Here is a 57,671-nt window from a genome sequence, read left to right as displayed (position 1 = left end):
TCAGTGCGAAGTCAATGAAGGGCAGTTACGAGGAGAATTCAGCAATCTGGAGAAAATTCTGGCAACGAATTTAGAAACTAATCGCGGTTTAGCCGAGATTAAAGACGCGATTCAGCTTTACATCAGTAATCTTGACCACGTTGGTACACCTCTACCAAAACTCTGGGTAAGAGTCAGAGCCGTCCTAGAAAACAATTCCCGAAATTACATCAGCGTTGAAGAATACTTTAACCTTTGTCGAGTCAATAATTTAACTGACCGTAAAGACATGCTGCGCTTGAGTAGCTATCTCCACGACCTCGGCGTTTGCCTCCATTTTCAAGACGATTCTACACTCAAACACTACGTCATCCTCAAACCTGAATGGGCGACAACTGCCGTTTACAAAGTTTTGGATAATCAAACTGTCAAGGAAAATCTTGGTTGTTTTACCAAAGACGACCTGAAAAATATTTGGCAAGACGGCGAATATGCAGATATGCGAGATGAACTCCTGCAATTAATGATGCAGTTCAAGCTTTGCTACGAAATCCGCGATCGTCCAGGCACTTATATTGCCCCGCAATTGCTTTCCATTGAAAAAGCTGATTATACCTGGGAAGATCCCCACAACCTGATCCTGCGCTACACCTATACATTCATGCCCAAAGGCATCCTCACCCGCTTTATTGTCGAGACACACCCTTGGATTGAACAGCAAAAACTCGTTTGGAAAAGCGGTGTTGTTCTCAACAAAGACCAAACTCGTGCTGAAATCATTGAAAACTACAATCAACGAGAAATTAAAATCTGTGTAGCCGGAAACCGTACAAAAGAATTGATGGCAGTCATCACCCATGAACTCGAAAAAATCCACAACTCTTACGAACGTTTGCAATATCAAACTTTAGTTCCTTGTAATTGCGAAAAATGTGAAGGAAGCCAGACTTCTTATAGTTATCCTCTAAACGAGCTGCGTGAGTTTCTAAATAATAGTGCTTACCAGATTCAATGTAGGAAAAGCTATAAAATGGTAGATGTCCGCAAGTTAATCGATGATGTTATGTTACAACCCGATAGAGCAGATGGGGAAATCAACCCCAAAGTTACACCGTTGCAAAGCGAACTGGAGCAAGAGAAAAATGAATTGTTGACGCATCGGTTAGCAGATAGCAAAGAAATCTTCATTTCCTATGCTTGGGGTGGAGAAAGTGAGCAATTTGTCAATAAACTGGATGAGACTTTCCAGGCTAAAGGAATCAAAATCATCCGTGATAAACGCGATTTGGGCTACAAAGGACAAATTAAAGCCTTTATGGAACGGATTGGACGCGGTAAATGTGCGATCGCAGTTATTAGTGACAAGTATTTAAAGTCTCCCAATTGCATGTTTGAGCTAGTGCAAATTGCTAAAAATGGTGAATTTTATGATCGAATTTTCCCTATTGTGTTATCAGATGCAAATATATATGAACCTATTGAACGCGCTGACTACATAATCCATTGGGAAGGAGAAATTCAAAAACTAGAAGCAAAAATCAAACTATTGTCTTCTTCTGCAAACGTGCCAAGCCTAACAAGGTCAATCGACGAATATACAGAAATTAGAGCCACTATTGATAGACTGGTAGATATCCTTCAAGATATGAACACGCTCACCCCTGATATTCACAGCGAATCAGGATTTGAGTCATTGCTGAATGCGATCGCAGTCCGTTTAGATGAGTAAAACTAGGCTATGGATGAATGTCAAAAATAATTTCAGTTTTTTGGCAATCACCTTTAAGCACGTTAAACTACTAATACCGTTTCTTTGTGAAGCTGCATATATTTACCCCCCGGCTATGCCGTCCCCCCTTATCAAGGGGGGACTACAGGGGGGTCTTATTATGTGCATCTTCATGCAGAATTGGTATAAGCAATTAGAGTTAAAGATGGATTTATATGCGTTTACCAATTGCAATTAGTGCCATTTTAGTGGCATCTTTGGGTTTGAGTACACCTGTAATATCTCAACCTCCTATACAGGTAGCCCAAAAACCAGCGTCTAATAATTTTGCCTTAGAACAATTTAAGATTAATCACCGATTATGGAGACAGAAAAAAATCTCTAACTATCGCTATGAATTTACTAGAAGTTGCTTTTGTTTCCCCAAATCCACAGAACCAGTGATTATTGAAGTACGTAATGGAGTCACAACTTCCATTACTTATAAATATGGTAAAAACCCAGTAGATACAGCTTTATTTGAAAAATATAATACAATCCCTAAACTATTTAATATCATTAGAAATGCGTTCATTAAAAAAGCAGACAACTTGACTGTACAATATAACCCGACACTTGGCTATCCTACTCAAATTAACATTGATTATGATAAGCAAAGAACTGATGATACAATATTCTTTACAATTAGTAATCTGCAACAGATCGAGTAAATATAGCTAACGAGAGCTTTGTTATCTCGGAACTTCATGCTCAGAACTTGGAAAGTATAGGGCGTGTTTTCAAACTACTCGTTTTGCGCCATAACTTTTTAGATCCCCCTAAATCCCCCTTAAAAAGGGGGACTTTAAGAGACTCTTTGCCCCCCTTTTTAAGGGGGGGTTGGGGGGATCTAAGACTTTGAAAACACGCCCTAGCTTTTTTCTGAATACGTCGAGTTAGGAGGCTGGGAAATCTAAACTTTGCTGAAAAGAGATTAGTATTTCATTCAATGCATCCATGTCAATTAAAAATGCATCATGTCCGTGGGTTGATTTCAGCCAAGCCAGTTGAGCATTAGGGATTAAATTTGCCAATTCTTGTTGTTCTACTGGAGGATAGAGGATGTCAGAATCAATTGCAACAACTAAAGTCGGTTGCTGGATGCTTCGCAGAACAGATTCATAATCTGATAAATTAGGAACTGTGCGATCGCGTGCAACATCATGGCGATCCATTACATGGGTGAGGGTAATGTAAGTGTTGGCATCAAATCGTTCTGTCAGCTTTTGACCTTGATGCTGTAAGTAACTGGCTATAGCAAACTGCTCAGATGCATCATACTGCCGCCCAAAGCGAATTGTAAAACTATCCCAAGAACGGTAAGTAGACATCGCCATCATCCGTGCAACTGCGAGTCCTTGGTTTGGGGGCGCATCCTGGGTGTAGTTCCCTCCTTGCCAGTTTGGATCGGCGTAAATTGCCTGTCTTTGGGTTTCACTTAATCCAATACACCAAGCTGAATGTCTTCCAGAAACAGCAATGGGTGCAATCGCTTTCACCTTTTCTGGATATAATAACGCCCACTCTAGTGCTTGCATTCCACCGAGTGATCCGCCAATTACTAACCGCAGAGATTGAACACCCAGGTATTCTAGTAGTACAGCTTGCAGGTGAACCATATCTCGGATTGTAATCTCAGGGAAGGTTACGCCATAAGGGTTTCCCGTTATGGGATTGATACTAGTTGGCCCGGTTGTGCCGTAACAACTTCCCAAGATGTTGCTGCACACAATAAAATCGTGTTCTGGATTGAAAGCTTTCCCTGAACCAAACAAAGGTTCCCACCAATCATCTGCATCAGCCGAACCAGTTAACGCATGACAAATCAGTACCCCATTATCGCCTTGGGCATTTAACTGTCCCCAGGTGCGATAAGCAACCTGAACCCCAGTTAATGTTTCGCCCCCTTCCAGTTGAAATGGCACTGTCAGCTGGTAAAACTGGGTTTGCGGTGAAATGAAGTCTGAGTAGATCATAGGGAGTGGGGAGTGGGGAGTGGGGAGTTAGGAGTTAAGAGTTAGGAGTTAGGAGTTAGGAGTGGAGGAGAAGAATTAATAACCAATGCCCCATGCTCCATTCCCCATTCCCCATTCCCCATTCCCCATTTATTAACTCCTAACTTGCCGGAATGCCTGCTGGAAATCCTCTTTGATATCGTCGATATGTTCAATTCCCACTGATACCCGCACTAAATCAGGTGTCACACCTGCTGAAAGCTGTTCGTCATCACTTAGCTGTTGATGGGTTGTGGAAGCGGGATGAATAACGAGGGTTTTAGCATCACCAACATTTGCTAAATGACTCGCCAATTTTACATGATTAATAAAAGCTTTACCTGCCTCCAATCCACCTTTGATGCCAAAGTTTAAAACTCCCCCAAAGCCATGCCGGAGATATTTCTTCGCTCGTTCATGATAAGGGTGATTAGGAAGTCCCGGATAATTAACCCATAATACTTGCTCTTGTTGCTCTAACCACCGAGCTAATTCTAGGGCATTGCTCACATGCCGATCTACACGTAAGGAAAGAGTCTCTAATCCTTGCAGCAAAAGAAAGGCGTTAAATGGACTCAAGGACGGGCCAAAATCCCGCAAACCCTCGACTCTGGCGCGGATAATAAAGGCAATGTTACCAAAGGAACCACTAGGGCCAAACACTTCTTGAAAATTCAGCCCATGATAACCGGGTGCTGGCTCAGTAAACAGGGGAAATTTACCGTTACCCCAGTCAAATTTACCAGAATCGACAATTACGCCACCAATGGAAGTACCATGCCCACCAATCCATTTAGTTGCAGATTCTACTACAACATCTGCACCATGTTCAATGGGTCGAGCTAAATACCCACCAGCACCGAAGGTATTATCCACAATTAAAGGTATGCCGTTTTCGTGGGCAATGTGAGCTAATGCGGCAAAGTCGGGAATGTTGAATTGAGGATTGCCAATAGTTTCAACGTATAACGCTTTGGTGCGATCGTCGATCGCCTGACGGAAACTTTCTGGATCATCTCCCAGGGCAAACTTGACGTTAATACCTAAACGTGGTAGGGATACTTTAAACTGGTTATATGTTCCCCCATACAAAAAACTAGTGGAAACAATATTATCCCCAGCCTGAGCAATGGTACTGATTGCCAAGAATTGCGCCGCTTGACCACTAGCTGTTGCTAATGCTGCTACACCCCCTTCTAAAGCAGCAATTCGCTTTTCAAATACATCCGTCGTCGGGTTCATGATCCGGGTATAAATGTTACCAAATTCCTGGAGAGCAAATAACCGCGCTCCGTGATCGGCGTCGTCAAAAACGTAGGAAGTCGTTTGGTAAATTGGTACAGCACGAGCATTAGTTCCGGGAGCCGGTTCTTGTCCAGCATGAACTTGCAAGGTTTCAAAACGATATTGTTCAGACATAAGCAGTTATTAAGAGAAGGCAGGAGGCAGGGGGCAGGAGGCAGAAGGAAAGAATTATATAAGAAAGTAATATACTATTTGAGCGTTGTGTTAGAGAAATCTACGGTAATTCTTAAAGCTTACCGTATTTTATAGTTATTTTTAGTTCGACCATACTGTAGGCAATACGGTTCAGTTAAGGCTAAAACTCTTTATCAAAGTCAATTTTTTTAACGAACCGCAGAGGCACAGAGGGAACAGAGAGAAGAAAAAAAATGCTTAACTGAACCTTATTGATACTGTAGGGGCGCACAGCTAGCTATGCGCCCCTACAAAGTATCGTTGTTCAAATAGATGAAAAACGCTGTAATCTAAAGATTTTTGACAGAAATAATTTTATCCCTGCAAAAACTGATCAACTCAGTTAGGGAACCAACATTGAACGAGGATTAATCATCCCTGCCTCTTGAATGGTTGAGAAAGCAGTTTCGCCGATGATGCGATGAGCCGCAGCCGTCGGATGAATGCCATCCCAGAACAAAAACTGGTCTGGTTTACCGCAGGTGCGATCGCCAGATAAACATGGACCGCTCACATTGGTAAAGTTAAAGGCTGCCGGATTTGCAATCGCATCTCGATACAGCGCGTTAGCATCTAATTGCACAATCTCCAGATCAGAATGCTGTTGACTTAGTACCTTGAGCGATCGCCTCAAGCCTTGATTATGTGATTGTGTTAATGCACTGAGGTTCGCGGAATTCGTACTGTTTCTAGTGGCAGGTAACTGTCCTAAATCTGGTAAATTTGCAACCAGAATCTTTTTAGCACCCACATCAGTTAGAGAGTTGATTGCCGTCGTCACATTTTTAACAGGAATAGTTGCACTGCTTACCCCTTGCAAATAATCATTTGCGCCTGCCCATAGCACATACAAAGCATCTGGATTCGTATGTTGATGTGTCTGCGTAAACGTCTGCACTTGATTTAGCAAGCTAGGTACATAGCTGTTGCCAACACTGCCAGTAGTTGCTCCTCCGTAAGCAAAATTGTGAGTTTGCTTAGAGGAGAGATGGAGGCTTTCGCCAAGATACTCAATCCAAACCCGACCATTCGAGTAACGCCCCTGAAAGTAAGTTGGATTAGGTGGGTACATTCCTCCTGTCGCCCGAAATACCATCCCTGTATCCGAAAGACTATCCCCAAATACATAAAGTTCTGAGATGGGATGAGTTTTATCCATAAATTTTGCCGCTACAACCATGATAAAAATTAGGAGCGCAAGCCCCGTTCTTAAAAGCCACTTTTTTCTTTGCATTAAACTTTTCTGCAAACCCTAAAGACAATAGTTTTTACAACTGTTGATGATTATTGTTGTGAGTAAAGATTGAGCTTGCAATTGAGCACTTCTCTAACTTAACAAGCTAGCTTCAGAGCTAGTGAGCAAAACCGGATACTTTCAGGTGTGGATTTTGCCTATTGTCTTAATGCAACCCTGTTGTGTTTTGTAACATCTGACCAATAAACGTTATCGCCGAGAGTACGGCACCAAAACCTTTATGTGGTGATGTACTCTCGGCTAACGCACCCTACTAGCGTGGCACAGGTAAATTAGTGCAATAAATTATGAGACCGGCGTTTCAGCTTTGATGATGATTTGGGATAGCGATCGCAATCCATTGGTAAAAAGTTCCGAATTCAATTAGAATCGGAACTAAAGAGCGAAAATTGTTCTACATCTTAATAGCTAAAAAACTAGGCAATCAGACTGAAATTGCTACTACTCAAAGTAATATCAGGATTTCCTAAACGAGCAAATTCAAACACTGTTCCTGTACCCAGAACATTGCTATCCTGATTATAGAATAAGCTGCCACTACTTTGACTATAGACAATATGTGCATTCTTAGCGTTCACGAGTTGATCGTTAGCGACAACTCCAAAGTCAGTTAAAGCTTGTCTTGCAGTATTAGTAACAGCGTTGAAGGTGGTTTTACTCAGCACAATCTGGTCTTGTCCCCCTTCAAAGTCGGTGATGTAATCAACACCTAAGCTTGTCCTAAAAACCCCACTACTTTGGAACAGATATTTATCCTTCCCGGCTCCACCAGTGAGAATATCGTCACCATTACCTCCCCAAAGTAAATCATCACCAGTTCCACCAGTGAGAATATCATTACCATTGCCTCCCTGGAGGGTGTCATTTCCTGCTAACCCTTGCAGTTGGTCATTTCCATCACCGCCAATCAGAATGTTATTCAGTGCATTACCAGTGAGACGATCATTGCCTGCGCCACCCGTTGCATTTATCGTCTGGCTATTACTAAGGTTGATGTTGATAGAAGCAGAATCGTCATTAGTAATAGTTCCAGTTACGGCTGTTGTAGTGCCGATGGTGTAACGAGTGCTTGCTGCTAGAGTAATAGCAACGGTTTCATTACTTTCAACAGTGGTGTCTGCTGTCGGGTCAATCGTTAAGGTTTTTGTACTACTTCCGGCTGCAAAGGTAATTGTTCCGGTGGTAGCTGTAAAGCTGGCTGCACCTGTTTGGGTGTAGTCGGTGTTTAAGGTAGCTGTGCCAACAACGCCATAGTTCACGGTTAAGGCATTGGTGGTGCTGCCGGTGCGGGTGAAGGTGTAAATTAGGTTGGTGGTGCCGTCTTCAGCGACACTAGGGGGACTTCCTACGGCGAGAGTGATGTTTGGGTTAGGATTCGTAATGTTGACTAACTGTAGAGAATAGTTGGAGTTGACGTTGGTGTTTGCGGAAATTCCAACATAATAATTCCCGGCTCCTAATGTTGTACTAATTTGAGCGTTTCGACCGTCTCTAGCATAATCAGAATAAAGTTCTTCTCCACTCTGAATCAATCCATCATTGTTGCTATCGTAATAGATGGCTGCATTCACATAATATTGAGTTACTCCACTCAAAAGCAAACTAATATTATTTGTGCCTGTCAGGGAGAATTTGTAGTAATCAACTGTGTCTACATTCCCGACAAATTCTTTGAAAATTTGACTACCAGTCAGAGTGCCAATATTATAAGCAGTGCTGAGTGTGTTCCCCGGATTGGAAGCAATGGAAGCAGGTGTAGATGTGGCTGCTAACTGTAGGGAATAGTTGGAGTTGACGTTGGTGTTTGCGGAAATTCCAACATAGTAATTCCCGGCTCCTAATGTTGTACTAATTTGAGCGTTTCGACCGTCTCTAGCATAATCAGAATAAAGTTCTTCTCCACTCTGAATCAATCCATCATTGTTGCTATCGTAATAGATGGCTGCATTCACATAATATTGAGTCACTCCACTCAAAAGCAAACTAATATTATTTGTGCCGTTCAGGGAGAATTTGTAGTAATCAACTGTGTCTACATTCCCGACAAATTCTTTGAAAATTTGACTACCAGTCAGAGTGCCAATATTATAAGCAGTGTTGAGTGTGTTCCCCGGATTGGAAGCAATGGAAGCAGGTGTAGATGTGGCTGCTAACTGTAGGGAATAGTTGGAGTTGACGTTGGTGTTTGCGGAAATTCCAACATAGTAATTCCCGGCTCCTAATGTTGTACTAACTTGAGCGTTTCGACCGTCTCTAGCATAATCAGAATAAAGTTCTTCTCCACTCTGAATCAATCCATCATTGTTGCTATCGTAATAAATGGCTGCATTCACATAATATTGAGTTACTCCACTCAAAAGCAAACTAATATTATTTGTGCCGTTCAGGGAGAATTTGTAGTAATCAACTGTGTCTACATTCCCAACAAATTCTTTGAAAATTTGACTACCAGTCAGAGTGCCAATATTATAAGCAGTGCTGAGTGTGTTCCCCGGATTGGAAGCAATGGAAGCAGGTGTAGATGTGGCTGCTAACTGTAGGGAATAGTTGGAGTTGACGTTGGTGTTTGCGGAAATTCCAACATAGTAATTCCCGGCTCCTAATGTTGTACTAATTTGAGCGTTTCGACCGTCTCTAGCATAATCAGAATAAAGTTCTTCTCCACTCTGAATCAATCCATCATTGTTGCTATCGTAATAGATGGCTGCATTCACATAATATTGAGTTACTCCACTCAAAAGCAAACTAATATTATTTGTGCCGTTCAGGGAGAATTTATAGTAATCAAGTGGATTTGCATTGGTTACAGCATCATTGTATTTAAAAGATTTGAGAACACCAATGTTTTGAGCAGTCGCTAATGTACTTCCTGGCATATTGTTCCTTTTGTGAAATTTAGACAAGCATTCTTATAGATTGAATATCGGAATCCGGTTTAATTTTTGAAAAAGACTACGACAAAATATCGGGTTCAACTTTACTCGTTGAACCCATCAAAAGTAGAAAGCGATCAGATGTTACTACACTGATGCTGTTACTACATTGATAGTATAGAATTCCTACTTATTAACAAGATTAAGTATACAAAGAATCGAGCTACCAAAGTTAATTGGAGTAACAGTAAACTAAAAAGTTTTTCCCAAAGAGCGATCGCATATTTTCTATTTTTTCCTGAATTCACCTGTTGTCTAATTTGTCAATGCGTAAGTCCTGGTATATTTAAAAAACAAAACATAAGTTTTATATAGACAAATACATCTGTATTACTAAATTTGCAGATGTTCAGGCATTCTTGCCCATTAGGGGAACTCAAGAAGCGAATAAAAAATTGCATAAATGTTCAACTCGCCTCAGTTAAGTAATTGGAAATTTCAACCAATCTGTTGTGTGTCTAGACTTTGTGTTTCTCGATTAAGTAGGTGGGCATAAATAAACCTAACTATGTAACGAAATATAAAATGCTCGAAACCTTTGCGATTGCAACTCTTAGAGACGCTCCGCGAATGTTTCACTCGCAATGACGTAGTTATGAATTCTCCCGCCTACCTACTTAGCTCACCCTTTTGAGTGAGTCATATATCAACCGATCAGGTGACCTGACTGAAGGAAGCTGAGATTAATAATAAAGAAGAATCTATTACTAAAGAACACCGATCGCATTTTCCTAAGATAAACCGTATGAAACTTGTTACTTTAATAAATTCTGGACTGCTTTTTGCTTTTATTACTCTTGTACCTGGAATCGCTGGCGCTCAAACAGCGAGTAATAATAGTAGCGAGATAGCTATTAACTCTAACAATTTATCCATCAATTCTACTTCTGTTAGTTACCTCCAGCCTTTTAATCTAGTTACTTTTGCTTATCAGGGAGGTTTGAAGCAGCATGGGATTCCTAGTGGAGAAACGCTAATATTTAAAACTCAAAACAGAAAGATTATTGCAAAAGATTTGGTGAAGGCTGCTGTTAATGCAGATAAATTACCATCACAACTTTTAAACGACCAAAATTATCTAAGTGCTGTTAATTTACAACTCAACGCATTGCCTGATTATGCTGCTGCTGATTGATTTGGTTTTTCTTATATCTTTTGAAAAAGCGAAATTTTTATTATAGTATATTCATGCGCTTGTTACCAATATAAATAAAAGCCTTTCCTACGCAGAAATTCCTGTGTATAAAAGAAAGTTTGATGTTGAAAAACAATTTCTAAATTTTGAGAGAAGTTGTGCCTATAAGTTGCTCTTATAGTGTGCGAAAGCCACAGAAAATTGTATAATCGACAGCTTATCGATCACAAATTTCCTTTTCTATAGATAATGACAGAAGTAATTAAATCCGGGAGCCTAAATAACATCGAGTCCATTGAGTTTGAAAAGCGGTGCTTGCACAAAGCCAGAGAAACAGGCGATCGCAATAGGGAAGTCGTTTGTCTAGGAAGTTTGGGCAATGCTTACCACTCACTAGGCGAGTATCACCTGGCAATTGAGTTTTATCAGCAGTGGTTGGATATAGCGAAAGAAATAGGCGATCGCTTAGGAGAAGCTAAATCTTTATCTGGGTTGGGCAACGCTTATCAATCACTGGGAAAATACCAGCGAGCAATTGAATTTTATCACCAGTGGTTGAGCATCACCAGAAAAATAGGCGCTGCCTACGGCAGGCATTGCCAACGCACTGGGGAAGGCATTTGCTTGGGAAGTTTGGGCAATACTTATGAATGCCTGGGCAAGTACGAGCAAGCGATTGAGTATTATCAGCAGTGGTTGAGTATTACCAGGAAAATAGGCGATTGGACTGAGGAATGCATTTGCTTGGGAAGTTTGGGCAATACTTATGAATCGTTGGGACAGTACCAACTGGCAATTGAGTTTTACCAGCAATGGTTAAAACTGGCAAGATTCATCTGCAATGCCTACGGCGGGCAAAGCCAACGCAATGGTGAAGCCATGGCCTTAAGTGCGTTGGGCAATGCTTATAATGCTCTGGGAAAGTACCAAAAGGCGGTTGAGTTTCATCAATATTCATTAGAGATCAGAAGGAATCTTGATGACCAAAATGCAGAAGCAAACGCCTGGTTTAGTTTGGGTTTGGTGTTAGAAAAAATCAATCGAGAATCAGAAGCGATGGATGCTTTTTGCCATGCCCGCGAAATATATCACACAATGGGACTCGATGCAAGTCTGCAAGATTGTAATCATGCCATTGAGCTTCTTTCTCAAAATGTTGCAAGTGCAGCATCTCCCTTCTGGTTAGGGAGATGGTTCAGTCATTTGTCGCAGTTGATCAAAGCTGATTCTAACAAGTAACATCTCTTACTACTGATTCAGGTAATGTGAGGATGTTTTAAAAGGCGTTAGCGATTATAAATCGCCAAAATACATGAAAATCCGCTTTTAAAACATCCTTTGAATAGGGAGCATCCCAATGCAAGCAAATTTACCAAGATGAGAGATTGTCATTGCGAATGAAGCAAAGCGGAATGTTCGCCTTTGGCGTTCCCGTAGGGTAGCAATCACAAAGTCTAGATGTTGCGATTGCAACTCTAAGAGACGCTTCGCAAACGCTTCATTTCATTACGTACCCTGCGGGAACGCCAAGGGCGAACGCAATGACAAAATATGTTTTTACACATTTGGGATGCTCCCTTTGAATACAGCCAGATTACATCAAGAGGATGGATATTTATTGAATACCGCAACTGAGTCCTTGTGATTAAAAGAAAGCACAGAAAACGGGTCTTTTCGATCCCCCATCTCCATCCCAGGAGTGCCTACGGGCATTTGAGGAACAGATAAACCAGCAACATTTGGCTTTTCTTGAAGCAAACGTTTGATGTCGTCTGCTGGAACGTGTCCTTCGATGACATATCCATTAACAATTGCTGTGTGGCAAGATGACAAGTTATCTGGCACATTGTACTTTTGTTTGACTGTTTCGATGTCAGGCGTGGAAAAGTCTGTGATTTGAAAACCTTGTGTCTTTAAATGGTCAATCCACCCACCACAACAATTACAATCAGGACTGTGATATACAGTGGCATTTAACGCTGTTGATTTTAATGGTGTCTGTTTATCTTGAATACCCTTAGTGTTACTTACCAGTTGAGCATTACTCATCGGAGCAGTGCTTCCCAAGATGCCCAATACCCCTACTGTTAGACAAATTATTACCACTGCACGTACAGCAACACGTACCAAGATAGGAGGTAACCATTTTTGCCAGCAATAAATAAATTGTTTGTACGACATCTGAGACTTCCTAAGTACAACATTGCATAAGTTTGTTGTAACAAATTCTGTTCAAAAAAACTCTGCGTTCCTACCCTGCGGGAAGGCGAAGCGCCTATGCGCTTACTTTGCGCCCCTCTGCGTTTAAAAACACTACGACCCTTACGCGGTAGAAGTCATTGCAACAGTGCTAGTATGTCAAATATTGGCATTTTGTAGCTTCTAAGTTGTTGTTCAAGAAGACAACAACTCTACTACATCAGCCCTCTGTTTTCTATATTCTTGTTTTGGCGAAGGCACTGAATTATTAACCCATTTGCACCACTTGTAGGACAACAGCAAGCCGTAGAATTACTCACTCAGGCTGTCAGACAAAATCGGGTTGCCCCAGCCTATCTATTTGTGGGGCCAGATGGTGTAGGAAGAAGTTTAGCAGCCAGGTGTTTTGTGGAATTGCTATTTTCTAGCGAGATGGGAGTCACTGCGGCTTTACAAAACCGTTTGCGTCAGGGAAACCACCCAGCTTTGTTGTGGGTGCAACCGACGTACCAATACCAGGGACAACGATTAACAGCAGCAGAAGCGGCTGAGAAAGGACTTAAGCGTAAAGCACCACCTGTAATTCGGCTAGAGCAAATTCGGGAAATTACCGAGTTTCTCAGTCGTCCACCCTTGGAAGCACCAAGGAATGTGGTGGTGCTGGAAGAAGCCCAAACAATGGCAGAAGCAGCAGCGAATGCTTTACTTAAAACTTTAGAAGAACCGGGACAGGCGACATTAATTTTAATTGCACCTACCTTAGAGTCTGTTTTGCCAACTTTGGTGTCACGCTGTCAACGCATTCCTTTTTATCGCTTAGATGCACAGTCTTTGGCTGTTGTACTCACACAAACTGGTCATCAAGAAATTTTGCCAAATCAGGCAGTATTGAGCATAGCAGCTGGCAGTGCCGGAAGTGCGATCGCATCTTACGAGCAATTACAAGCTATTCCCTCTGAGTTACTCGAAGACTTAAAAAAAGCCCCTGCTTCCTACCGCAAAGCCTTGGAGTTAGCCAAGAAAATTGATAAGGATTTAGATACAGAAGCCCAACTGTGGTTAGTTGATTATCTTCAGCAATTCTACTGGCAGCAGTGGCATCAACCCAGCATCATGAAGCAGCTAGAACAATCTCGTAAACACTTACTTTCTTACGCTCAACCACGGCTAGTTTGGGAATGTCTGCTTTTATCTTTATGTCAAAAATAAAATTACATTTACTAACTCTGGCACAAAAACCTCAACCCTTTTTGTATTATTAAATAATATTACTTAAGTGTCCGCAACTAATTAGTACTTGTGTATTATTGATAGTAAGCTACGCAAAGCGTCTTGTAAAGAATGCCGCGAGTCATAAAGACATTGCCCCAAAACACTGGAATTTGCTCAATTTTCAAAGCTTCATAGCAAACAAAAGTCTTGCGGGGGATGACTAATAAAGGCTGTCCGATTATTGTTTTTGAAGATTGTACCCCTGACTCATGATGAACTTACCGCAGACAATTCCAGTTCTTTTTTTAGGGGCTATCTTGGCTGTGCTTTCACCTCAAGTTTGTCCTGCTTTCACTGTTCAAGAGGTAGCTAGCCTTGCCCAAGCATCAAGCGATTTACCAGTAGTCAAATCAGCAGGACTGTCCCCCGATATGAATGTGCCTTGGTCGAAAGCCGTGAGAATCGTTGACCCTTTTGAAGGGGAGTTTCTTGGGGTTTTTGACCGCAACTCCTTGGGTGGCTATTTGTACCGTGAGGGTTCAAAGCAAGTTATTAGTTTGTGGACTCCTTCGAGCATTCGAGTTCTCGTAACTGTAAATTCGGGTGAAGCAAGGTCTCCTTTCTACACCGCAGGTCATGTGTATCCCAGACCTGACTTTCTTAGGTTTGCCACTACCAGGAAAGTCGATAAACTTTTACTTAAAGTCAGGGAAAAAGTTTTTCAATTAGACGGTTCAATCGGCACTTTTTCTGTCAGTCAAGAATTAGCCACTGCTTTGAAAAATGCTCCAGATGAGAACTTAGACATCAGACTAGTCTTGGAAGGAGGTCAAACTGTTGATAGCGAAATTGGCAAAGGGACGGTGAAAGCTTGGCAAAACATTTATTAAAGCAAAGGCTCTTATCTAGGGCGTGGTTCTCCTCAAAGCGATGACTAAATAATTACTAATTCGTAATATTTATAAAAAGTGTAAAGGGCGCAAAGGACACAAAGAAAGAAAGTTTGGCGCAGCCTCACAAAGAAATGGTATGAGAACCGACTTGTTTGATGTAGTCGTGTTCATAACTTATCTGCACCGCAATTTCCGCATAGGTGCGTCCCAGCCAACTTTCCAGCAAAACTACAGATTGAACGTCATTGAGTCTTTGCCCAAAGGTAGAGCATAAAAGAGTATCAATTAAATTCAGCGCCTCTTGTGCCGTCATGGGTCAGCCTGCTTTATTTATAGGTTGAACTTATGAAATTTCTGTTTTTAATGGGATTCTTACGTTAAATGTTACATTTGTTTACAGGAACAACTCACTTTTCCTCACTGACAGAGCGAGCGCATTTAGGTTAATAATTAATACAGTATAGTGAGTTAAACCGTACTTCTTAAGTCATAAAAAGGACATCAACTCTATGAAATTTGGTATTGATATGGGACACAATTGCCCTCCTCACGATACAGGGGCAACAGGCATAAAACAAGAAGATATTTTAACTAAAGCAGTTGGTACACAATTGATACAAAAACTTAAAGCAGCAGGTCATACTGCTATCGATTGCACTGCCACAAGCGCTAGCAGTGTAAACGATTCTCTTAGACAACGAGTGAATAAAGCGAATGCCAATAACGTTAACGTCTTTGTCTCAATTCACTTTAATAAATTTAACACTATAGCCAATGGCACAGAAGTTTTTGCTATTAGCAATGCATCAAAAGGTATAGCTAAATCAGTTATCAAAGAAATCCTTAAACTAGGATTCAAAGATAGAGGAGTTAAAAATACAGGTTTTTTTGTTCTGAAGAATACACAAATGCCAGCTATTTTAATTGAGTGCTGCTTTTGTGATGCCAAAGTAGATATGGATCGTTTTAATGCTGAAAAAATGGCTGAAGCGATTAAAGATGGATTAATTGGTGAGTCAAATGATGATGAAGCTAAACCTGATAAAAATTACATTTTGGAAATTACAAAAACAACTGTTTTAAAGCCTTCTACAGAACAGGCATCAGAGTTACCAAAAGAATCTTTAATCGATATTCAGCCAGGGAGTTACCCCGTTTTAGATGTGCGTTTTGAAGAAAACCATTATTGGGTTAAGTGGCCTGATAAAAGCAAAGGAAACCGAAACGAGCATTTTGTTTTTGCTGGATATGCCAAAGTTATAGAAAAAGATTAACTAATTATATCTAAATTCATTCGTTAACACCTATATTCCCAACTTATCTAAGAGGATGTTTGAAAAGTCCTCTTGTTGGTATCAAAAGTTTTAGATCCTCCTAAATCCACGCCAGTTGCTCATGGGGGAAACCCCAAAGACCGCACTGGCTCCCCTTAAAAAGGGGGACTTTGACTCCGGTTCCCCCCTTTTTAAGGGGGGTTAGGGAGGATCTAAAAGTACCTAAAGTCACAGTGAAACACTTTTCAAACAACCTCTAAGAAGTTGGGGATGTAAAAAAGCTTTATAATAGGGTAAATCTATGTCACTACTAGATGATTTAGTCAATAATTATTTTAATAAAGATTTAGCAACAATATTTATACAAGTTGGTCTTCAAGGTGGAAAAATTACCGATATTAATCGGCAAATTTTAAAAGAAGTTACCCTCGCACAATGGTTATTAGAGTCTGCTAGAGGGAAAAGTGATCTTGCTGTCAATGCTAACAATTTTGCCGGATTAAAATGGCGAGTTCCTGAGATGAAAGGGTTTGCCGAACCGTTGAAAATAAAAGTTCCTTCTGAGCCAGAAGAAATTGAGTTCTGTAAATTTACAAATATAGATGCTTTTATTATTGGTTATTGGAAGTTTTTAACTCGCACTCCCTATAAAGGTTTAGAAGATTATACCAATACGCCAGAAAATTTCCTTGGCTTTCTCAAGGCTAAAGGCTATTCGTCTGATCCTAAATATGTAAGTAAAGTTGTGGACTTACTTCCAGAGGCGCAAAAGTTACTGGCTAATGCAGGGGGAGTTACCATTCCCGCTTCAGTGGAACAATTACAGCTAATTCGTGCGCCTCAAGAAGTGGAAGTAGGGCAAAGTTTCAGGGTTGAAGGTATAGCTCGTTTAGCTGACAGGGGAAAAGTTTTGTCGATTATCAGCGACGATCAATTTCCATCTGCAAGTGTAGCAATCAGTCAGGACGGCAAATGGCAATTTGATTTCGTCTTTAAACAAGAAGGCGATCGCCGTATGATAATTGCTGTTGACGATCAAACTCTAGAGATCCGCATTAAAGTTGTTGTTCCTTTCGATAACAAGGATGATGAGAACACTCAACAACCTACAGCATCCAGTTTACCAGGAGCGAAGGTAATTAAACTCGGTGGTAGTGTGGGAATTGGCGGAGTCAATAAAGCTGATGATGTTAAGGCTATTAAGGCGCGATTGCATCAGCTAGGCTACAGATGGGTAGGTGATCCTAACAGTGCAGACAGAGACAGAGGACTATTTGACGCAATCAAACTATTTCAGTCAATTATTGCTGGTCGGAGTACTGTTAATGGTGATGGTCGAGTTGATGTTGGTGGAATTACTCATCGATGGTTGCAAGCAGCTAATGCACCACGATGGGAGTTGATGCCAAAAAGCGATCGTAATAATGGTTTCGTTAACGGTGAACTGGAAGACACCAAAGATAACCACGATTTTGGAACACACTGGTTAGCTGATGTGATTAAAAAAATTGCCCACGATTATCAAGACAGTTATCGTAACACTCGGCCCACAGCTGCTCCATTCGCAATCAACGATGTTAGTCTTCCTTATGGAGGCGATACTCCCGACCATCATGGACATGAAACTGGCATGATGTGCGATGTTTACTTACCCAAAAAAAATGGAAATTTCGGTGGCATCCTTTGGTCGAGTTCTGAATACGATCAAGATGCTGCACGAGCTATTCTTAAGTCTATTCGTAAGCAAAAGCTGGTGCGGGCAGTGTTTTTTAACGATCAACAGCTAATTAAAGAAAGACTTTGTGTTTCTCTGAGTGGTCACGATAATCATATTCATTTTGAAATTAACCCACCAGTGAGGAGCTAATTCTTGGTGAGTTGATGCATTAAATTTCGCCACTCTGCAAACCTCTGCTCAACTAGTACTGTGTCAACCTAACAATGGTTGGATTAAATGAACCGCTCCAGGCACAGAGAACACAGAGAGAAATATTCTATAACTTGGTTTACTTAAGCATTGTTGAGTTGACAGACTACTAGGGAGAGGTTTAAATAGCTTATAATTTCTGCCCTGCATAAATTGATCGCACTTCGCCGTTACGGCGGATAACAGCTTCACCATTACTTACATCTACTAATGTCCAACCGCTTGAGCCAATGCTTTCACCCATATTGATGCGACGAGTTACGCCATCAATTTTAAACAAAGCGGCAGATTTGTTGCCTAACTCTAGTAATCCTTCTAAGGTATTACTCGGAGCATCTGCGATCGCAACTGCCGGATATACTTGTTCTTGGGTAATAGTTGGTTCTGACTCTGGGGCTAGTGCTGCACGTAATGGAACTACTGGTAATGCAGGCAGAGGGCTGGGTGTTTGCCGGACGATAATCGGTGCAGTTTTCGCAGCTACAGGTTTAAGTTCGGCTCTTACAGCCGCAGCTAACATGTTGACAGTTACAGGCTTGGCAGCTTGTCGCACCGTATTCAGGGCATTTTTCACAACATTCGGTTGAGATCCCTGTAACGCACTCGCAACTTGTGGTAAAAGTGTGGGAGTCCCAGGAATGGCTGGGAGGGCGTAGCGCATGGGCGACGGCGCTTGATAAACGGGAACGTAGATGCGCTCAACAACGCTTCCAGAACGGTTGGGGACTGGTGGTGTATTGTTAGCTAGAAGTGGAAGTGATGGTAGATTACCAGTTGTTTGCCCACGAGCAAGGGCTACTTGCTTAGTATTTGCCTGACTGGAAAATCCTGGGCTGGCAGATTTTTGATTGCTTTTTACTTCTTGCTTATCTATAACTGCCAGCGATTGAAGCATGTAGTCAACTAAATCTGCCTCAATTTCTACTTTTGTTGGCAACTGTGACTGCGGTTGCGGCACTAGAACAGCTGGCTGGGTCAAGTTGGTATTTAAAAGATATACGACTCCAGACTGTACTAGGTAGATAATACCAGCGATCGCCACGCCTAAAGTTGTTCCCACCATCAGCAGTTTGCCCAAAGTATGACTACTTTTCTGACGCTTTCTACTAACTCTTTTTACGGTGGCGGTGTCAAATACAACGGTACTCAAGTGTTTGTGGTTATCTTGAGCAACTGAGTGTACTGGTTGGTTCACTGTGTTCGGTAAGATAATCTGCGGTATCGCCACTGTTTGCACAGGCACGTATTCTGGAGGCGACTGGCGTTGAGATTGGGGAGAAACCCCAGCAACAGACTGGTTCGATTTGTTCTGCCTACTGTGCCGAACGGTTTGAGAAAGCAGATTACCACTAACATCCAGAATGGAGTCGATATCGGCAAAGAGTTCATCCATTAGACCATCAGCATAGTTTTCTATCGACCAAGGCTCGTTGGCGATTAAGTCTTCTGATGGTTCCGGTACTATGAGACGGGTGCTGGCTTCTTGTAACATAGACTTTCTATCTTTGTTGCTAGGACGAGGAAACGCCGCGCCTACTGCCTGGGAATTAGGATTACAGATAAAATATCCAATCCGCCGTCTGATTGAGACGAGTTGGTTGAGCGTTGGTATTAAAGTCAACTTTAATCTGGGGATTGTTGATGATGCCACTACTAATATTTATGTCATCTATCATACCAATCTCCCTCCCTACTACTATACTCAGTCTTTATCAAGCTTGTGTTAAGCTAACGCTGGAAATTCTGACTGGCTCTTGGTTCTACGCAATTCTAAATATAATAATAAAGCGTTAACATCTGCTGGGTTTACACCACCAATACGTGCAGCTTGACCAAGAGTGAGTGGTTTTACATGAGTTAGCTTTTCCCGTGCCTCTTTGGAAAGGGTATCAATTGTTGTGTAATCCAAATCCGCAGGTAACTGGCGGTGCGCTTGGCGGGCAATTTGGTCAATCTGATTTTGTTGCCTAGCGAGATAGCCAGAATACTTGATGTCAATTTCTGCGCCTTCTTTCTCAGCACGGTTAAGGTTGGCGTTTCCTAGTCCGAACCTGTCGAGGTCAACGTAATGGAATCCTGGACGCCGTAGCAAGTCATTGAGGGTAATTGAACCTTTAATCAATTGCTGGGTATTAGATGCGATCGCTATTCCTATTTCATCATGTTCTTTGACTCGTGTGGCTTGCAATCTTTGTTTTTCTGTGGTAATATTGGCTTGCTTTTGGGTAAATAGATCCCAGCGGCGATCGTCAATTAAACCAATTTCCCGTCCCAAGGGTGTCAGGCGTTGGTCGGCATTGTCAGAACGCAATATCAATCGGTACTCAGACCTACTGGTAAGCATCCGGTAAGGTTCGCGCAGGTCTTTTGTACACAAGTCATCAACTAGCGTTCCGATATAACTTTGCTCGCGGGCAAAGACAATCATTTCTTGAGAGCGAACAAATCGAGCTGCGTTAATTCCTGCCACCAGCCCTTGAGCTGCGGCTTCTTCATAACCTGTGGTGCCGTTAATCTGCCCAGCACAAAACAATCCCGCAATCTTCTTAGTCATCAGTGTGGGGTAACACTGAGTTGCAGGTAAATAGTCATATTCCACAGCATACGCCGGACGCAGCATCACACATTTTTCTAAACCAGGAAGAGTCCGTAACATTTGCAATTGCAAATTTTCTGGTAATCCTGTGGAAAACCCTTGGATATAAAGTTCGGGTATATCCCTTCCTTCTGGTTCAATAAAAATTTGGTGGCTTTCCTTATCGGCAAAACGGACAATTTTATCTTCAATACTGGGACAATAACGCGGCCCTTTCGCTTCCACCCAACCGCCATAAACTGGCGACAGGTGCAAATTATCCTGAATTAGGCGATGGGTTTCGGCAGTTGTGCGGGTGATGTAGCAAGGCATTTGTTGCCGTTCTACCCACGCCTCTGGGTCAAAGCTAAACCAGCGTATATCTTCATCCCCTGGCTGGATGAGCATTTTACTATAATCTACTGATCGCTTGTCTACCCGGGCTGGAGTTCCAGTTTTGAGTCTTCCGGTTTCAAATCCCAAGCGATTCAGGGTTTGTGTCAATCCCTCAGCCGCAAATTCCCCAGCGCGTCCGGCTGGCATTGATTTGTTACCAACCCAAATTTTGCCTCCCAGGAAGGTGCCAGTCGTCAAGATTACTGCTTTACATTGGAACCCGACACCAAAATAAGTTTCAACGCCGATAACTTCACCGTTAGCACCCAGTACCAAATCTGTTGTCATACTTTCGCGGATTGTCAAGTTTTCTTGGTTCTCGACAATATTCTTCATCACTGCTGCATATTCGCGCTTGTCCGTCTGGGCGCGTAATGCCCAAACAGCAGGCCCCCGTGAAGAGTTGAGGATACGCTTTTGTAGGTAGGTGCGGTCTGCTACTTTACCAATTTCCCCGCCGAGTGCATCTACCTCATAAGTCAACTGAGATTTGGCCGGGCCACCCACTGCTGGGTTACAAGGTTGCCAAGCGATTTTATCCAAGTTGAGCGTCAATAGCAGGGTACGACAACCGAGGCGTGCAGAGGCAAGAGCTGCTTCGCAACCGGAGTGACCTGCACCGACGACTATGACATCAAAAGCGTCTTGGAATTCAACGGAATTGTGCATGGTCATACTTACAGGATCAGCAAGCTTAGAGTTCTTTTCAATTTTAACTGTTCCAGTGGTTTCATGGATGTATCTTTCTAATAAAAAAGTTATCAAATTTACTAGTAGTGAATTAAAGACAAGTTTCCATTTTTAAACTTGAGTATTAAGTAAAAAATATAATCTTTTTTAAAAATTGTGACAAGTTTCCGGGTTGTTTCTCACAACTATTGTTCACAGGTTTAGCTATTAGCACCAATTTAATTTATTACTGATATATATTAAATGCTGTCTATAACTTGCATAAAAATATAGTTTTAAACCGATAAACAATTTGTGTTTTTAAGTCATTAATAATAAATATTTACCAGAAACTGATTAACTTTATTCTTGAATCAACTAAGCAATTATTTACAAATGAAACTTACCCTTAAAAAGCAAAGAAATATTACCAAAATTATCAGAAAGGCAACTTTCATCAGTATAGTTATTTTGATGATTTTTGTATTAGTAGCTAGTAACGAGATTAACCACCACAAAGTTGCTATAACCGCCCAACCATTAAACGGATGCTTGAGTACTGATTCGTTACCTTGTACAGATATCTCTAAAGAGACAACATCAAAACCATTTATTCCCAATCCAGAATTAAATAAGCAACAGCGTTTTTTATCTGCGATCGCTAGGAAGTTATCAACAGTTCCCCAGCCTGGTACTTATGAATATATTTTGCTAAGGGCATACGGCGCAGTCTTTGTAAATCAAAATGACGGAATTAAACTGCCGCAAAAAGATATCTTTGCTAATGAACAAGAAACCCAAGAGTTTCAAGCTACTTTAACAATGGGTCATGTTGATGGCACTAATGATTGTTATTTACAAAAATCGGCGGCTGATGCTTTAAATAGAGCGCGAATACAACAACGGATACCGCTAAAATCTGGTTATGGTTATGGCGATTGTACTCGCACTTTTAGTACGAATTTAAGATTTTGGCACAAATATGCTAACAATCAAATTTTAGCAAAAGTTCAACAGGGCAAAGAAACAAAAATTCTCGGTGTGGTTGCACCTCCTGGAACTTCACAACATCTCTGGGGATTAGCAATTGATTTACGCGTAGGTAGTAAAGAACAAAGAAAAGCTCTTAATCAAAATGGTTGGTTTCAAACTGTACAAAATGATGTTCCACATTGGAGTTATGTGGGTTTAACTGAAGAGAATTTACCTCTGTTTGGTTTTAATAAGCAAGTTGTCCAAGGCATTACTTATTGGATTACACCACTATAATTATTAATATTATTTAACACACAATTAGACACGCTTACCTTGAGTATAAAACTCATATTTATTTTAGATAGGACTTACGCAAAAGTACACGCGCTCAGGGGCAATTCATGAATTGCCCCTACGTGAAATAAGGGTTTCGGCTATTGTTTGCGTAAGTCCTGTTAGAAATATACGTAGTAGGGTGTCAAGCCTAAAATGATGCATTAAACGTAGGTTGGGTTGAGCAACGCGAAACCCAACCTACATTTAATAATGCACTATTTTAGCCTTGACAAGCCAGTAGGGTGTGTTATGCCGTAGGCTAACGCACCAAAACCGTAATTGAATAGATTAAATAAATTTAAAAATAAAAATCCAGTTAGTCTCTACAAAAAGTACAGGTAGTTTGGCAAATAAAACTTTTTTCTCTTTAGTTCCGTTCTTCAACTCTTGTAAAACTACTTTTACAAGAGTTGAACAAAGAGTATCCTAACGACTGTTATTCATTAACAATCGTAAAGCCTTCATAATCGATGGCTCCAGTCGAAGCACTTGGTAAATTGACTGTACCAAGTAAGGTGGCGGTTGCAAAGCCAGCACCATTAGAACCGGTAGCACTACCTAAACCTAGACCTGATGCAGCAAGTTCATCTTGGTAGCCTGTGATCTCATACACAGCACCATTTTCCAGCAAAGCCAACAATCTTTGAGATCCGCTGTTAGTAAATGCCAGCCCAGAATCTAAGTCAACATTCAGAGGTTGCCCTGAAGGAGTTCTCAAAGTAATCGGTGCAGATAGCTCACCAGTGAGCAAATCTACTTTGTAAAGCTGGTTTCCATCTCCATCACCAGTGCTAAAATCGCTAGCAAGAGCGCGAGTTCTACCAGGATTGAGATTGTCGATAGCTAATCCATCGGCAAGTTTTCCAGGGTTGGTAGGTTGAGTTCCTTGTCTTTGTGCAGCAGTAGTAGGTGCGCCAAAGCCGTCTACAAGGCTAATAGTTCCAGGGTTAGCTGTAGTAATTTTATAAAGAGAGCTTCCTACTGGCGTCTCACCATCGGCTGAAATGTTGTATAGAACAATTGGTTGACCAGCTACTGAATAGTCACGTCCAAAGTCAGCACCTAAGTCAAACCCAAAACGACGTAGGTCAGATGGTGTAGGTGTTGGTGACGCACTAGCTGGAGCAAAAGGCTGATCTACATTATTTACCCGAATAACAGGACCAGGTGTTAAACTATCGCCACGCGCTTCGTTAACCGCACTTGCCCTTCCGGTAGCGGGGTTAGTTCCCAAACCTTCTAGTTCTGCGTTATTAATATTCGCAGCAGTGATTTCGCCTACTTTTTGGGGAGTAGTAGCAAGGGGGCTTATGGGGAAGCGGTAAACTGCGAATTGTTCTCCAGCTTGGCTAGGATTGATATCCGCATCTCCAATGGTATAGCCGTAAAGAACCATGAGAATTTTCTCCTTATTGAAACCTGTTAAACTTTTGGGAACATTCCAAATATGCAGCATTCCAAATGTGCAAATTGCTATCTAACTATGTTGGGGGTACAAATCTCAAAACTACATCTAGTTACATTTAAAGACATTTTTTAGAAACTCATTATTTCCAAGTCGGATTAAATGAACAGAGAATTAAGCGTCTTTGATTTGCCCATTAAAAGTCAGATTTTAAGGTTAATAACTGTATTTGGAGTTATCTTAATAAAAAGATATTTTACTAATATTAAGAAATCTTTTTCTAATGGTTAAGCTTTAATAATTTTAGGTTAAGGTTTAGTATTTACTGAGTTTTTTCACTCACTGATATGCCTCTTATATCGTTTCAATAAAGAAAGCATAACTCGACTGTTTTAATAACTATTAAACGATTTAATTTTTGCAGGCGATCGCCATTAGTCTGTTTACTTCAAAGTACCTTTACGAGGACGTTTGAAAAATCCTCTTGTCAGTAGCAAAATGTTATAGATCCCCCTAAATCCCTCTTTTTAAGGGGGATTTAGGGGGATCTATAAGTGCCTAAAATAACAAGCAACTACTTTTTGAACAACCTCTTAACAAAAATAATTAAAAAAGGGTTAGAGGATAGAATAAATTTCAAAAAAAATCCAGTTAGTCTCTACAAAAAGTACAGGTAGTTTGGCAATTAAAACTTTTTTGGCTCTTCAGTACCTGTTATGCCAAATTATTAGTGAAACATTAAAATTTGACTTTAAAATAAAGCAAATAAATGCCTAAATCGCTAGAAAAGCCGAAAATCTTGCAGGATAACGCCTGTTTTTGTTGTACAGCAATGTTTTCAGGTTGTTAGCGGATTGATTTAGCATACCAAGTACTGAAGAATCACTTTTTTTATCTTTAGCTCCGTTCTTCAACTCTTGTAAAAGTAGTTTTACAAGAGTTGAAGAAAGAGTATCCTAACGACTGTTATTCATTAACAATCGTAAAGCCTTCATATTGACCACCAGCAGTTGGTAAATTAACGTTACCAAGTAAGGTGGCGGTTGCAAAGCCAGCACCATTAGTACCACCAGCACTACCTAAACCTAGACCTGATGCAGCAAGTTCATCTTGGTAGCCTGTGATCTCATAGACAGCGCCAGTTTCCAGCAAAGCCAACAATCTTTGAGATCCGCTGTTAGTAAATGCCAATCCAGAATCTGCGTTCAAAGCTTGCCCTGAAGGAGTTCTCAAAGCAATCGGTGCAGATAGCTCACCAGTGAGCAAATCGACTTTGTAAAGCTGGTTCCCATCTCCATCAAGAGTGCTGAAATCGCTAGCAAAAGCACGAGTAGAACCAGGATTGAGATTGTCGATAGCTAATCCATCGGCAAATTGAGAGTTGGTAGGTTGAGTTCCTTGTCTTTGTGCAGCAGTAGTAGCTGGGCCAAAGGCGTCTACAAGGCTAATAGTTCCAGGGTTAGCTGTAGTAATTCTATAAAGAGAGCTTCCTACTGTCCCATTACGGGTATCATCATTCCCTGAAATGTTGTATAAAGCACTACTATTAAAGTCAGCACCTGAGTCAACCCCAAAACGACGTAGGTCAGATGGTGTACGTGTTGGTGACGCTGTGGCCGGAGCAAAAGGCTGATCTACATTATCGACGCGAATAACAGTTGGATCAATTGCTGTAGTACCACTGCCACGTGCTTCGTTAACCGCACTTGCCCTTTGGGTAGTGGGGTTAGTTCCCAAACCTTCTAGGTCTGCGTTCAGAATACTCCCAGCATTGATTTCGCCTACTCTTTGGGGAGTAGTAGCAAGGGGGCTTATAGGGAAGCGGTAAACTGTGACTTGTTCTCCACCTTGGCTAGGATTGATATCCTCATCTCCAATGGTATAGCCGTAAAGAACCATGAGAATTTTCTCCTTAATTCAAACTGTTAAACTTTTGGGAAGATTCCAAATATGCAGCATTCCAAATGTGCAAATTGCTATCTGGCTAGAAGTCTTTAACGACACAAACAAGAGCTAACGTTCGCAGGCTAAAAGTTAAAACTAGCTTGCATTATCTTAACTTTGCTTATATAGCCTATAAGCTTGCAAAACTGAAACACTACTAAACCTTTGACTGTAAACAGGCTAAGACAACTTAACCCAATACTGTTGTAGTTACTATTTGTTCATTGAACAAATAGAAAAGGGTCTTTGATTTGCCGATTCAAAGTCAAATTTTAAGGTTAAAAACTGTATTTGGAATCATCTTGTTAACACTATATTTGAGTAATGTTAAGATTTCATAATATCTCGGTTAAAGTTTAGTATTTACTGATTATTTTTCCTCACTGATACAAGCATAACTCGACTGTTTTAATAGCTATTAAACGATTTAATCTTCGCAGGCGATCGCTATTAGCATTAGGACTTATGCATTAAAAGTAAATACCAAATGTAGATGTTTTAAAAACACATCTGTCTTAGGGCTAATTTATTAATTACCCCTACAGTGTGGGTGTATTTCCAATCAAAAAATGACCAATAAAAGCTTGAAAAAACCTATTTTGGTAGATGCATACCATGACTAATTTGTACAGTGCATAAGCCTTAGTCCTATTGACTTGAAAGTACCTTTAACAAAAAGAATAAAACAGGACTTACGCAAACAATAGCCGAAACCCTTATTTCACGTAGGGGCAATTCATGAATTGCCCCTGAGCGCGTGTATTTTTGCGTAAGTCCTATAAAAAAAGGTTAAAGGACAAAGGTAAAAAGAAAATCTCATTTCTTTTCCTTTGCCCTTTAACCTGATTCTGCAAGAACTTTATTTAACCAAATTCCGCGCTTTTTTGTCCCCGACAACTAACAAGCCGCAAGTTTTGTGGTGGGGTCTAAATCCCCATTACAAAACTGTACTTCCAACTTCCAACTTCTTTAATGCCTTTTGTGGAGGACTAAATCAGACTTTTGCTAGGGCGTAGACGCACAGCGCAAAGCCAAGAGGTTTCCGTTGCTTTGGGCTTGTTGTCAGACATCGCAACCTAAATGCAATCAAATTGTTCCTCTGGTTTTATTACCAATTCTTTGTGAGGCTGCATATATTTACCTCCCGGCTACACCTTCCCCCCAAGGCATTAGCGCAACTACAGGGGTATCTTGTTATGTGCATCTATATACATATTGGTTTTAGCAAATTTCTAACTGCACAGTTATTTTTGCCGTGCTGCATTAGTATGTCAAAATAAAAATACCCGATACATCAAGGTGAGCGATCGCTCCAAAAGCTAGATTAAAGGATTGACCTGAGCAATGGCAGACCCAACCAATCACAATCAAGCGGGAGAAGTAGCTCCCAGCACTGTTGACAAGCAAGCTCCCAGTGTGGCTGAAGAACACGCTCCTAGTACAGACTCACCCGAAGCCACAGACCTTCCTACTGCTAACACGCCAGATCCTAAAGCTGCAAACCCCGAAGATAACCCCAATGCAGCTAAACCAGCTGCTGCATCACCCAAGCGAGAAAAACCCGCAGCCGCCGCAGCAACAGGAGAAAAACCCGCAGCCGCAGCTAAAGCCACCAAAAAGGAAAAAGCCCCAGCTGTTGAAGATAAGCCATTTGTAGAGTTTATCGAGCAAGACTACTTGCCAGCTTTACAAAAAGCGATCGCTCAACAAGGTGTGCAAGATTTACAGGTGTCTTTTGCGAAGCAGAAAGTGCCAATCACTGGCTTTGAATCTGCTGAAGAATGCTGGCAAATTATCGGCAGTTGGAAAGAAACAGGTCTGCGTCAATTTAACCTGTATTTTCCCGAAGAAGATATTCAAGGGAAAAAGGGATTTTCCTGTAATGAAGGCAAAAAACCTAGCACTCTTGAGTCATTCTTAATCGATGAGCGCAAAATTACCCTCGATTTGTTGGTATTTGGCTTAGTTCAGCGCTTGGACGGTCAAAAGTGGTTAGGTATAAATTAGTCATTAGTCATTAGTCATTAGTCATTAGTTTTTTTAACAAAAGACAAAGGACAAAGGACAAATGACAAACGACTATTTAAAGTTCATGGAAATGGTAGATAACGGCTCCAGTATTGGGGTCGTTATCTATTTTCACGTAACCTGATTTGTACATCTCATTGAGGGTAGCTTCCACTTCAGCAAAGCTAGCTCCCGTGAACTTTACGCCTTGAGTGACAGTTAAAATACCACCTTTGCTTTCTGCCGCTTCGATCAGTTTAATCATGAGTTGGTTGCCTGTTGGGCGGTGGACTTGAGAGGCAACTACTGCTTGATTTAACGGCACACCGAAGGGAGATACACCTGCTTTTAGTCTCAGCTTGTGTTCGTAGTTGTCAACCATATTGGGGATGAAGAACAAATCCACGATCTGCCCTATACCAAACACACCACCAGTCAACAGCCACAACAAACCAGTCCCGATCTTGCCATTGTAGAAACGGTGCAATCCTCCCACCCCGACAAATCCGACTGCACACAAGATGTAAGAGACAAGAAGTCGGTCTTTATGCTGATTGTTTTCAAGATTCATCTTGTTTTCAACCCTTTGGATTTGCTCTTGTTGTTTGAGATGGGTTTTCATTGATTGTAGTAATAACTACGTAAAATTATTGAGATAATAGTGCTTTAACTTACAATAAATACGTGCTACTCCACTTCATCGAAACAGTGCTAATCACTGAACTACGTTTGTTTGACTACTAATCCGCGATTCTTGGTTCCGCAAGCATTGAATGATTGTTGCAACTCTTAATCTTTTGCTTACAAATTTCTAACCCGCACCTTGGTAGACTGAACTTTATACAATTGGATTATTGTAGGCTGTTACGCCTTAACAGAGCATTACCCTTGGCTTTGTGGTGAGGCAGTCCGGTCTTCGGGGTTTCCTACATGAGGAACTGCCGTTAGCGTAGCGGTAGCGACATAAGAGCGTCACCCGAAGGGTCTACTTAAGATAATAAAGACGAAAGAGCAATCAAGACATGGTAGATTCCCTCAAAAAACCAGGCTTTGAAGAAATCCGGCCAGGGATTAAAGTCCCGGCAAAAGAAACCCTGTTAACACCTCGGTTTTATACTACCGATTTTGATGAAATGGCGCGGATGGATATCTCCGTCAATGAAGACGAGTTACAAGCCATTCTCGAAGAGTTCCGCACTGACTACAACCGCCATCACTTTGTTCGGGATGCCGAGTTTGAACAATCCTGGGATCATATTGACGGGGAAACTCGCCGATTGTTCGTTGAGTTTCTAGAACGCTCGTGTACGGCAGAGTTTTCCGGCTTTTTGCTGTATAAAGAACTTGGCCGTCGCTTGAAAGGCAAAAGCCCCGTCTTGGCAGAGTGTTTTAACCTGATGTCACGGGATGAAGCACGTCACGCTGGCTTTTTGAACAAAGCTTTGTCGGACTTTAATCTGTCCCTAGATTTAGGGTTTTTGACTAAGAGTCGCAATTATACCTTCTTTAAACCGAAATTTATCTTTTACGCTACTTATCTTTCTGAGAAGATCGGTTATTGGCGCTATATCACCATTTATCGCCATTTAGAAGCACATCCCGAAGACCGGGTTTATCCAATCTTCCGGTTCTTTGAAAACTGGTGTCAAGATGAAAACCGTCACGGCGATTTCTTTGATGCAATCATGAAATCCCAGCCGCAAATATTGAATGATTGGAAAGCACGGCTGTGGAGTCGGTTCTTCCTGTTGTCTGTGTTTGCGACAATGTATCTCAATGACATCCAACGCAAGGACTTTTATGCCACCCTTGGATTGGATGCGCGAGAATACGACATCCATGTAATTAAGAAGACTAACGAAAACGCAGGTAGGGTATTCCCTCTGATGCTGGATGTAGAGAATCCAGAGTTTTATCAACGGTTGGATACTTGTATAAGCAATAATGAGAAGTTGGGTGCGATCGCTAACTCCAGCACTCCCAAATTCCTGCAATTCTTCCAAAAACTGCCGCTTTACATCTCCAATGGCTGGCAGTTATTGCGGCTGTACCTGATGAAACCGATTGATACTGTTTCTGCACAAGGGGCAGTTCGTTAAGTTATAACTGGTTTGCGAAAGCTTTAGTGGTTCTGCTGATTGCAGAGCCACTTTTTTTGTCCTAAATATTACAGGTCATTAGTACTGCGATCGCTAATTTGCTGGCAGGCAAAAATCGGATCTGATCAATAAACTTGTTTAATAACTTTGTCTTTTGACTATGCTGTTATTCCCAACCTGCCTTTGTCTACGAATATTCAACACTCAGAATGGGAGACAGCAAAAAGATAGTTGGGTAGGTGTAGTTTTGTATTAGATACCCTGAGTTAAGCTGATTTTTCCATTCTGATTACATCTGGGGTAAATACTTGATGCTTGGCTGCTTGGGTCTGGTAACATCTGAGAATCAGCGATGTCAGCTTATCGAAATCACTGACAGAGTTTTCAATTTATAGAAAATACTAAAGAATTTCCCTCTGATCCAGGTGCACATAGAGTATATGGAAGGCAGGTAAAGAAATTTCGGCAGCGTCCAACTGCTGAGGTGAAGTTTACCCACGCTCAGTTACTTATTCCTGGTCAGGTAAAGCCCGTCAATCTGGTAGGACTTAACGGACGGCTCAAAAACCAATACGCTTGGGTTGAGACCTAAAACGAATCGCACGGGGATTCATGGCAAAGAATTCAAAAAGGTAAAATTATAAAGAACCGTCAGAATGTAATCATGTCAGCTATCCAAACAACTGTGGTTCTTGCGATGACGGCCGATGGAAAAATTAGCGCCGTAGATCCTAAAGCGCCTCGTGATTCCGATCCAGTTGATCAAGCACACCTAGAGTATCAAGCCTCCCTTGCCGATTTAGTCCTGGTAGGAGCAGGGACGATTCGGGCTGAGGGGGAAACCTATACAATTCACAATCCCGAACTATTGGCAGCACGCGAAGTTCGAGGTCAGTCTCCCCAGCCCATTACCTGCGTTGTCTCAGGTTCCCTTGACCTATCGCTGGACTTGCCTTTTTTAAGCCAGGACATTGAGCGATGGATATTTACAACACGGACTGGTTTGAAGCGTAATTCTGATGCAACAAGCTTGCAAAAGCTGGCTGAATTAATCGATTTGGGAGAGACAAACCTAGACTGGGATCGGGCCTACAGCTTGATGGCAGAGCGGGGTATTCACAAAGTCATTGTTTTGGGAGGCGGTTCTTTAACAGCGGCTCTAGTAAAGGCAAGGCGAATTGACGATTGGTGGTTGACAATTTGGCCCGTCATTTATGGAGGAAAGCACGCCCCTAGCCCAGTGGAGGGAGAGGGTTTTCTTCCCAAAGCTGCTCCTCATCTCCAACTCGTCGAAACTCGTCAGGTTGGAAGTCAGTTGTTTTTACACTACCGCACACTCAATTGAAAATGCGCTACCAGAATTAAACGCTGTTATAATTGACACTTATAAATTACGCAAAAAGTGCTAAAAAGCCTAATTTATCGAACCGCCATCTCTACGAGAGGCTTACGCCAACGCGTAGCGTCTCGCAGAGAAGACGCCTTCTCTGCGAGAGGCTTTCGCCAACGCGAAGCGTCTCAAAGAGAAGAACACCTTCGCGTAAGTAGTCGGACAAAAATATTTACAGTCATTGCGAGCGGAGCAAAGCAATCCCAGCCGCAAGCGAATTGCTTCACTCCGCTTCACTCCATTCGCAATCAATACGCTTGGGTTAAGGCTAAAAAATAAAACTGGTGTAGGTTGGGTTGAGGAACGAAACCCAACATTATCAAGGCTTTGTTTGGGTAACACTAAAGTTCAACCCAACCTACGATTCTTCTTAACCCAAGCGTATTGCATTCGCAATGACATTTTGTAATTAATTCTGTCTGACTACTTAGCGTCTCGTAGAGAAGAATCGTAGAGTTTGCGTAAGTCTTAACACTAAAAAGCGCTCTCCCAGATTGGGAGGGCGCTTTTTGCGAATAGCTAAACTTCAGAATTAACCGTTGATAGCAGGAGCGCTCATTGCCACAGTCCGCACATCACCAGCAGCCAAATCTAAGGGGAAGTTGTGAGCATTACGCTCGTGCATTACTTCCATACCCAGGTTAGCCCGGTTGATTACATCAGCCCAAGTGCTGATAACGCGACCGCTTGAATCAATGATTGATTGGTTGAAGTTGAAACCGTTCAAGTTGAACGCCATTGTGCTTACACCCAAGGAGGTGAACCAGATTCCGATTACAGGCCATGCTGCTAAGAAGAAGTGCAGTGAACGGCTGTTGTTGAAAGAAGCGTATTGGAAGATTAGACGACCGAAGTAGCCGTGGGCTGCAACGATGTTGTAGGTTTCTTCTTCTTGACCGAATTTGTAACCGTAGTTAAGCGATTCGGTTTCGGTGGTTTCACGAACTAGTGAAGAGGTTACTAGTGAACCGTGCATTGCAGAGAACAAACTTCCGCCGAATACACCTGCTACACCTAATTGGTGGAAGGGGTGCATTAAGATGTTGTGTTCTGCTTGGAACACGATCATGAAGTTGAATGTTCCGCTTATTCCCAAGGGCATACCGTCAGAGAATGAACCTTGTCCGATGGGGTATACCAAGAATACTGCGGTTGCTGCTGCAACGGGAGCAGAATATGCAATCGCAATCCAAGGACGCATACCTAAGCGGTAGGATAGTTCCCATTCACGACCTAGGTAGCAGAATACGCCAATCAGGAAGTGGAATATTACCAGTTGGTAAGGACCACCGTTGTACAACCACTCATCAAGAGATGCTGCTTCCCAAATTGGGTAGAAGTGCAAGCCGATAGCGTTGGAGGAAGGTACTACTGCACCAGAGATGATGTTGTTTCCGTAGATTAAGGAACCTGCTACTGGTTCACGGATTCCATCGATGTCTACTGGAGGTGCAGCGATGAAGGCGATTACGAAGCAAGCGGTGGCGGCTAGCAGGGTGGGGATCATGACGGAGCCGAACCAACCGATGTAAATACGGTTGTTGGTGCTGGTGATCCACTCGCAGAATCTATCCCATACGTTGGCGCTTGAGCGCTGTTGTAAGGTTGCTGTCATGGTTTTATAAGTGCGGTTAGTTGTTTTATAATCAGGCTCGTTTGTCTTTGCCTGTGAATCTACTTTACAATGCTTTACAATTTTTAATCAAGTTTTATTACTTCAGTAAAGCTGATATAACCTATTAGTTTTGCTTATTCAAGAGTTAAGTTAAGTGTTTGCGGGTGTTCCAAATATATTGAACACAGAATTTAGATATGTTTACTTTGGTGTCAGCGCTGAAAAGATAAAATTAAAAAGGAAGATTGTTGTTATCGATTCTGGATAGAGAGTTGATATCGATTACTACCGAAATTAGGAAGGGATGTGTGACATGACAATTACTCTAAATCACACCATAGTGCCTGCACATGACAAGGAAGCATCGGCGAGGTTCTTTGCAAAAATTTTTGGTTTAGAGGTCGAGGTTCCCGTTGGTCACTTCGCTGCTGTGCATATAAATGATGCATTTACGCTCGACTTCGCCGACGCTGAAGCGTTTGAGCAACATCATTATGCGTTCCATGTCAGTGATGAAGAATTTGATGCAATTTTTGCCCGCGTGAAAGAGGCAAGTATTGAATACAGTAGCGACCCCATGCATGAAAATAAAGGACAAATTAACCACTGGAACCAAGGTCGTGGCTTCTATTTCTATGACTTTGATGGCCACAACTTAGAATTGTTGACCCGTGCATAGATTTTTGACATCAAGTCAATGCATTACTTCTTTACTAAAAAATATGCTGTAGCGTACTCCGGCAATTGGCTGATATTCTGCCTAAATTGTTTTTGACTCTTAAAAATACCTGCTAAAAAATCGAGTTGATAAAGATTGGGTAAAAAGGCTCCGCCTGTATCAGCCATAACCCCCATTTGCAGATGTTTGCGGCCACCTTTAGTATGCTCAATAACAATCACTTTACCTAAACCAATATTCAGCACATCTCCAGCAAAGGTTACTCCTGGTTTAATAGAAATTTTTGCATCTATTTTGTATCCATAGCCTTTAATGGCATCAACCTCTCTAAAATACCAATAACGCTTTTGTGCTGTTGCCTTTAATCCGCGAATATAAGACATTCCATTATTTCTATCTACATTAAAAAATGCCCTATAACCATCTGTAAAGTTAATTAGGATGGTTCCTTGCATCAACGCTTCTTCTAACCCAGTTCTAGTTAGATAAGCGAGACTTTTAACTTTTCCAAATTCTTTACCTCCTGGTTCATAAATACCAGACAAAACATCCTGCTTTGTGTATTTGGTGTAAAAAGTATTTTTATTATAGTTATCTTTTAAGCTATAAATTGGTGTATTAAAAGTAGAATTTTTCTTGCGAGAGCCGGAGTGAGTAAATACTGCATATTTGGTAATTCTTAATTGCTTTTGTTTTTTGTCTTTTGGATTATAAGCAGTCCATTTAATAACTCGGAAATTGGAATTGATAAACTTGGGGTCTTGTAAACGAGTAGCTCGATTATTAGCAATATCCTCCTTTAAGACAGCAATCATGAAATCTAATGTCTTGATGACATCTGGCACAGTAACCCCTTGAGTAGCAAGAATTCCTGTACGCAGAATATCTGGGTCTTCTGAACTATAATCTTGAAAATATTTTCTAGTATTAACAAGAACGGTTAATAAATCTCTTTGATTGAAGTTGACCTTACTAATTGGCAGTTTGACTGGAGTAATAACCTGGCTGCCATTAATGCTGAATTTGTATTTTTTGAACTCATCGACAACTGGATAGGGCGCAGATGCGGCTAACAAATTGTGTTGAGATGAAAAGACATTTTGCTTGCCTATAATCTCATCAGATGTTTGTTGAGTGATTAAAGAATTTTGAAACCTCAAATCAAGTTGATCAAAAACTTGATTTGAAGTAAGAGAAATCTGTGATTCAAGTGGGGTAAAATTTTCTTGCTGAGTAAAAAACTGATATTGTTGGGCTAGCTGTTTAGTTTTTGATTGAGTATATACATAGCTACTGGCTAAACCGATAAGCAATAATGCAGCACAACCTACTGTGAAGCGGAATTTTTGGCTGAATAAAATATTCATAACTAGGAAAATCAATTTTTAATGCTAAATAATCAACGTTATGTTTCTATCACCTCACGCACTAACTGCGCCAACTTGTCGGCACTATCGGGAACTGCGATCGCATGAGCTTTTTCCCCCATCTTTGCTAACTCATCCGGTGATTGCAACAAATTCAACACATTACTTTGCAATATTTGTGCCGTCAACTCCGATTGCTTCAGCGTTAAGGCCGCACCAGATGAAGTAAATACGTTTGCATTGTAAGATTGATGATCTTCTGCGGCAAAGGGGTAAGGAATCAAAATCGCTGGCGTTCCACATACTGCCAATTCTGTCAAGCTACCAGCACCAGAACGACTAATGGCAAGAGTTGCTCGTTGCAACAACGCTGCCATATTGTTGTAAAAAGGTAAGGCTATGTACTGTGGATGTTTGAGGCTATCTGCTTCTGAATCGCGATCGCCAGTTAAATGTACTACATAAGCACCAGCATCAAACCAAGCGGTTGCAGATTCACGCACCAACTTATTAACCGCAACTGCACCTTGGCTACCACCAAAGACGACAATTAAAGGAACACCATCAGGAATAGCTAAATCGAGAGGTGCATCAATTGCCCCATTGAGAAATTGCGCTCTAACTGGAGTACCAACGCAGACATTTTTAGCACGAGGCAAATACTTAGCAGCTACTTCAAATCCCAAGGCTACCGCACTACACCAAGGGCCAAAAAAGCGAGTTACTTTACCAGGTATTGCGTTAGATTCATGAAAAACCACGGGTAAACCGAGGGAACGCGCCGCAATGACGGCTGGCCCGGCAATGTAACCCCCTGTGGTAAACACCCCTTGAAAATTCCCCTGTTTTAAAATTCGTCTGACTTCTATAATCGAACCAGCGAGTTTACCCAAAATGCGAATCGAGGAGAGTCCAAACCTTTGCTGAAACCCTTCAACTGCAATAGTATTCAAGGGATACTCTTTAGGGACAAGTTGAGTTTCTAGCCGATTGGGTACTCCTAGCCATTCGATTTGATAATCTGGCAATTTTTGTGCCAGTGCGATCGCTGGAAACAAATGTCCACCAGTCCCACTGGCAGCTATTAATAATCGTATCGGTGCGTTTGCCATCAAACCTCTACCGTTTAGCGTCTAGCTTAACTAAGATAAAACAATTTCCTTACTTTCTCTCATCAAATCAGTAAACTCTTAACCAATGACAAACATTATTACCGCCTTAGTGAGACGACAACTCAGATTTCCAGCTAGTATCTGGCTGGTTTCGTTACTGCTAACCCTTGGTTTAACAAGTGGTTGGCAACGCACTCAAGCAACGACACCACAGCAATTAGCGCAAGCTGGTACAGCCCAAAATGCACCAGCCGATCTGAAAAATCTGTTAACGCAAGTTGATTCAGCCGCCAGCCGGGGCGATGTCAAAGGGGTGTTGCAATTCTACAGCCCCAACTTCAGTCATGGGGATGGATTAAACCTGCAAACCCTGGAAAAGTCTTTGACTTCACTTTGGCAACGATATCCCAAATTGCAATACAGTACAAAACTGCTATCTTCAAAACCTGAAGGCAATGGGATTATTGCTGAAACAGAAACGAAGATAACTGGCTTGCCCTCCGGTAACAGTAATAATTCGGCTCTTAATGCCACGATTAAATCGCGTCAGCGCATTACAGGCGGAAAAATAGTCCGCCAAGATATTTTGTCAGAACGCACCCAACTTACCTCTGGCAGCAAGCCGCCCCAAATTGATATTAAATTACCAGAGCAGGTACAAGTTGGTCAGAAGTATAATTTTGATGCGATCGTTCAAGAGCCACTTGGTGATGATTTTCTATTAGGAGCAGCGCTAGAGGAACCCATTCAAGCAGATAAATTTCTCAACCCTACATCCGTAGATTTGCAATTACTAACATCTGGCGGACTGTTTAAAACGGGACAAGCACCATCTACCCCTGGTAGCCAGTGGGTTTCTGCTGTCATCCTGCGGGGTAATGGGATGACGATGGTCACTCAGCGCCTGCAAGTGGTGAAGAAATAGAGACGCGATTAATCGCGTCTGTACAGGAGAGACGCGATTAATCGCGTCTGTACAAGAGTTAGTACGCTACGCTACAACTAGCGTACTAAAAATCTTGATGGTGCGTTACCTTTAAATTTTCTTGAGATAATCTGGAGTTCTATTAAAGCTTTTCACGAGTAGCTATATGTCTCTAAATGAACTGCTACCTGCTGTCGATCAACTATCACACCAAGACAAGTTACGGCTCATCCATTTTCTGCTGTTAGCAGTAGCGAAGGAAGAGGGCTGTAATTTAGAGTCTACAGAGTCTACAAATATTATAAATCCAGAAGATTTACTGCTCAAAGAACTGGCATCAACGGCCGCGGTTGTATGGTCTCCCTACGAGGCGTATGAAGCTGCCCAAACATTATCAAACCTTCTTGAGGCAGCGAGAAAAGAGGGCGATGCTTGAGGGTAAGAGATTTCCTTTCATCAAGCGAAGCAATAGCTTTGGTCTTTCTAGCACCATGCCATACCTAGCACTAACGTTAACCTATAAAACCTGCTCTGTAGAAGTTATGGCTTTGCTAGATACAGGTGCAAGCGTTAATGTTTTGCCTTACGAAGTCGGTCTGCAACTAGGAGCAGTCTGGGAAGAACAGACAGTCCCAGTCCAGTTAAGCGGAAATCTGGCTTGTCTGGAAGCACGCGGCTTAGTTCTATCAGCTAAAGTTGCTGAGTTTTCGCCCGTCCTCCTCGCGTTTGCATGGACAGAATCAAGAGAAGCTCCTTTAATTCTCGGACAGATGAATTTTTTTGCAGAGTTTGATGTGTGTTTTTACCGCTTAGATTTAGCTTTCGAGTTACGTCCAAGAAAAAAATAAAAAACTCCACGCCACTTGCGGGATGGAGTTTTTGGGCATGGGGAATAGGGCATGGGGCATGGGGAAGAGTCACCAATGCCCAATGCCCAATACCCCAAGTCGGCGGGCGGCTATCCCTCTCCACCCACTCTTGGGTTGGAGTTTCCCGCCGACTTTCAATAAATATTAATAGCTGAGAAAATATATCTGTACTCAATAACTTGCTAAATTGCTAAATTGTGTATTTAAATTAACACTGGACTATTGACTTTTTTTCAATGACTTCGCTAGAAAATCAAATCATTTTAATCACTGGTGCAAGTAGTGGTATTGGTACTGCTTGTGCGAGAATCTTTGCGGGTGCGGGTGCAAAACTTATCCTAGCGGCACGACGGCTGGAACGTTTGCAGCAGCTAGCAGATGCTCTCATTAAAGAATTTGGTATTGAAATTCATTTATTACAGCTAGATGTGCGCGATCGCAATGCTGTTGAATTTGCCATTTCTACTCTACCCTCTGCCTGGTCTAACATCGACATTCTCATTAACAATGCTGGTCTAAGTCGTGGTTTAGACAAGTTGCACGAAGGTAGCTTTCAAGACTGGGAAGACATGATTGATACTAACGTTAAGGGTTTACTTTACGTGTCCCGCTATGTCGTTCCGGGAATGGTGAGTCGCGATCGCGGTCATGTGGTAAATTTAGGTTCCATTGCTGGACATCAAACCTATCCCGGTGGTAATGTCTACTGCGCTACCAAAGCTGCTGTGAGGGCAATTTCTGAAGGTTTAAAACAAGACCTGTTGGGAACGCGGGTACGTGTAACTTCCGTTGACCCTGGTATGGTAGAAACGGAATTTAGCAATGTGCGCTTTCACGGAGATGCTGAACGCGCCAACAAAGTTTACCAGGGAGTTACGCCCCTGACAGCAGATGATGTGGCTGATGTGATATTTTTCTGTGTGACGCGATCGCCCCATGTGAATATTAATGAAGTTGTGCTGATGCCTGTTGACCAAGCTAGCGCTACCCTAGTTAATCGGCGAACATAATGAATAATTAAGCGGTCTTAAAAAATCGAATAATTTCGCGGACATGATCGAGAAATTGCCCGTCGGTGGAGAGTTGCGCGATCGCAGTTCGTGCTTCTCTTGCCAAACGTTCATGTTCAGTTTGATTTGTCGCGCGTAATTCTTCCAAGTTAGCCGCAATTCGAGCTAAATCTCTGCGAGTTTCTTCAGCAAAGCGTTGTTGAGTTGCTGGTAATGAATAAGATTGTTCTGGGTTAAGTTGCTCCTCAAATGACTGGATTTTTTGTTCCAATATAGAGAAGCGATCGCGCAGTTCAACAATATCTTCGCGGGGATACTTCCATTCTTGGCGAATCATCGCTAACCGCGCATATAAATACTCATACGCCCGAATCGCTGGACGTAGAATTGTTAATAACAAAGCTGCACCAGAACTTATATACCCAACCGTACTAATACCAGTGGCAGCAAGAGTATAAAGACCAACGGCTGAGAATAAGTGTAAAGCAATGGCAACCCAGAGCGATCGCTTTGCCAACGCTGTGACATACTTCACTTGTTTCTCATCGACTGGAATTCCTTTCTCTTTGGATTGTGCTGCTTCTGCTAAGACTTCTTTAGCTTGAAAATGCACATTCCACGGGACGGTAACAATTACCAACAGCCACCAAAAGCTTGCACCACCAATCACCCAATCAAGAAAGTTACCAGCAGGGATGTGCAACCATTGCAGTAAGCCAAAAGCTGTTAGCACTACAACCACAATTCCTGCAATGGAACTGATGAAAAAGTTGATATACATCTTACCCTGTCTCCGGTGAAACTATACCTCAATCATGACTATGCCCCAGCAGTTATACGGAAATTATTGTGATGGTTTTTCTAGTAGCACATATCCCACTGTGCAAAATTCCAACTTCAAAAATTTTTGGCGTTGCTGAATCAAGGGATGATTCTTGTAGGGTGGGCGTCTCGCCCGCCCTGAAATACAAGGGACGGGCAAGATGCCCATCCCACAAAACTAGCAAAATCATCCCGCAAATATGCAACGCCAAATTTTTATGTTCAGAATGCTTGTGATAGTTTTTCTAGTAGCACATATCTTAATTGTACGTAATTCACAATTCAAAAATTCTGGTGTTCAATAGGTCAACCATAAATCAATTCTGAAGAACAATTTCTCTAATGACCTCAATAAATGTTTGCAAGATAGGTGATGACTCATCTTGTCGCCAGACGGCTGCAAGCTCCACCTTTGCTATTGACGTGTTGAGATTGGTATAAACAACCCCTGTCCTGTGGATATTACGAATTGATGCAGGAGCAAGGGAAACACCCATACCAGCAGAAACAAGACCGAGTATTGTTTGCTTATGGCTTGCTTTTTGGACAACTTTAGGACTGAAACCAGCTTGTTGGAATAAACTGATACATAAATCATAGTAGCCAGGTTCTAAATGACGCGACACCAAAATAAAAGATTCATTGCCTAAGGCAGACAAAGTTAATTCCGGCTTTTTAGATAGAGGATGAGACTCTGGCAAAACCACCACAAATGGTTCTTGCAGAATCATAGACAAGCTTAGAGACGCATCATTTACAGGGGGAATCATCAGCCCAAGATGAATTTGACGGTTTTGTAAAGCCTGTACTTGAGCGCTGGTTGTCATTTCCTCTAAATCCAATTCCACGCTAGGGAAACGCTCTCGAAATACCTGAAGAACTTTCGGCAAAATGCTATAAGTTGCAAAACCAGAGAAACCCACAGCAAGTTGTCCAATTTCTCCCTGTGCAACAAGTCTTGCCACTTTTATTGCGTGAGATGCTTTATCCAAAACTTGACGCGCCTCCTGCAAAAAAGCTTTTCCTGCTTCCGTAAGCTGAACCTGACGCTTGGTGCGGTGGAATAGAGAAACACCCAATTCTGCCTCTAATTGGCGTATTTGTTGACTTAGAGGTTGCTGCGCCATGTGGAGTCTTTGGGCTGCTCGACCAAAATGTAATTCTTCTGCAACTGCGACAAAGTAGCGTAAATGCCTTAGCTCCATTGTTTGAACTTTTTAAGTGTTAATTAACTATAAAAAATGTGTTGGACAGAGTGACAGCTAGCACCTAATGTAATAGCTAGTCGATGCGAAATATAGCACTGTAGTAATAAGTTTATGAGTAGTTTGCACTTCAACACCAAGACATTTAACAAAGAAAAAATTCTTTTAGCAAATACAGAAGAATATATCATCCGGGGAGGGCATCATCTTTTTCCACTTTTACCCAAAGCATTTGCAGGTATTGGGCAAATCGGAGTCATAGGTTGGTCATCTCAAGGTTCTGCCCAAGCACAGAATTTAAGAGATTCTCTTAGGGGAACTGATATTAAAGTCAAAATAGGTCTGCGAGAAAATTCGACTTCTATTCCATTAGCTCAAAAAGCTGGCTTTACCACAGATGATGGCACATTGGGAGAGATGTATGAAGTGCTTTCGTCTTCACAATTGTCCATTCTTCTAATTTCTGATGCTGCACAAGCTAACAATATAGAGCGAATTTTTGAGTCTCTTTGCCCAGGTTCTACACTCGGCTTATCTCATGGATTTTTGCTGGGATACCTCAAAAGTATTGGTAAAGATTTTCCGGAAAATATTAACGTGATTGCCGTATGTCCCAAAGGGATGGGCCTTTCAGTTAGGAGACTTTATGAGCAAGGCAAAGAAGTGAATGGGGCTGGCATTAATTCGAGCTTTGCCATTCATCAAGATATTAACGGCAAAGCAACAGATTATGCACTTGGATGGTCAATTGCTATAGGTTCACCTGTTACATTTAAAACTACACTTGAAGAAGAATATAAGTCTGATATCTTTGGAGAAAGAGGCGTGTTACTTGGAGCAGTTCACGGGATTGTAGAAAGTCTTTACCGTTGGTTTATTGGTCAAGGATTCTCTAAAGAAAGTGCGTTTGCTAAAAGTGTGGAATCTATCACTGGCCCAATTACCAAGCTGATTTCCCAAAAGGGAATTTTATCTGTTTACGAGTTTTTGAATGAAACAGATCAGGAAGCTTTTAAGAAAGCCTACTCTGCTACTTATCATCCTGCTTTTGAAATTTTGATGGAGATATATGACGATGTTGCTTCTGGAAGTGAAATCAAGAGTGTTATTGAAGCAGAACATCGGCATCAACGCTATCCTATGAAAAATATTGATGGGACACAAATGTGGCAAGTTGGCGCTAGTGTCCGTGCTAAAAGACAACCAGAAAATATTGCCGTTAATCCTATCACCGCAGGCATTTATATTGCGACGATGATGGCTCAAGTAGACTTACTTCGAGAAAAAAAGCACTCCTACTCAGAAATCGCTAACGAATCCATTATTGAAAGCGTGGATTCTCTTAATCCCTATATGCACCACAAAGGCATCGCTTTTATGGTTGATAATTGCTCCATAACAGCGCGATTAGGAGCAAGAAAATGGGCATCAAGATTCGATTACATTTTATATCAACAAGCTTTTACTACGCTGGACTCCAATCTGAGGATAGATCAGGAACTATTTGATCAGTTTTTAACACATGAAATTCATCAAGTTTTATCAGTTTGTGCAAAATTACGTCCGTCTGTTGATATTTCAATTGTTGGGTGAATAGCGAGCTTTTTACTTTTTAACTTTCCTTGGCGTACTTGGCACGCCAGTTGCTAAGAAAGCGGGAACGCTAAGAGCGAACAAGTCGGGCATTGCCCGCCCAAAGCACTGGCTCGTCCTTGGCGGTTCGTTTTTAAAGATTATGTACATCTTCATGAAGAATTAGTATTATACCGTTTCTTTGTAAAGCTGCATATATTTACCCCCCGGCTACGCCGTCCCCCCTTATTAAGGGGGGACTACAGGGGGGTCTTATTATGTACATCTTCATGAAGAATTAGTATTACCTAATTTCTGTCAGTGAGTATCAATTACTGAATTAGATAGCTACGCCAAATTGATTGCGTATCTTTACTACTCTTTTCTGGAAGTAGCAATCGCCAGGTTTTGCCTTCTTGCTGAATTTGCAGGTAAACGTCAAAAGGTTTTTTTGGTTGCGTCAAGCGCCGTTTTGGTAGCTTTAAAATTAAATCGTAGGTTCCCCGAACGTGGAAAGCTGGTAAATTTTCAATCGTTAAGGGTTGTTCCTGGGTAATTGATAGCCGCTTGATTTCAAATCCTTGAAAATCTAGATCCAACTGCTGGCTAAGTTTTTGTTGAGTTTGCTCTAGCCCAAGTGCGATCGCTTTTTGCACTAACTCGCTAGTCGGTAGCAGTCCGATACTGCCACAAGCTGTCACTAGCACCAGCAATATTGCTGTCAAAACTAACCGCACTATGTTATTCACTGCCCGATCTGCTATTTTCATCCTTATCAGTTTAACCGGACAGACTGCTGCTTTTTCAGCATCAAGAAATTCCTTTGCTTTCCACGTTGAGAAAGATCCGGCTGATGGATAGCTTTGGCAGAAGGGGAGACGTTCGCCGTAGGATGCCCGTTCGCGTAGCTTGCTTAAGTTGCGATCGCTTTCTCAAAAGTTGCGATTGCTTACTCAAAAGCTGCGATTGCTTACTCAAAAGCTGCTATTGCTTATTCAAAAGCTGCGATTGCTTTCTCATTTCGGTGTTTTCCGCAAGCAAAAGCTGCTATTGCTTATTCAAAAGCTGCGATTGCTTTCTCATTTCGGTGTTTTCCGCAAGCAAAAGCTGCTATTGCTTATTCAAAAGCTGCGATTGCTTTCTCATTTCGGTGTTTTCCGCAAGCAAAAGCTGCGATCGCTTTCTCATTTTGGTGTTTTCCGTAAGCAAATAGCTAAATTGCTTAAGGGGGAGTGTTTGCTTTACTCAAATACGAGGTGAGGTTGCACCGAAGTGAGAACAGCTATATAGCAGTTAGGACTTACGCACAAGAGATCCCCCAACCCCCTTAAAAAGCAATACGGTTCAGTTAAGGATAATCGTAGATAATCGTAGGTTGGGTGGAACGTAGTGAAACCCAACAAACCCGCGAAAATGTTGGGTTTCGTTCCTCCACCCAACCTACGCAGTTTATGGTTTTTGGCTCAAATACGAGGTGAGGTTGCACCGAAGTGAGAACAGCTATATAGCAGTTAGGACTTACGCACAAGAGATCCCCCAACCCCCTTAAAAAGTTGGCTCTTAAGATTCCCCCCTTTTTAAGGGGGGTTAGGGGGGATCGAGGTTTCAGGTTTTTAATGCGTAAGTCCTGAGAAAAATTGTAGGTTGGGTTAAGCAAAGCGCAACCCAACAAAGCGCCAGAAATGTTGAGTTACCCTGCAAGAAACCCCTTTGGGTCTACGTTCCTCAACCCAACCTACACAGTTTAAGGGTTTTGGCGCTAACCCAAGCGTATTGAATCCTATTTGAGTTGTAAGATTATCGAACCGCCAAGCCGCCAAGAAAAGAAGTTTACGAATTATTTTGGACTGCTATATATCCTCTAGATATTAGTAAAGGCACGGTATAACCATGCCTTAATTAGCAAAAAATATTATTTTGACAGGTTTTTGCTTTACAGGAAATTTAAGACTGGCGTAAAATTGCAGACAATGAACTATCTTTACGAAGATCCATTAAGTCTGCTAAAGATTCTGTGCGCGTATCCAAGTGGTGCTTGTGTTCTGCTGGTAGAACCGTCACCAGATGTTTTGGTTTAGGTCGCATCTGCATAACGGGTATCAGTTGTGACTGTGGCACAAAGACTGGCTGATTCTTGGGAAGGCGAGGTTCCAATCTTTGGTAATGGTTCTGTGCCAAGCGTGCCTGATGACGGTTAACCAGTTTTTGGACTTTTTGCGGTTGCTTTGTCCGGTTGAGCATTCGGAAAATGAGCAAGCAACCACTACCACAGCTGAGGACGATCGCAGCCACCATCCATAAAGGTGTAGGATTGCTATTCTCAGAGGGCGCATTGATTGGTTCTTCAACTATAACTGGGATTTTTTCTGGTTCTTCTTGTGTTACCTGTCCAGCATTACCTAAGCTATACAGGGCAAAAGCACCACCACCCAAAAACATGGCTAAACACCCAGTCAACAATAGCCAAGGATGATGTGCAACCAGATATATCAGAACGTTCGAGCTTTGTTTTAATCTCGATTTCCTGTTTGTCAGCTCTGGAGTAGCCCCTCTTAGTTGGGTTCGCTCGCGCTGTACACTCTGACTTTTTTCCATGATTACTTTCAGATTTGTACCCCTCTAGTCCATAAATTGTACTGGAGGAGTTAAGCATCAGGTATCCGTAACAAAATTTCAGATTTAAGTAGCTTTTTTTGTAAAATGGATGCTACTAAATCTGGCTAACTTTTGTCAAAGTTCTGTATTTCTTGTGACTTTTCGCCGTAATAATCTGAAATCAGTTCGGTTATTTTCTCTGTCAGCTAGGAGAATGCCTTTCTATGGCAAGTTGAATTAACCGATCAACTAATTCTGGAAAAGAGACTCCACTATGGGCCCAGAGTTGGGGATACATACTAGTCGCAGTAAACCCTGGCAACGTATTTATTTCGTTAATCAAAACTTCTTGTGTTGCTTCGACATAGAAGAAATCTACCCTTGCTAACCCCGCAGCGTCAACGGCTGCAAAAGCTTGCAAAGCCATGTCCTGAATTTGACGGGCGATCGCATCTGGAAGCTGTGCAGGTATCAGTAAATCTGCCATACCTTCTGTATATTTAGTTTCATAGTCATAAAAATCGCTGTCATAAGTAATCTCTCCAATGACAGAGGCTTGCGGTTGATCATTACCTAAAACGGCACACTCTACTTCTCTGGCTACGACACCAGCCTCTACAACTAATCGGCGATCGTAACTAGCAGCATTATCTAAAGCGGCTTCTAATTCTTGGCGCGATCGCACTTTGGCAATACCCACTGATGAACCCAAATTAGCAGGCTTAACAAAAGCGGGATAACCTAATGCTGCCTCAATGTCATCACACAGCTTCGGAAACACGCAAGGATTAGACCAAACTTGCGTTCTCGTGATCGCCTTATATTTTACCTGTGGTAGTCCCGCTTGCTCAAAGGCCATTTTCATAGCAATTTTATCCATCCCCATTGCCGAACCTAACACCCCAGAACCAACAAAAGGGACTTGCATCAAAGTTAGTAACCCTTGAATTGTCCCGTCTTCACCGTTGGGGCCGTGGAGAATGGGAAACCAAACATCCACTTGGGCAACTTGAGAGGGAGATTGCCACTTGCTGAGTGTTTGGGCTTGAGGGTTGGATGTCAGATTTCCAACAGATGTTGATTGTTCAGATTCCAGTAGCAAAGTGCCGGTTTCTAAAACCTTTTCGGGTGCTTCTCCAGCTAGCCAACGTCCATCTTTTTGGATGTAAAAAGGCAGGATTTCGTACTTATTAGCATTTTGCTCTGCACTCAAGGCTTTAGCGATCGCCCGTGCTGATTTGATTGAAACTTCATGTTCTCCCGAACGACCGCCAAACAGTAACCCCACGCGCAGCTTTGCCATTTTCGGTTCCTCTACACTCCTCAAGCAGATAGCGTATCACAACCTACAAAAATTCCCATATTTTTCTATATTATTTTATTGGCTGTTGAAACCCTACCTAGAAAAACTCTCCTACCAAGTGTTGCGCTCACCCGATAGCCCGCCCAGAACTGAAGTTCGGGGCTAATAGCTAAACTCCACTAAGCGTGGACTGAAATTTTCGTTTTTACAAAGTAAAACTATCTATATGGCTTAAACTCTTGTATTTAGTCCTCTTGAGAGGACTTTAGCTATTAGCCTTGGAATTTATTCCAAGGCGGGATAGCAACGAAGCAAAAATGCCTCCAGCCTCCAATTGAAACAATCGTGTTGTCAGCTACAGTTATATTCTAGGAAAGTGGGCAACAATATTGATAAATAACTAGAAATGCAGCTTTACCTGTAAAAGATGCTGCCGTTTCATGAAACCCCGAATTATTGTTTGTGGCTTAGGACGTACCGGATATAAAACCTTTCGTTTGCTGAGACACCAGGGAGCCTTCGTTGTTGGCATTCATCACCAATCTATCCCTGGCGAAACAGCAGGAGATGTGATTGTTGGCGATTTAGAAGCAGCTGCTACCCTAACAGCAGCAGGAATTCAACAGGCACACACTTTAGTAATCGCTGGATCTAAAGATGCTCTGAATTTGTCTATTATGATGCAAGCGCGGGTGCTGAATCCCCAGATTCGGATTATCAACCGTTTTTATAATACAAATTTGGGGGAGCGCCTAGATCAAAGTTTGCCAAACCACTTGAGTATGAGTGTTGTGGGATTAGCAGCACCTGTATTCACTTTTGCAGCAATGGGAAACCGAGCGATCGGACAAATCAAATTATTTCAGCAAACTTGGCCAATTCACGAAGAATACATCGATGAAAACCACTTCTGGAGGGGTTTAAAGCTGAGTGAATTGTGGGAAGACCGATCGCGGATGCTGATTTATTACTTGCCAGTAGAAGGTGAAATGGATCTGGTATCAGGTGTAATATCTGGACAAGAGATCAAGGTGGGCGATCGCTTAATTATTGGCACCCAACCCCGCATTCGTTCTCCTCGGAGATCATTGATTAAAAAACTGCTGAAAGTCATGACTAATCTTAGGCAGTTTCAGGAACACGGGCGATCGGTACTGGTGAGTGCTATTGTACTATTGGCGGTTATTCTGATTGCTACATTCACCTATATGTCGGCTGAGTTGAGTTTATCTCCTGTCGATGCTCTATATTTTTCTGTCGGCATGATTACTGGAGCAGGTGGTAATGACAAAGTAGTAGAAAATGCTCCTAACAGTATTAAGTTATTTACTGTTGTAATGATGCTGATTGGAGCAGTGGTGATTGGTATTTGGTATGCCATGCTCACCGATTTTGTCTTAGGAAGCCGCTTTAAACAATTTTGGGATGCAGCCCGAATTCCCCAGCGATATCACTACATTGTCTGTGGCTTGAGTGGTATTGGGGTAAGAATTGTCCAGCAACTTCACGCCAGTGGACATGAAGTTGTAGTAGTTGAACCCGACTCTAACAACAAATATATCAACACTGCCCGCGAACTGGGTATCCCCGTCATTCAAGGTGATGCCAGCTTTCGCACAATACTTAAAGCCAGCAATATAGACTCTGCCGCCGCAGTGCTTGCTGTTACTAGCAATGATGCTACCAATCTGGAAATTGCCCTCAAAGCCAAAGGCTTGACACCAAGCATTCCGGTGATTGTTCATTATGCCGATCCTGATTTTGCTGGCATAGCGCAACAGCTATTTGGCTTCGAGGCGGTACTGAGTCCGGCTGAACTAGCAGCCCCAGCTTTTGCTGCTGCTGCACTAGGGGGACGCATCCTGGGCAATGGCATTACAGCAGATAGTCTTTGGGTGGCTTTTGCAACTGTGATTACACCTTCACATGTCTTTTGTGGTCAGTGGGTCAAAGATGTAGCTATGTCTGCTGACTGTGTACCTTTGTACGTAGAAACAAATCACCAAACCCTTCACGGCTGGGATTTATTAGAAACTAAGCTCAGTGCTGGCGATGTTTTATATATGACAATGCCAGCCACGCGATTGTATCAATTGTGGCGGGGCGAACAGGTTTGCGAAGCACACGCTTAAATAATTCGTAATTCGTAATTCGTAATTCGTAATTAATACTTCCCACTCTCACCCTCATTTATCAAAAAAGTAAAGGTTCAAAACCTCATCCCTTGTGGGCGAAAAAGTCCTTGTATCTTAAGGTAGGTAAAAACCCCACCCCTAGTGTCGGATTTAATTCAATTACGAATTACGAATTACGAATTACGAATTACGAAGTACGAATTATTTTTATTTGTTAACTACTCGTTGTTGATATTCTTGCTCAGTAATCATATCGAGAGTGTTTTCTATGCGATCTACAAATACGATCCCGTCGAGATGATCATACTCGTGTTGAAAAATCCGAGCGATAAAATCGGTTAATTCTTGCTTTTGTAAGTTGCCGAGGCTGTCAGTGTATTCCACTTCAATAGCTTTATATCGAGGAACTAACCCCCTAATTCCTGGAACACTTAAACAACCTTCCCAATCTTTGACAACTTCAGTTGAATGAGAAATAATTTTGGGATTAATCATAGCAGTAGGTTCCATTTCTGGGGCATTGGGATACCTGGCATTAGGACGGGAAGCCACAATAAATAAACGATAGGATTGTGCTACTTGAGGCGCAGCAATCCCCACACCGTTAGCTTTGGCAACAGTGGCGATTAAGTCTTCAATTAACTTTTGGATATGCTCATCTTGAATATTCTCAACCCAAGCAGCTTTTTGGCGTAATGTTGGATTTCCTAATTGAATTATTGGCGCTAACTCACTCATGATAAAACTCCTTTAAGTAATGGGTAATGGGGAGTAGGGAATTGGGAATGGGGCATTGGGCATTCACAAATGACAAATGACAAATGACAAATGACTAACATCATCCCTCGCGTGTCACGGGCAAAGGAGCAGGTTGGACTCCTAACTGGATAGTTTGCCCATCGCGTTCCACTTCTATTGGTAAATTAGTACCGATTTTGCTATTTTCTACTAGCTTTTGTACTTCTTCAATTTTAGTAACAGGCTGGTTATTAATGCTTTTAATCACATCACCGACTCGGAGTCCAGCCACCGATGCAGGCGATCGCGGCACAATCTCAACCAGCAAAACGCCCTCATCTGCTGTAAGATTTAAGCGATCGCCTGCTCTATTTTTTATTTTTTCTTTAATATCTGGTGTTAGTGTCACCATTTGAACACCCAAATAAGGATGATCCACCTTGCCTGTAGCAATTAATTGCTGGGAAATTCTTTGCACAGTATTAATGGGGATAGCAAATCCCAAACCTTGAGCGCCTCGAATAATAGCTGTGTTCATTGCGATTACCTGGCCACGAACATTTAGCAATGGGCCACCGGAGTTACCAGGGTTAATCGCTGCATCCGTTTGAATGTAATCAACCCGCTTGTCACTAGCACCGATATCGCTACCAGAACGACCTGTAGCACTAATAATCCCAGAAGTTACGGTATTATTTAAGCCTAACGGATTACCAATGGCGATGACTGCTTCTCCTGGTTGCAAAGCATCGGAATTACCCACAGCTAAGGTTGGCAGATTATTAGCATCAATTTTGATCACAGCTACATCCGTTACCGCATCTTCACCCAGTACTTTACCATCAAAAGTCCGGCCATCTTTGAGTGTGACAGTCACTCTATCAGCACCATCTACCACATGGGAATTGGTCAAAATTTGACCTGAAGAATTAATGATAAATCCAGAGCCACTACCCCGCTCTACCCGTTGTCTAGGCTGTGGCGCACCGTCTCCAAAAAACCGCCGGAAAAATGGATCGTTGTTAAATTCGTCTGGTACGCGAGAAGTGATTGTTCGGGAAGAATCGATGCGAACTACCGCAGGCCCCACACTTTGCACTACTTTTACCACAAAATTAGGATCTTCAGACGAAGAGATAATTGGCGGGGGGACAATTACCGGATTGGGTTCTATTGTCCTTTGGGCTTGAATCTCGCTTTGTCGAATCTCAAAGGTTTTAGCAGGTAAAAGAGAGCAGCTCCCCAGGAACACCACTGCTACCCCGGATGAGAGCATCCACAACCTGTGAGGTAAACCCCTGGTATTAATCTTTTTGGGCGCTAAATCATGGTTTGTTGTCTTCATGTGTCGTTGCTTCTCCATATCAATCACTGGTGTTAGGATCTTGCCTACCGGGTATGTCCCAAAATGATTACAACTTAAAAGCTTATTCTAGGTCTAGCGTGTCTGGATGCTAAATTAGTGCTTTCTCTTCTATTGTGACGGTTAGCAGCAAGGGTGGTGGATAATGGAAATTCCCATAGAAAGTCTGTGGAGTCAGGTACTAGAGCGCCTACAGCTTGAACTATCCCGGCCCACCTTTGAAACTTGGATCAAAACTGCTAGTGCAGAGCGATTAGAAAATAATTGCTTGGTAATCTGTACTCCTAACCCATTTGCTCGTAATTGGTTACAGAAGTATTACATCAATACCATTGCTCATGTGGTACAAGATATTCTGGGTCATCCCGTAGGAATTTACATTACTGTTGCTCAAGGTGATGAAGTTTCTCATTTGAGTGAACGAGAGGTTTCTTGGGAATCACCAAATCCTAGCAGTATTTCCGAAGCTGTTCCTAATCACAATCATAAAACTACTGAATTAAACTCTAAATATGTCTTTTCGCGGTTTGTAGTTGGTGCTAACAATCGGATGGCTCACGCGGCTTCTTTGGCAGTTGCGGAATCTCCAGGTAAAGAGTTTAATCCTTTATTTTTATGCGGTGGCGTAGGTTTGGGTAAAACTCATCTTATGCAGGCTATTGGCCATTATCGCTGGGAAATTTCGCCTAATTGTAAAATATTTTATGTTTCGACTGAGCAGTTTACTAATGATTTAATTACAGCGATTCGTAAAGATAGTATGCAAAGTTTTCGAGAGCATTATCGAGCCGCCGATGTTTTATTAGTTGATGATATTCAATTTCTTGAAGGGAAGGAATACACTCAAGAAGAATTCTTTTATACTTTTAATACTTTACATGAAGCTGGTAAACAAGTTGTCATTGCTTCTGATCGTCCTCCTAATCAGATTCCTAGCTTGCAAGAACGGCTTTGTTCTCGGTTTTCTATGGGATTAATCGCAGATATCCAAAAGCCGGATTTAGAAACGAGAATGGCAATTTTGCAAAAAAAAGCTGAGGATGAAAATATTAGTCTTCCCCGCGACGTGATTGAGTATATTGCTTCTAACTATACTTCTAATATTAGAGAATTAGAAGGAGCTTTAATTCGGGCGGTAGCTTATATTTCTATTTGGGGCTTACCGATGACGGTAGAAAATATCACACCAGTTTTAGAACCGCCTAATGAAAAAATGGCAGCTACTCCAGAAGCAATTTTAAAGGTTGTAGCGGATAATTTTGATGTTTCAATAGACGATCTCAAAAGTAACTCACGACGAAGAGAGATTAGCTGGGCGCGTCAAATAGGAATGTATCTCATGCGCCAACACACGTCTCTGAGTTTGCCGAGAATTGGCGAGGAGTTTGGTGGTAAAGACCATACCACGGTAATCTATAGTTGCGATAAAATTACCCAACTCCACCAGAGCGATCGCACCTTAGCACAAACAATCCGCCAACTGAGCGATCGCATCAATATGACTAGTCGTTCTCAAAAACCATCCTGAAGATGTATTGTAAGTTTTCCACAACCAGCACTCTAATAATTAGCATTGATGGCTGAATAATTAGTCGAAAATATTAAGTAACGTATAAAAATTGATTAAATTTAACTTAGATTATGGGAAAAATCTTACTTTTTGTAGATATATCTCTGGAAAACTTGAGACATCGCCGATGAAACTTAATTAAGTATAATTACCTTGTGGAAAAGTAACTGAGTTTTTCCACAAGTTTTCCACAAGGTAAACTTGCCTAACTATGATTGCAACAAAAATTGTGGAATTTTTTAGTAGTCTGTCTTTGCTGAGTTTGTAGTAGGTGCTTTAGCGCTCAAATCAAGGACTAAAGTCCTGACTACGAACTTATTCACCCATCATAATCATAAATGGGATGAGTCGGACAACTGTTCGACCTCGCAGCCTACCAAGCTATCGACTCGGTTTGATATTCGGAGATTGTTACCAACCTCACTGGAGTAGGTCTGGACTCTTCTTTGGTACGCCCGATGAATTCCCATTCATCAGTTCTGACAGCAGAAGAGTGCTGAGGGGAGCCGCAACCACAACCCGAAAACCCACGTTGTTGTTCCTATTGTCACGCGCGTTCCTGTTGCGATTCGCCGAACGGCAGTTCCTCGGATTGTTGTTCCACGAACCACCACGCAGCAGCCGTAAAACCAATCGAGATCATGCTAAAAAAAATAGCACCAGAAAAATTTCTAGACCATTAATGAAAAGAAATTTTCCTAGCTCTTGTGCAAATGCGATCATGTAGATGACACTGTTTCTAGTAGAAGCACGTCACCTGCGCGGACATTGCCAACGATGATCGCTGGTCGAAAGGATGGCGGGACTTATGTGTCGCTCACGGAATTCAGACGTGTCATTCAGCACCCGTGCTGGGTGTGGACGATCTGCCTCTAGGATCTGTGATGCTTTGCTTCAACTCACCGTGGATGCCGACCGATTGGGAGTACCAACTAGCCTTTTTTTTAGAAATGCAAGTAGCATTTGCTACCCGACTTATACAAGGGCAGTAAGCAATTGTTCCATAGCTGTGTTTTTTATGTTGTAGGCGTTTGCATCAGGCACAAGAGACTCTTGGTAACGACAAAGAAAACACATTTTATCTTGAAGTGTTGCTACACTTATCAAAAGTGGTAGAGATTTTGCCCCCGTAGCCATAAAATAAAATTCCTGTAGCTGTAAATTTCCAAACTCCTGTTTAATATTTAGATTCCCCAAATTAGTAATTACAATATCTATTCCTCCTAAATCTCTAGCATCTAAAGTTTCCTCACCTTTGTTAGAATTACTAGACAATAAGGCTCTTGCTTTTAGTACATCGTCAAATATTTTTCCGTCTGCTACCAATTGATTGAGCTTATATTTAACTTCACGTGCTAAATCCCAAAAATCGGTCTTTTGGTTTAATCGATGAGCCGTGACTTGTCGAGTAATGTATTCTCCCAGATTTTTGCCAACATCAATTGTTAAATAGTTACGGATATTTATTGGAGTAAGACACTTGAGAATAATCTCATTATGAGATTTGATTTCAGCAGCGATCGCTAAAAAAAATGCAGCGCATAAAGCACCGTGAACAGAAGTTTTCTCTTCTCGACAGCGAGCTATAAGCTTGGTAGTTTCCCAAGGAGATAGCGTCCAACGAAACAGGCGAATGGGAAATGTTTCTAAAGTATTTACTCCCTGATTATTTCGATAAGTTGTTGTTAATATAGATTTCAATTCTATCGAACTATCTAAATCTTCCTCAACCCAATTTTTTGTCGCATTAGGGATAATTTCATCAACAGGAGGCAAGTCTGGTAAAAGCTCACGAGGGCTGTCTGGTTCACCAATAAATTGCAAGATATCTCGGATCAGATAAGCTCCTGATAAACCATCACCAATGCAATGATGAAAAGTAATTATTAGGTTAGAAATATCAGGTGAGTGCAGCAACAATACGCGTAGCAGTGGCTCTTTGTTCCAACTCAAAGGCTGACGTAATTCTTCTATCATCTCCCAACACCAATGTTCTTCTCCTTGCCGCTCAATTACTCGTAGTGGAATAGGTGGAACATTTTCTAAGGAAAATTGTGGCTGATTTTGATTATTAATGACTATTTTTACTCTTAACCGAGAATGCCTCAGTTGTAGCCAAGCCAAAGCTTCAGTTAATAACTCAATTGTAAATGACCCATTAATGGTCGCCGACAAGGTAACATTTTCCGGGCTGTTGTTGTATGACAACCACATCAACTGTTCTGATGCTGTAAGAATGCGATTCATGGCAATTACAAGGATTGTAGTGTCTTATCTATAAATGTCTTAGTGTGCAACACCCCTCAAACGTAGGCTAATCAATCCTACTAGAGTTGTTGACCGACTTTGCTACCACCTTCGGTTACGCTCAACTCCCCATTAACCCCGTGGTATGCGTTGGCATCGCAGTGCTGGTTCTCAGATTTCTTGAAATAGGGCAATACATCTTGGTACAACCAACCGGGATTCCCCAATGAGTGCCAGTGATCATAATCGTGATGATTGCTCCGGGTATAAATCTCAGTTGATTCTTCACCTCACCAGCAATCTTACAGTACTGTCCTAACCGAGGTCTAGCGGTCTAACGGATGGCGCGTCACCGGAGGACGATAATCCTTGCATCATAACCGATAGCGTAAACTTCCGTTTCGAGTGCACGCCCTTGTTAGACATGGTTGTAAACAAATGATTAACAATTCTGGACATAAGCTCAAATAGAAATTATTTAAAGTCAATGAATGGCCATATAACTATGCCCATAACAAATATCAAAACAAGCGCAATAACAACAATTAAAGGATTAGGTAACAATCTTCCTATCCACATCCAAACTACTCCGCCAAGGAATGGAAAAGCTAAACCACAGATCATGCCTATTATATTCGTGACACGTCGTCCAATCGGATTCGGAAAAGTTTTTAGATCAGATTTAGAGTTGTCTTGCCCACGGCGTAAGGTACGCTCATCATCACGAATTGCTCGATGAGCAGCAATCACACCCAGTAATGTAGCAAAAGATGATCCAACACCCAGCGCAACCATTGCCTGACGTAGTGTTGTTAATGTCGAAATAAACGACATTTTATCGGAGCTTGAAACAGACAATGAAGTGGCTTCAGCACTAAGGGAAAAGCCGTAGGCAGTAAATAATAGCCCCTGTAAAGTAATCATCCACATTATTCTCTGATTGACAAGGTTGTCTTCGTGTTCAATCTTGGCTCTAATACGATCGTAAAGACGTTCAACTTCCTCTTTTATCAAGTTATCAGGCATGTTTTTACTCATATGCTTGACTCTAACATGGTAAATCTACAAAAGTAAAAATGGCGATTTCGGAAAAATGCTCTTGAAGAAGTACTGGAGTTTAGACTAAAGCAAGCAAAAATAGCTCGACATTTGAAGCAATTGTCTGCATATCGAACAATAAAATAAAACCAGAGCAATAAAAGAGATTAAAAGCAGTTAAGCAGTATTTTTAGATACTTTCTTGGGCTTGGTAAAAGCTTTTTTGACAATGGGATAACGAGTCCGTGGCGCTCTAGGTCTACCAGGAGTCCAACCAGGAGACTTTCCTCTGGGTTTGGGGTCAGGTGCAGGTGTTCCAACCCGAGCCAAAACTGCTGTAAAGGAGTTAGCGACTCGACCAGGGGATAATTTCTGGCTTGGCTGTTGCCAAGGTAGAGGGCAATCTTTGATACTATCTTTTGCCAACCACAACTGCCACGAGAGTAAAGGCATCAAATCACTCCAACGTTGAGACTGCTCAGGGGTGGAAAAATGAGGTAATGTCCAATGCAAACGCTGCTTGATAAAACGATACTAGTGATCAACTGCAAAGCGACGCAGATACTGGTGCCATATCTGACTTTTCACGGTATGTAGAAAAGTCAAAGGGTGTCGGGTGTAGTAAGACTTTCTTTTTTTCACTACACCCGACACCCTATCCCCTACCTTCTGTCTTAACCAGGGCTGTTTCATTCCCCAAAGAGCTTTAAAAATCAAGGGTTCTAGCAATTAAAAATTGGTTATTTTGTTACCAGCGTGCCGAGAAAATGAACTATTTTACTGATATTTAAGGGCTTAAATGTTCATCTTATTGTCACCCTTATTTACAATTTTATCGCTAACCATCTTGACAAATCCTGTTTGAAATGGAATGAAACAGCCCTGCTGTCTTAACGGGGGTTTTAGGACTTCCCGTGAAAAGTCAGGATTGCGATGGCGTACTCGCCCGCAGGGAGAGCGATCGCTCTCCCTGTGCTGCCTGTCTAGTAATCAGGATTCTTGCCGAATTTGGCTTCTGATAAAGAGTTGTTCTGCACTTACCAGGATGAGCAGTAGCCCTACAGATGCTCTGGCGATCGCCTCCGTCGCCCAGTTGTGATTTACCAGGTCGGGGATCGCTGTAACAAGCGTCAATGCAATGATCAGCCAAGGTGCGATCATGACAAAATTCCGTTCCCAAGCAGGTTTATCGCGCAGTCTCGCTTGGCTCCGTAGTACGCCTTGACACCAAAATGGAAAGGTACTGAGGACAGCGGCAAGGTATAACAGTCCAGCATTAACCCTCTCCTAAGAAAACAGAATGGTTTCTTAGGAGCAGCCCCACTGGCGGCGATCGCCACCCGCTATGAATGGAAGAAACTATTTTGACGCGACTAATCAGCAGGTATATTAATAATTATCCTGACAGTTAAAACCGAACCCACAATAGTGTGTTGAGCCTGATTAGGAGCATGGTTCTGGGGCTTTATGGCTATGACATTGGTGAAGGAAAATTTCCTATCCCGTTTGAAAGATTATTGATAAGTACATCCCCAGGTCAAGTCGCTTCGCTCCAATTCGTAATTCGTAATTCGTAATTCGTAATTATTACCCCACGGATAAATCCGGGGGCTTGAATAAAGTTGGCTTTGCCCTTTTTTTCTTTTTCATAATTAAAATTAG

Annotated in this window: 48 protein-coding genes (1 of these 48 running past the window's edge); 21 read left to right on the top strand and 27 right to left on the bottom strand. The window is 41.9% G+C overall.

The window, feature by feature from the left end:
- Both LC653_RS25535 and LC653_RS25530 read left to right on the top strand, forming a co-directional pair.
- Window positions 1-1,708: the 3' portion of a COR domain-containing protein gene (locus LC653_RS25535; RefSeq protein WP_229497509.1), read on the top strand. 1,019 nt of this gene lie to the left of the window's left edge; 1,708 of the gene's 2,727 nt are visible here — the last part of the coding sequence; its start codon lies off the left edge, out of view; its stop codon occupies window positions 1,706-1,708.
- A 215-nt stretch (window positions 1,709-1,923) separates the two neighbouring features.
- Complete coding sequence (locus LC653_RS25530; RefSeq protein WP_229497508.1) at window positions 1,924-2,418, top strand: DUF6174 domain-containing protein; 495 nt, start codon at window positions 1,924-1,926, stop codon at window positions 2,416-2,418.
- A 225-nt stretch (window positions 2,419-2,643) separates the two neighbouring features.
- Here LC653_RS25530 and metX read toward each other — a convergent pair whose 3' ends face one another.
- The 4 genes from metX to LC653_RS46360 all read right to left on the bottom strand — a co-directional run bounded on the left by metX (window position 2,644) and on the right by LC653_RS46360 (window position 9,351).
- The gene (gene metX / locus LC653_RS25525) at window positions 2,644-3,723 is read right to left on the bottom strand and encodes a homoserine O-acetyltransferase MetX (protein ID WP_229497507.1); all 1,080 of its coding nucleotides are present in this window, start codon (window positions 3,721-3,723) and stop codon (window positions 2,644-2,646) included.
- 132 nt (window positions 3,724-3,855) lie between these two features.
- Window positions 3,856-5,160: an O-acetylhomoserine aminocarboxypropyltransferase/cysteine synthase family protein gene (locus LC653_RS25520; RefSeq protein ID WP_229497506.1), complete on the bottom strand. Its 1,305-nt coding sequence runs from the start codon at window positions 5,158-5,160 to the stop codon at window positions 3,856-3,858.
- 403 nt (window positions 5,161-5,563) lie between these two features.
- The gene (locus LC653_RS25515; protein WP_229497505.1) at window positions 5,564-6,379 is read right to left on the bottom strand and encodes an SGNH/GDSL hydrolase family protein; all 816 of its coding nucleotides are present in this window, start codon (window positions 6,377-6,379) and stop codon (window positions 5,564-5,566) included.
- Window positions 6,380-6,891: 512 nt separating this feature from the next.
- Entirely contained in the window at window positions 6,892-9,351 is a 2,460-nt protein-coding gene (locus LC653_RS46360) for a calcium-binding protein (RefSeq protein ID WP_267923172.1), read from the bottom strand.
- A gap of 802 nt (window positions 9,352-10,153) precedes the next feature.
- On the opposite strand from LC653_RS46360, the gene LC653_RS25505 reads away from it, so the two are divergent.
- Together LC653_RS25505 and LC653_RS25500 are read left to right on the top strand one after the other, a co-directional pair.
- Window positions 10,154-10,543 (top strand): hypothetical protein, encoded by a 390-nt coding sequence (locus LC653_RS25505; RefSeq protein WP_229497504.1) that lies wholly within the window; start codon window positions 10,154-10,156, stop codon window positions 10,541-10,543.
- Window positions 10,544-10,792: 249 nt separating this feature from the next.
- Window positions 10,793-11,782 carry a tetratricopeptide repeat protein gene (locus LC653_RS25500; RefSeq protein ID WP_229497503.1) on the top strand — a complete coding sequence of 330 codons (990 nt, stop codon included), beginning with the start codon at window positions 10,793-10,795 and terminating at the stop codon, window positions 11,780-11,782.
- Between the two features lie 360 nt (window positions 11,783-12,142).
- On the opposite strand, the gene LC653_RS25495 is transcribed toward LC653_RS25500, so the two are convergent.
- Window positions 12,143-12,724 (bottom strand): DUF411 domain-containing protein, encoded by a 582-nt coding sequence (locus tag LC653_RS25495; RefSeq protein ID WP_229497502.1) that lies wholly within the window; start codon window positions 12,722-12,724, stop codon window positions 12,143-12,145.
- 282 nt (window positions 12,725-13,006) lie between these two features.
- Here LC653_RS25495 and LC653_RS25490 point away from each other — a divergent pair, with 282 nt between their 5' ends.
- The gene (locus tag LC653_RS25490; protein ID WP_229497517.1) at window positions 13,007-13,951 is read left to right on the top strand and encodes a DNA polymerase III subunit delta'; all 945 of its coding nucleotides are present in this window, start codon (window positions 13,007-13,009) and stop codon (window positions 13,949-13,951) included.
- Between the two features lie 272 nt (window positions 13,952-14,223).
- On the top strand, window positions 14,224-14,844 hold the full coding sequence (locus tag LC653_RS25485) for a hypothetical protein (RefSeq protein WP_229497501.1): 621 nt from the start codon (window positions 14,224-14,226) through the stop codon (window positions 14,842-14,844).
- 124 nt (window positions 14,845-14,968) lie between these two features.
- Here the strand turns inward: LC653_RS25485 and LC653_RS25480 are convergent, their stop codons facing one another.
- Window positions 14,969-15,160, bottom strand: coding sequence for a helix-turn-helix domain-containing protein (locus tag LC653_RS25480; protein ID WP_229497500.1), 192 nt, complete (start codon window positions 15,158-15,160; stop codon window positions 14,969-14,971).
- 196 nt (window positions 15,161-15,356) lie between these two features.
- On the opposite strand from LC653_RS25480, the gene LC653_RS25475 reads away from it, so the two are divergent.
- Both LC653_RS25475 and LC653_RS25470 read left to right on the top strand, forming a co-directional pair.
- Window positions 15,357-16,121, top strand: a complete 765-nt coding sequence (locus tag LC653_RS25475; RefSeq protein WP_229497499.1) for an N-acetylmuramoyl-L-alanine amidase — start codon at window positions 15,357-15,359, stop codon at window positions 16,119-16,121.
- Window positions 16,122-16,422: 301 nt separating this feature from the next.
- Entirely contained in the window at window positions 16,423-17,988 is a 1,566-nt protein-coding gene (locus tag LC653_RS25470) for a glucosaminidase domain-containing protein (protein WP_229497498.1), read from the top strand.
- Between the two features lie 190 nt (window positions 17,989-18,178).
- Here the strand turns inward: LC653_RS25470 and LC653_RS25465 are convergent, their stop codons facing one another.
- Together LC653_RS25465 and mnmG are read right to left on the bottom strand one after the other, a co-directional pair.
- On the bottom strand, window positions 18,179-19,540 hold the full coding sequence (locus tag LC653_RS25465) for a hypothetical protein (protein WP_229497516.1): 1,362 nt from the start codon (window positions 19,538-19,540) through the stop codon (window positions 18,179-18,181).
- 231 nt (window positions 19,541-19,771) lie between these two features.
- Window positions 19,772-21,694 (bottom strand): tRNA uridine-5-carboxymethylaminomethyl(34) synthesis enzyme MnmG, encoded by a 1,923-nt coding sequence (gene mnmG / locus LC653_RS25460; protein WP_229497515.1) that lies wholly within the window; start codon window positions 21,692-21,694, stop codon window positions 19,772-19,774.
- Between the two features lie 390 nt (window positions 21,695-22,084).
- Here mnmG and LC653_RS25455 point away from each other — a divergent pair, with 390 nt between their 5' ends.
- Window positions 22,085-22,957, top strand: coding sequence for a D-alanyl-D-alanine carboxypeptidase family protein (locus LC653_RS25455; RefSeq protein WP_229497497.1), 873 nt, complete (start codon window positions 22,085-22,087; stop codon window positions 22,955-22,957).
- A 478-nt stretch (window positions 22,958-23,435) separates the two neighbouring features.
- On the opposite strand, the gene LC653_RS25450 is transcribed toward LC653_RS25455, so the two are convergent.
- Together LC653_RS25450 and LC653_RS25445 are read right to left on the bottom strand one after the other, a co-directional pair.
- On the bottom strand, window positions 23,436-24,395 hold the full coding sequence (locus LC653_RS25450) for a hypothetical protein (protein ID WP_229497514.1): 960 nt from the start codon (window positions 24,393-24,395) through the stop codon (window positions 23,436-23,438).
- Window positions 24,396-25,370: 975 nt separating this feature from the next.
- Window positions 25,371-26,303 carry a water stress protein WSP1 gene (locus LC653_RS25445; RefSeq protein ID WP_229497496.1) on the bottom strand — a complete coding sequence of 311 codons (933 nt, stop codon included), beginning with the start codon at window positions 26,301-26,303 and terminating at the stop codon, window positions 25,371-25,373.
- A gap of 1,389 nt (window positions 26,304-27,692) precedes the next feature.
- On the opposite strand from LC653_RS25445, the gene LC653_RS25440 reads away from it, so the two are divergent.
- Complete coding sequence (locus tag LC653_RS25440; RefSeq protein ID WP_229497495.1) at window positions 27,693-28,355, top strand: DUF2996 domain-containing protein; 663 nt, start codon at window positions 27,693-27,695, stop codon at window positions 28,353-28,355.
- 76 nt (window positions 28,356-28,431) lie between these two features.
- Here the strand turns inward: LC653_RS25440 and LC653_RS25435 are convergent, their stop codons facing one another.
- The gene (locus tag LC653_RS25435) at window positions 28,432-28,926 is read right to left on the bottom strand and encodes a TM2 domain-containing protein (RefSeq protein WP_229497494.1); all 495 of its coding nucleotides are present in this window, start codon (window positions 28,924-28,926) and stop codon (window positions 28,432-28,434) included.
- A 451-nt stretch (window positions 28,927-29,377) separates the two neighbouring features.
- Here LC653_RS25435 and acsF point away from each other — a divergent pair, with 451 nt between their 5' ends.
- Window positions 29,378-30,454 (top strand): magnesium-protoporphyrin IX monomethyl ester (oxidative) cyclase, encoded by a 1,077-nt coding sequence (acsF, locus tag LC653_RS25430; RefSeq protein ID WP_229497493.1) that lies wholly within the window; start codon window positions 29,378-29,380, stop codon window positions 30,452-30,454.
- A gap of 664 nt (window positions 30,455-31,118) precedes the next feature.
- Window positions 31,119-31,799 (top strand): RibD family protein, encoded by a 681-nt coding sequence (locus LC653_RS25425; RefSeq protein ID WP_229497492.1) that lies wholly within the window; start codon window positions 31,119-31,121, stop codon window positions 31,797-31,799.
- 577 nt (window positions 31,800-32,376) lie between these two features.
- Here LC653_RS25425 and psbA read toward each other — a convergent pair.
- Window positions 32,377-33,459, bottom strand: a complete 1,083-nt coding sequence (gene psbA / locus LC653_RS25420) for a photosystem II q(b) protein (protein ID WP_229497491.1) — start codon at window positions 33,457-33,459, stop codon at window positions 32,377-32,379.
- A gap of 313 nt (window positions 33,460-33,772) precedes the next feature.
- Between psbA and LC653_RS25415 the strand changes: the two genes are divergently transcribed.
- A complete protein-coding gene (locus LC653_RS25415) occupies window positions 33,773-34,138 on the top strand; it encodes a VOC family protein (RefSeq protein WP_229497490.1) in 366 nt (121 codons plus the stop codon).
- A 23-nt stretch (window positions 34,139-34,161) separates the two neighbouring features.
- On the opposite strand, the gene LC653_RS25410 is transcribed toward LC653_RS25415, so the two are convergent.
- The gene (locus tag LC653_RS25410) at window positions 34,162-35,505 is read right to left on the bottom strand and encodes a hypothetical protein (RefSeq protein ID WP_229497489.1); all 1,344 of its coding nucleotides are present in this window, start codon (window positions 35,503-35,505) and stop codon (window positions 34,162-34,164) included.
- A gap of 38 nt (window positions 35,506-35,543) precedes the next feature.
- Window positions 35,544-36,617 carry an undecaprenyldiphospho-muramoylpentapeptide beta-N-acetylglucosaminyltransferase gene (murG, locus tag LC653_RS25405; protein ID WP_229497488.1) on the bottom strand — a complete coding sequence of 358 codons (1,074 nt, stop codon included), beginning with the start codon at window positions 36,615-36,617 and terminating at the stop codon, window positions 35,544-35,546.
- 85 nt (window positions 36,618-36,702) lie between these two features.
- On the opposite strand from murG, the gene LC653_RS25400 reads away from it, so the two are divergent.
- From LC653_RS25400 to LC653_RS25385, 4 genes are all read left to right on the top strand, one after another.
- On the top strand, window positions 36,703-37,542 hold the full coding sequence (locus tag LC653_RS25400; protein WP_229497487.1) for a DUF8623 domain-containing protein: 840 nt from the start codon (window positions 36,703-36,705) through the stop codon (window positions 37,540-37,542).
- A 166-nt stretch (window positions 37,543-37,708) separates the two neighbouring features.
- Window positions 37,709-37,978, top strand: coding sequence for a hypothetical protein (locus LC653_RS25395; RefSeq protein WP_229458531.1), 270 nt, complete (start codon window positions 37,709-37,711; stop codon window positions 37,976-37,978).
- The gene (locus LC653_RS25390; protein ID WP_229497486.1) at window positions 37,971-38,390 is read left to right on the top strand and encodes a pepsin/retropepsin-like aspartic protease family protein; all 420 of its coding nucleotides are present in this window, start codon (window positions 37,971-37,973) and stop codon (window positions 38,388-38,390) included. Before LC653_RS25395 ends, LC653_RS25390 begins: the two co-directional genes overlap by 8 nt.
- Before the next feature lie 257 nt (window positions 38,391-38,647).
- Window positions 38,648-39,421: an SDR family oxidoreductase gene (locus LC653_RS25385; protein ID WP_229497485.1), complete on the top strand. Its 774-nt coding sequence runs from the start codon at window positions 38,648-38,650 to the stop codon at window positions 39,419-39,421.
- Between the two features lie 7 nt (window positions 39,422-39,428).
- Here the strand turns inward: LC653_RS25385 and LC653_RS25380 are convergent, their stop codons facing one another.
- Together LC653_RS25380 and LC653_RS25375 are read right to left on the bottom strand one after the other, a co-directional pair.
- Window positions 39,429-40,202 carry a hypothetical protein gene (locus tag LC653_RS25380; protein ID WP_229497484.1) on the bottom strand — a complete coding sequence of 258 codons (774 nt, stop codon included), beginning with the start codon at window positions 40,200-40,202 and terminating at the stop codon, window positions 39,429-39,431.
- Window positions 40,203-40,560: 358 nt separating this feature from the next.
- On the bottom strand, window positions 40,561-41,448 hold the full coding sequence (locus tag LC653_RS25375; protein ID WP_229497483.1) for a LysR family transcriptional regulator: 888 nt from the start codon (window positions 41,446-41,448) through the stop codon (window positions 40,561-40,563).
- Window positions 41,449-41,562: 114 nt separating this feature from the next.
- On the opposite strand from LC653_RS25375, the gene LC653_RS25370 reads away from it, so the two are divergent.
- Window positions 41,563-43,041, top strand: coding sequence for a ketol-acid reductoisomerase (locus LC653_RS25370; RefSeq protein ID WP_229497482.1), 1,479 nt, complete (start codon window positions 41,563-41,565; stop codon window positions 43,039-43,041).
- 311 nt (window positions 43,042-43,352) lie between these two features.
- On the opposite strand, the gene LC653_RS25365 is transcribed toward LC653_RS25370, so the two are convergent.
- Window positions 43,353-43,760 carry a hypothetical protein gene (locus tag LC653_RS25365; RefSeq protein ID WP_229497513.1) on the bottom strand — a complete coding sequence of 136 codons (408 nt, stop codon included), beginning with the start codon at window positions 43,758-43,760 and terminating at the stop codon, window positions 43,353-43,355.
- Between the two features lie 205 nt (window positions 43,761-43,965).
- Between LC653_RS25365 and LC653_RS25360 the strand changes: the two genes are divergently transcribed.
- Window positions 43,966-44,280: a hypothetical protein gene (locus LC653_RS25360; protein ID WP_229497481.1), complete on the top strand. Its 315-nt coding sequence runs from the start codon at window positions 43,966-43,968 to the stop codon at window positions 44,278-44,280.
- 684 nt (window positions 44,281-44,964) lie between these two features.
- On the opposite strand, the gene LC653_RS25355 is transcribed toward LC653_RS25360, so the two are convergent.
- Both LC653_RS25355 and LC653_RS25350 read right to left on the bottom strand, forming a co-directional pair.
- Window positions 44,965-45,615 (bottom strand): hypothetical protein, encoded by a 651-nt coding sequence (locus LC653_RS25355; RefSeq protein ID WP_229497480.1) that lies wholly within the window; start codon window positions 45,613-45,615, stop codon window positions 44,965-44,967.
- 202 nt (window positions 45,616-45,817) lie between these two features.
- On the bottom strand, window positions 45,818-46,918 hold the full coding sequence (locus LC653_RS25350) for a D-alanine--D-alanine ligase family protein (protein WP_229497479.1): 1,101 nt from the start codon (window positions 46,916-46,918) through the stop codon (window positions 45,818-45,820).
- Between the two features lie 440 nt (window positions 46,919-47,358).
- Here LC653_RS25350 and LC653_RS25345 point away from each other — a divergent pair, with 440 nt between their 5' ends.
- A complete protein-coding gene (locus LC653_RS25345; protein ID WP_229497478.1) occupies window positions 47,359-49,050 on the top strand; it encodes an NAD-binding protein in 1,692 nt (563 codons plus the stop codon).
- A gap of 210 nt (window positions 49,051-49,260) precedes the next feature.
- Here LC653_RS25345 and def read toward each other — a convergent pair whose 3' ends face one another.
- Both def and LC653_RS25335 read right to left on the bottom strand, forming a co-directional pair.
- Window positions 49,261-49,791: a peptide deformylase gene (gene def / locus LC653_RS25340; protein ID WP_229497477.1), complete on the bottom strand. Its 531-nt coding sequence runs from the start codon at window positions 49,789-49,791 to the stop codon at window positions 49,261-49,263.
- 100 nt (window positions 49,792-49,891) lie between these two features.
- Window positions 49,892-51,136 (bottom strand): HhoA/HhoB/HtrA family serine endopeptidase, encoded by a 1,245-nt coding sequence (locus tag LC653_RS25335; protein WP_229497476.1) that lies wholly within the window; start codon window positions 51,134-51,136, stop codon window positions 49,892-49,894.
- Window positions 51,137-51,299: 163 nt separating this feature from the next.
- On the opposite strand from LC653_RS25335, the gene dnaA reads away from it, so the two are divergent.
- The gene (gene dnaA, locus LC653_RS25330; RefSeq protein WP_229497475.1) at window positions 51,300-52,682 is read left to right on the top strand and encodes a chromosomal replication initiator protein DnaA; all 1,383 of its coding nucleotides are present in this window, start codon (window positions 51,300-51,302) and stop codon (window positions 52,680-52,682) included.
- A 462-nt stretch (window positions 52,683-53,144) separates the two neighbouring features.
- Here the strand turns inward: dnaA and LC653_RS25325 are convergent, their stop codons facing one another.
- The 6 genes from LC653_RS25325 to LC653_RS25300 form a co-directional block, all read right to left on the bottom strand.
- Entirely contained in the window at window positions 53,145-53,357 is a 213-nt protein-coding gene (locus LC653_RS25325) for an SUMF1/EgtB/PvdO family nonheme iron enzyme (protein WP_229497474.1), read from the bottom strand.
- 342 nt (window positions 53,358-53,699) lie between these two features.
- Window positions 53,700-54,971: a phthiocerol/phthiodiolone dimycocerosyl transferase family protein gene (locus LC653_RS25320; RefSeq protein ID WP_229497473.1), complete on the bottom strand. Its 1,272-nt coding sequence runs from the start codon at window positions 54,969-54,971 to the stop codon at window positions 53,700-53,702.
- Between the two features lie 80 nt (window positions 54,972-55,051).
- Entirely contained in the window at window positions 55,052-55,243 is a 192-nt protein-coding gene (locus tag LC653_RS25315) for a GMC family oxidoreductase N-terminal domain-containing protein (RefSeq protein WP_308189140.1), read from the bottom strand.
- Between the two features lie 202 nt (window positions 55,244-55,445).
- Entirely contained in the window at window positions 55,446-55,997 is a 552-nt protein-coding gene (locus tag LC653_RS25310; protein ID WP_229497472.1) for a hypothetical protein, read from the bottom strand.
- Between the two features lie 189 nt (window positions 55,998-56,186).
- Window positions 56,187-56,462 (bottom strand): hypothetical protein, encoded by a 276-nt coding sequence (locus tag LC653_RS25305; RefSeq protein WP_229497471.1) that lies wholly within the window; start codon window positions 56,460-56,462, stop codon window positions 56,187-56,189.
- A 469-nt stretch (window positions 56,463-56,931) separates the two neighbouring features.
- Window positions 56,932-57,189, bottom strand: coding sequence for a hypothetical protein (locus tag LC653_RS25300; protein ID WP_229497470.1), 258 nt, complete (start codon window positions 57,187-57,189; stop codon window positions 56,932-56,934).
- Window positions 57,190-57,671: the final 482 nt, after the last annotated feature.

The sequence above is a fragment of the Nostoc mirabile CHAB5784 genome, assembly GCF_020829645.1.
In the GTDB taxonomy this organism is placed as follows: domain Bacteria; phylum Cyanobacteriota; class Cyanobacteriia; order Cyanobacteriales; family Nostocaceae; genus Nostoc; species Nostoc mirabile.
This window is presented reverse-complemented; position numbering and strand designations above follow the sequence as displayed.

What these genes read in the sequence shown, in the direction of transcription:
- dnaA (WP_229497475.1), top strand. Translation starts at nt 51,300, where the DNA reads ATGGAAATTCCCATAGAAAGTCTGTGGAGTCAGGTACTAGAGCGCCTA.
- LC653_RS25530 (WP_229497508.1), top strand. Translation starts at nt 1,924, where the DNA reads ATGCGTTTACCAATTGCAATTAGTGCCATTTTAGTGGCATCTTTGGGT.
- LC653_RS25455 (WP_229497497.1), top strand. Translation starts at nt 22,085, where the DNA reads ATGAAACTTACCCTTAAAAAGCAAAGAAATATTACCAAAATTATCAGA.
- LC653_RS25495 (WP_229497502.1), bottom strand. Translation starts at nt 12,724, where the DNA reads ATGTCGTACAAACAATTTATTTATTGCTGGCAAAAATGGTTACCTCCT.
- LC653_RS25425 (WP_229497492.1), top strand. Translation starts at nt 31,119, where the DNA reads ATGTCAGCTATCCAAACAACTGTGGTTCTTGCGATGACGGCCGATGGA.
- LC653_RS25395 (WP_229458531.1), top strand. Translation starts at nt 37,709, where the DNA reads ATGTCTCTAAATGAACTGCTACCTGCTGTCGATCAACTATCACACCAA.
- LC653_RS25350 (WP_229497479.1), bottom strand. Translation starts at nt 46,918, where the DNA reads ATGGCAAAGCTGCGCGTGGGGTTACTGTTTGGCGGTCGTTCGGGAGAA.
- mnmG (WP_229497515.1), bottom strand. Translation starts at nt 21,694, where the DNA reads ATGACCATGCACAATTCCGTTGAATTCCAAGACGCTTTTGATGTCATA.
- LC653_RS25500 (WP_229497503.1), top strand. Translation starts at nt 10,793, where the DNA reads ATGACAGAAGTAATTAAATCCGGGAGCCTAAATAACATCGAGTCCATT.
- LC653_RS25470 (WP_229497498.1), top strand. Translation starts at nt 16,423, where the DNA reads ATGTCACTACTAGATGATTTAGTCAATAATTATTTTAATAAAGATTTA.
- LC653_RS25375 (WP_229497483.1), bottom strand. Translation starts at nt 41,448, where the DNA reads ATGGAGCTAAGGCATTTACGCTACTTTGTCGCAGTTGCAGAAGAATTA.
- LC653_RS25415 (WP_229497490.1), top strand. Translation starts at nt 33,773, where the DNA reads ATGACAATTACTCTAAATCACACCATAGTGCCTGCACATGACAAGGAA.
- def (WP_229497477.1), bottom strand. Translation starts at nt 49,791, where the DNA reads ATGAGTGAGTTAGCGCCAATAATTCAATTAGGAAATCCAACATTACGC.
- LC653_RS25440 (WP_229497495.1), top strand. Translation starts at nt 27,693, where the DNA reads ATGGCAGACCCAACCAATCACAATCAAGCGGGAGAAGTAGCTCCCAGC.
- metX (WP_229497507.1), bottom strand. Translation starts at nt 3,723, where the DNA reads ATGATCTACTCAGACTTCATTTCACCGCAAACCCAGTTTTACCAGCTG.
- LC653_RS25505 (WP_229497504.1), top strand. Translation starts at nt 10,154, where the DNA reads ATGAAACTTGTTACTTTAATAAATTCTGGACTGCTTTTTGCTTTTATT.
- LC653_RS25355 (WP_229497480.1), bottom strand. Translation starts at nt 45,615, where the DNA reads ATGGAAAAAAGTCAGAGTGTACAGCGCGAGCGAACCCAACTAAGAGGG.
- LC653_RS25390 (WP_229497486.1), top strand. Translation starts at nt 37,971, where the DNA reads ATGCTTGAGGGTAAGAGATTTCCTTTCATCAAGCGAAGCAATAGCTTT.
- LC653_RS25305 (WP_229497471.1), bottom strand. Translation starts at nt 56,462, where the DNA reads ATGCCTTTACTCTCGTGGCAGTTGTGGTTGGCAAAAGATAGTATCAAA.
- LC653_RS25370 (WP_229497482.1), top strand. Translation starts at nt 41,563, where the DNA reads ATGAGTAGTTTGCACTTCAACACCAAGACATTTAACAAAGAAAAAATT.
- LC653_RS25410 (WP_229497489.1), bottom strand. Translation starts at nt 35,505, where the DNA reads ATGAATATTTTATTCAGCCAAAAATTCCGCTTCACAGTAGGTTGTGCT.
- psbA (WP_229497491.1), bottom strand. Translation starts at nt 33,459, where the DNA reads ATGACAGCAACCTTACAACAGCGCTCAAGCGCCAACGTATGGGATAGA.
- LC653_RS25520 (WP_229497506.1), bottom strand. Translation starts at nt 5,160, where the DNA reads ATGTCTGAACAATATCGTTTTGAAACCTTGCAAGTTCATGCTGGACAA.
- murG (WP_229497488.1), bottom strand. Translation starts at nt 36,617, where the DNA reads ATGGCAAACGCACCGATACGATTATTAATAGCTGCCAGTGGGACTGGT.
- LC653_RS25380 (WP_229497484.1), bottom strand. Translation starts at nt 40,202, where the DNA reads ATGTATATCAACTTTTTCATCAGTTCCATTGCAGGAATTGTGGTTGTA.
- LC653_RS25475 (WP_229497499.1), top strand. Translation starts at nt 15,357, where the DNA reads ATGAAATTTGGTATTGATATGGGACACAATTGCCCTCCTCACGATACA.
- LC653_RS25515 (WP_229497505.1), bottom strand. Translation starts at nt 6,379, where the DNA reads ATGGATAAAACTCATCCCATCTCAGAACTTTATGTATTTGGGGATAGT.
- LC653_RS25385 (WP_229497485.1), top strand. Translation starts at nt 38,648, where the DNA reads ATGACTTCGCTAGAAAATCAAATCATTTTAATCACTGGTGCAAGTAGT.
- acsF (WP_229497493.1), top strand. Translation starts at nt 29,378, where the DNA reads ATGGTAGATTCCCTCAAAAAACCAGGCTTTGAAGAAATCCGGCCAGGG.
- LC653_RS25485 (WP_229497501.1), top strand. Translation starts at nt 14,224, where the DNA reads ATGATGAACTTACCGCAGACAATTCCAGTTCTTTTTTTAGGGGCTATC.
- LC653_RS25465 (WP_229497516.1), bottom strand. Translation starts at nt 19,540, where the DNA reads ATGTTACAAGAAGCCAGCACCCGTCTCATAGTACCGGAACCATCAGAA.
- LC653_RS25450 (WP_229497514.1), bottom strand. Translation starts at nt 24,395, where the DNA reads ATGGTTCTTTACGGCTATACCATTGGAGATGCGGATATCAATCCTAGC.
- LC653_RS25435 (WP_229497494.1), bottom strand. Translation starts at nt 28,926, where the DNA reads ATGAATCTTGAAAACAATCAGCATAAAGACCGACTTCTTGTCTCTTAC.
- LC653_RS25335 (WP_229497476.1), bottom strand. Translation starts at nt 51,136, where the DNA reads ATGAAGACAACAAACCATGATTTAGCGCCCAAAAAGATTAATACCAGG.
- LC653_RS25320 (WP_229497473.1), bottom strand. Translation starts at nt 54,971, where the DNA reads ATGAATCGCATTCTTACAGCATCAGAACAGTTGATGTGGTTGTCATAC.
- LC653_RS46360 (WP_267923172.1), bottom strand. Translation starts at nt 9,351, where the DNA reads ATGCCAGGAAGTACATTAGCGACTGCTCAAAACATTGGTGTTCTCAAA.
- LC653_RS25445 (WP_229497496.1), bottom strand. Translation starts at nt 26,303, where the DNA reads ATGGTTCTTTACGGCTATACCATTGGAGATGAGGATATCAATCCTAGC.
- LC653_RS25345 (WP_229497478.1), top strand. Translation starts at nt 47,359, where the DNA reads ATGAAACCCCGAATTATTGTTTGTGGCTTAGGACGTACCGGATATAAA.
- LC653_RS25400 (WP_229497487.1), top strand. Translation starts at nt 36,703, where the DNA reads ATGACAAACATTATTACCGCCTTAGTGAGACGACAACTCAGATTTCCA.
- LC653_RS25310 (WP_229497472.1), bottom strand. Translation starts at nt 55,997, where the DNA reads ATGCCTGATAACTTGATAAAAGAGGAAGTTGAACGTCTTTACGATCGT.
- LC653_RS25480 (WP_229497500.1), bottom strand. Translation starts at nt 15,160, where the DNA reads ATGACGGCACAAGAGGCGCTGAATTTAATTGATACTCTTTTATGCTCT.